This is a genomic window from Bombilactobacillus sp. ESL1097, from assembly GCF_058107205.1.
Genome location: NZ_JBYLUB010000002.1, coordinates 634,387 through 692,057 on the forward strand (window position 1 = coordinate 634,387; position 57,671 = coordinate 692,057).

The 57,671-nt window shown below is 38.0% G+C and carries 55 protein-coding genes, 1 tRNA gene and 2 pseudogenes (2 of these 58 only partly in view); 49 read left to right on the plus strand and 9 right to left on the minus strand.

Annotation, left to right across the window (positions count from 1 at the left end):
- The 9 genes from polA to AC3B6D_RS07055 all read left to right on the plus strand — a co-directional run.
- Nucleotides 1-1,588: the 3' portion of a DNA polymerase I gene (gene polA, locus AC3B6D_RS07015; protein ID WP_489769675.1), read on the plus strand. 1,073 nt of this gene lie to the left of the window's left edge; only the last 1,588 of its 2,661 coding nucleotides appear in the window; its start codon lies off the left edge, out of view; it ends in the stop codon at nucleotides 1,586-1,588.
- A gap of 4 nt (nucleotides 1,589-1,592) precedes the next feature.
- A complete protein-coding gene (gene mutM / locus AC3B6D_RS07020) occupies nucleotides 1,593-2,420 on the plus strand; it encodes a DNA-formamidopyrimidine glycosylase (protein ID WP_489775260.1) in 828 nt (275 codons plus the stop codon).
- Nucleotides 2,393-3,016, plus strand: a complete 624-nt coding sequence (coaE, locus tag AC3B6D_RS07025) for a dephospho-CoA kinase (RefSeq protein WP_489775261.1) — start codon at nucleotides 2,393-2,395, stop codon at nucleotides 3,014-3,016. The genes mutM and coaE overlap by 28 nt, the downstream gene beginning before the upstream one ends.
- Before the next feature lie 3 nt (nucleotides 3,017-3,019).
- Complete coding sequence (nrdR, locus tag AC3B6D_RS07030) at nucleotides 3,020-3,523, plus strand: transcriptional regulator NrdR (protein ID WP_489757763.1); 504 nt, start codon at nucleotides 3,020-3,022, stop codon at nucleotides 3,521-3,523.
- Nucleotides 3,504-4,799, plus strand: a complete 1,296-nt coding sequence (locus AC3B6D_RS07035; protein ID WP_489775262.1) for a DnaD domain protein — start codon at nucleotides 3,504-3,506, stop codon at nucleotides 4,797-4,799. Before nrdR ends, AC3B6D_RS07035 begins: the two co-directional genes overlap by 20 nt.
- A gap of 9 nt (nucleotides 4,800-4,808) precedes the next feature.
- Nucleotides 4,809-5,720 (plus strand): primosomal protein DnaI, encoded by a 912-nt coding sequence (gene dnaI, locus AC3B6D_RS07040; protein WP_489769678.1) that lies wholly within the window; start codon nucleotides 4,809-4,811, stop codon nucleotides 5,718-5,720.
- A 263-nt stretch (nucleotides 5,721-5,983) separates the two neighbouring features.
- On the plus strand, nucleotides 5,984-7,930 hold the full coding sequence (gene thrS / locus AC3B6D_RS07045; RefSeq protein WP_489757766.1) for a threonine--tRNA ligase: 1,947 nt from the start codon (nucleotides 5,984-5,986) through the stop codon (nucleotides 7,928-7,930).
- 552 nt (nucleotides 7,931-8,482) lie between these two features.
- Entirely contained in the window at nucleotides 8,483-12,070 is a 3,588-nt protein-coding gene (locus tag AC3B6D_RS07050) for a BspA family leucine-rich repeat surface protein (protein WP_489775263.1), read from the plus strand.
- A 329-nt stretch (nucleotides 12,071-12,399) separates the two neighbouring features.
- Nucleotides 12,400-13,365 (plus strand): alpha/beta hydrolase, encoded by a 966-nt coding sequence (locus AC3B6D_RS07055; protein ID WP_489775264.1) that lies wholly within the window; start codon nucleotides 12,400-12,402, stop codon nucleotides 13,363-13,365.
- 69 nt (nucleotides 13,366-13,434) lie between these two features.
- Here AC3B6D_RS07055 and AC3B6D_RS07060 read toward each other — a convergent pair.
- Nucleotides 13,435-13,506 (minus strand) — tRNA-Glu (locus AC3B6D_RS07060).
- Between the two features lie 51 nt (nucleotides 13,507-13,557).
- Nucleotides 13,558-14,208 (minus strand): CPBP family intramembrane glutamic endopeptidase, encoded by a 651-nt coding sequence (locus AC3B6D_RS07065; protein WP_489775265.1) that lies wholly within the window; start codon nucleotides 14,206-14,208, stop codon nucleotides 13,558-13,560.
- 39 nt (nucleotides 14,209-14,247) lie between these two features.
- On the opposite strand from AC3B6D_RS07065, the pseudogene AC3B6D_RS07070 reads away from it, so the two are divergent.
- From AC3B6D_RS07070 to AC3B6D_RS07080, 3 genes and pseudogenes are all read left to right on the plus strand, one after another.
- A pseudogene (locus AC3B6D_RS07070) lies at nucleotides 14,248-15,978 on the plus strand (ABC transporter ATP-binding protein).
- On the plus strand, nucleotides 15,971-17,812 hold the full coding sequence (locus tag AC3B6D_RS07075; RefSeq protein ID WP_489757771.1) for an ABC transporter ATP-binding protein: 1,842 nt from the start codon (nucleotides 15,971-15,973) through the stop codon (nucleotides 17,810-17,812). Before AC3B6D_RS07070 ends, AC3B6D_RS07075 begins: the two are co-directional and overlap by 8 nt.
- Nucleotides 17,812-18,810, plus strand: a complete 999-nt coding sequence (locus AC3B6D_RS07080; protein WP_489775266.1) for a serine hydrolase domain-containing protein — start codon at nucleotides 17,812-17,814, stop codon at nucleotides 18,808-18,810. Before AC3B6D_RS07075 ends, AC3B6D_RS07080 begins: the two co-directional genes overlap by 1 nt.
- Before the next feature lie 58 nt (nucleotides 18,811-18,868).
- Here the strand turns inward: AC3B6D_RS07080 and AC3B6D_RS07085 are convergent.
- Nucleotides 18,869-18,955 (minus strand): annotated as a pseudogene (locus AC3B6D_RS07085) (DNA-binding response regulator); the annotation flags it as partial.
- 209 nt (nucleotides 18,956-19,164) lie between these two features.
- Nucleotides 19,165-20,520: a MurT ligase domain-containing protein gene (locus tag AC3B6D_RS07090; RefSeq protein WP_489757779.1), complete on the minus strand. Its 1,356-nt coding sequence runs from the start codon at nucleotides 20,518-20,520 to the stop codon at nucleotides 19,165-19,167.
- A gap of 141 nt (nucleotides 20,521-20,661) precedes the next feature.
- Here AC3B6D_RS07090 and AC3B6D_RS07095 point away from each other — a divergent pair, with 141 nt between their 5' ends.
- The 20 genes from AC3B6D_RS07095 (at nucleotide 20,662) to AC3B6D_RS07190 (ending at nucleotide 36,261) form a co-directional block, all read left to right on the plus strand.
- Nucleotides 20,662-21,255 (plus strand): thymidine kinase, encoded by a 594-nt coding sequence (locus AC3B6D_RS07095; protein WP_489757780.1) that lies wholly within the window; start codon nucleotides 20,662-20,664, stop codon nucleotides 21,253-21,255.
- Nucleotides 21,256-22,353, plus strand: a complete 1,098-nt coding sequence (gene prfA / locus AC3B6D_RS07100) for a peptide chain release factor 1 (protein ID WP_489775267.1) — start codon at nucleotides 21,256-21,258, stop codon at nucleotides 22,351-22,353.
- Nucleotides 22,331-23,176, plus strand: a complete 846-nt coding sequence (gene prmC, locus AC3B6D_RS07105) for a peptide chain release factor N(5)-glutamine methyltransferase (RefSeq protein WP_489757782.1) — start codon at nucleotides 22,331-22,333, stop codon at nucleotides 23,174-23,176. The genes prfA and prmC overlap by 23 nt, the downstream gene beginning before the upstream one ends.
- A gap of 3 nt (nucleotides 23,177-23,179) precedes the next feature.
- The gene (locus AC3B6D_RS07110; protein WP_489757783.1) at nucleotides 23,180-24,199 is read left to right on the plus strand and encodes an L-threonylcarbamoyladenylate synthase; all 1,020 of its coding nucleotides are present in this window, start codon (nucleotides 23,180-23,182) and stop codon (nucleotides 24,197-24,199) included.
- 12 nt (nucleotides 24,200-24,211) lie between these two features.
- Nucleotides 24,212-24,841, plus strand: coding sequence for a uracil phosphoribosyltransferase (upp, locus tag AC3B6D_RS07115; RefSeq protein WP_489757784.1), 630 nt, complete (start codon nucleotides 24,212-24,214; stop codon nucleotides 24,839-24,841).
- Between the two features lie 118 nt (nucleotides 24,842-24,959).
- Nucleotides 24,960-25,676: a F0F1 ATP synthase subunit A gene (atpB, locus tag AC3B6D_RS07120; RefSeq protein WP_489757785.1), complete on the plus strand. Its 717-nt coding sequence runs from the start codon at nucleotides 24,960-24,962 to the stop codon at nucleotides 25,674-25,676.
- A gap of 14 nt (nucleotides 25,677-25,690) precedes the next feature.
- The gene (gene atpE / locus AC3B6D_RS07125; protein WP_489757786.1) at nucleotides 25,691-25,900 is read left to right on the plus strand and encodes a F0F1 ATP synthase subunit C; all 210 of its coding nucleotides are present in this window, start codon (nucleotides 25,691-25,693) and stop codon (nucleotides 25,898-25,900) included.
- A 27-nt stretch (nucleotides 25,901-25,927) separates the two neighbouring features.
- Complete coding sequence (gene atpF / locus AC3B6D_RS07130; RefSeq protein WP_489757787.1) at nucleotides 25,928-26,458, plus strand: F0F1 ATP synthase subunit B; 531 nt, start codon at nucleotides 25,928-25,930, stop codon at nucleotides 26,456-26,458.
- Complete coding sequence (gene atpH, locus AC3B6D_RS07135) at nucleotides 26,445-26,990, plus strand: ATP synthase F1 subunit delta (RefSeq protein ID WP_489757788.1); 546 nt, start codon at nucleotides 26,445-26,447, stop codon at nucleotides 26,988-26,990. Before atpF ends, atpH begins: the two co-directional genes overlap by 14 nt.
- A gap of 22 nt (nucleotides 26,991-27,012) precedes the next feature.
- Nucleotides 27,013-28,539: a F0F1 ATP synthase subunit alpha gene (gene atpA / locus AC3B6D_RS07140; RefSeq protein WP_489757789.1), complete on the plus strand. Its 1,527-nt coding sequence runs from the start codon at nucleotides 27,013-27,015 to the stop codon at nucleotides 28,537-28,539.
- Between the two features lie 18 nt (nucleotides 28,540-28,557).
- A complete protein-coding gene (locus AC3B6D_RS07145) occupies nucleotides 28,558-29,481 on the plus strand; it encodes a F0F1 ATP synthase subunit gamma (protein ID WP_489757790.1) in 924 nt (307 codons plus the stop codon).
- A 17-nt stretch (nucleotides 29,482-29,498) separates the two neighbouring features.
- Nucleotides 29,499-30,953 (plus strand): F0F1 ATP synthase subunit beta, encoded by a 1,455-nt coding sequence (atpD, locus tag AC3B6D_RS07150; RefSeq protein WP_489757791.1) that lies wholly within the window; start codon nucleotides 29,499-29,501, stop codon nucleotides 30,951-30,953.
- An 18-nt stretch (nucleotides 30,954-30,971) separates the two neighbouring features.
- The gene (locus tag AC3B6D_RS07155) at nucleotides 30,972-31,400 is read left to right on the plus strand and encodes a F0F1 ATP synthase subunit epsilon (RefSeq protein ID WP_489757792.1); all 429 of its coding nucleotides are present in this window, start codon (nucleotides 30,972-30,974) and stop codon (nucleotides 31,398-31,400) included.
- A 128-nt stretch (nucleotides 31,401-31,528) separates the two neighbouring features.
- Entirely contained in the window at nucleotides 31,529-31,759 is a 231-nt protein-coding gene (locus tag AC3B6D_RS07160; RefSeq protein WP_489775268.1) for a DUF1146 family protein, read from the plus strand.
- 88 nt (nucleotides 31,760-31,847) lie between these two features.
- The gene (locus AC3B6D_RS07165; RefSeq protein ID WP_489757794.1) at nucleotides 31,848-32,837 is read left to right on the plus strand and encodes a rod shape-determining protein; all 990 of its coding nucleotides are present in this window, start codon (nucleotides 31,848-31,850) and stop codon (nucleotides 32,835-32,837) included.
- Nucleotides 32,838-32,845: 8 nt separating this feature from the next.
- Nucleotides 32,846-33,016, plus strand: a complete 171-nt coding sequence (locus AC3B6D_RS07170) for a DNA-directed RNA polymerase subunit beta (RefSeq protein ID WP_489757795.1) — start codon at nucleotides 32,846-32,848, stop codon at nucleotides 33,014-33,016.
- 5 nt (nucleotides 33,017-33,021) lie between these two features.
- Nucleotides 33,022-33,303, plus strand: a complete 282-nt coding sequence (yidD, locus tag AC3B6D_RS07175) for a membrane protein insertion efficiency factor YidD (RefSeq protein WP_489757796.1) — start codon at nucleotides 33,022-33,024, stop codon at nucleotides 33,301-33,303.
- Between the two features lie 11 nt (nucleotides 33,304-33,314).
- Entirely contained in the window at nucleotides 33,315-33,551 is a 237-nt protein-coding gene (locus tag AC3B6D_RS07180; protein WP_489757797.1) for a DUF2969 family protein, read from the plus strand.
- Between the two features lie 10 nt (nucleotides 33,552-33,561).
- Nucleotides 33,562-34,770: an FtsW/RodA/SpoVE family cell cycle protein gene (locus AC3B6D_RS07185; protein WP_489775269.1), complete on the plus strand. Its 1,209-nt coding sequence runs from the start codon at nucleotides 33,562-33,564 to the stop codon at nucleotides 34,768-34,770.
- A gap of 120 nt (nucleotides 34,771-34,890) precedes the next feature.
- On the plus strand, nucleotides 34,891-36,261 hold the full coding sequence (locus AC3B6D_RS07190) for an IS3 family transposase (protein ID WP_489769279.1): 1,371 nt from the start codon (nucleotides 34,891-34,893) through the stop codon (nucleotides 36,259-36,261).
- Nucleotides 36,262-36,352: 91 nt separating this feature from the next.
- On the opposite strand, the gene AC3B6D_RS07195 is transcribed toward AC3B6D_RS07190, so the two are convergent.
- The 4 genes from AC3B6D_RS07195 to rpsD form a co-directional block, all read right to left on the minus strand.
- Nucleotides 36,353-36,838, minus strand: a complete 486-nt coding sequence (locus AC3B6D_RS07195) for a universal stress protein (protein ID WP_489757799.1) — start codon at nucleotides 36,836-36,838, stop codon at nucleotides 36,353-36,355.
- Between the two features lie 74 nt (nucleotides 36,839-36,912).
- On the minus strand, nucleotides 36,913-37,191 hold the full coding sequence (locus AC3B6D_RS07200) for a hypothetical protein (protein ID WP_489769692.1): 279 nt from the start codon (nucleotides 37,189-37,191) through the stop codon (nucleotides 36,913-36,915).
- Nucleotides 37,188-38,483, minus strand: a complete 1,296-nt coding sequence (locus AC3B6D_RS07205; protein ID WP_489775270.1) for a replication-associated recombination protein A — start codon at nucleotides 38,481-38,483, stop codon at nucleotides 37,188-37,190. Before AC3B6D_RS07205 ends, AC3B6D_RS07200 begins: the two co-directional genes overlap by 4 nt.
- A gap of 65 nt (nucleotides 38,484-38,548) precedes the next feature.
- Nucleotides 38,549-39,157, minus strand: a complete 609-nt coding sequence (gene rpsD, locus AC3B6D_RS07210; protein WP_489775271.1) for a 30S ribosomal protein S4 — start codon at nucleotides 39,155-39,157, stop codon at nucleotides 38,549-38,551.
- Nucleotides 39,158-39,496: 339 nt separating this feature from the next.
- On the opposite strand from rpsD, the gene AC3B6D_RS07215 reads away from it, so the two are divergent.
- The 14 genes from AC3B6D_RS07215 to AC3B6D_RS07280 all read left to right on the plus strand — a co-directional run bounded on the left by AC3B6D_RS07215 (nucleotide 39,497) and on the right by AC3B6D_RS07280 (nucleotide 55,037).
- Nucleotides 39,497-41,188, plus strand: coding sequence for a septation ring formation regulator EzrA (locus AC3B6D_RS07215; protein WP_489775272.1), 1,692 nt, complete (start codon nucleotides 39,497-39,499; stop codon nucleotides 41,186-41,188).
- A 48-nt stretch (nucleotides 41,189-41,236) separates the two neighbouring features.
- Entirely contained in the window at nucleotides 41,237-42,382 is a 1,146-nt protein-coding gene (locus tag AC3B6D_RS07220) for a cysteine desulfurase family protein (protein WP_489757804.1), read from the plus strand.
- Between the two features lie 15 nt (nucleotides 42,383-42,397).
- Nucleotides 42,398-43,615, plus strand: coding sequence for a tRNA uracil 4-sulfurtransferase ThiI (thiI, locus tag AC3B6D_RS07225; RefSeq protein WP_489775273.1), 1,218 nt, complete (start codon nucleotides 42,398-42,400; stop codon nucleotides 43,613-43,615).
- Nucleotides 43,616-43,889: 274 nt separating this feature from the next.
- On the plus strand, nucleotides 43,890-46,535 hold the full coding sequence (locus AC3B6D_RS07230; RefSeq protein WP_489775274.1) for a valine--tRNA ligase: 2,646 nt from the start codon (nucleotides 43,890-43,892) through the stop codon (nucleotides 46,533-46,535).
- A 168-nt stretch (nucleotides 46,536-46,703) separates the two neighbouring features.
- A complete protein-coding gene (locus AC3B6D_RS07235) occupies nucleotides 46,704-47,987 on the plus strand; it encodes a bifunctional folylpolyglutamate synthase/dihydrofolate synthase (protein ID WP_489775275.1) in 1,284 nt (427 codons plus the stop codon).
- 30 nt (nucleotides 47,988-48,017) lie between these two features.
- Nucleotides 48,018-48,665: a JAB domain-containing protein gene (locus AC3B6D_RS07240; RefSeq protein WP_489775276.1), complete on the plus strand. Its 648-nt coding sequence runs from the start codon at nucleotides 48,018-48,020 to the stop codon at nucleotides 48,663-48,665.
- A 98-nt stretch (nucleotides 48,666-48,763) separates the two neighbouring features.
- Nucleotides 48,764-49,756 carry a rod shape-determining protein gene (locus AC3B6D_RS07245; RefSeq protein ID WP_489758052.1) on the plus strand — a complete coding sequence of 331 codons (993 nt, stop codon included), beginning with the start codon at nucleotides 48,764-48,766 and terminating at the stop codon, nucleotides 49,754-49,756.
- A 42-nt stretch (nucleotides 49,757-49,798) separates the two neighbouring features.
- Nucleotides 49,799-50,650: a rod shape-determining protein MreC gene (gene mreC / locus AC3B6D_RS07250; protein WP_489757809.1), complete on the plus strand. Its 852-nt coding sequence runs from the start codon at nucleotides 49,799-49,801 to the stop codon at nucleotides 50,648-50,650.
- Nucleotides 50,643-51,179, plus strand: coding sequence for a rod shape-determining protein MreD (gene mreD, locus AC3B6D_RS07255; RefSeq protein WP_489769697.1), 537 nt, complete (start codon nucleotides 50,643-50,645; stop codon nucleotides 51,177-51,179). The genes mreC and mreD overlap by 8 nt, the downstream gene beginning before the upstream one ends.
- 19 nt (nucleotides 51,180-51,198) lie before the next feature.
- Complete coding sequence (locus tag AC3B6D_RS07260; protein ID WP_489757811.1) at nucleotides 51,199-51,861, plus strand: septum site-determining protein MinC; 663 nt, start codon at nucleotides 51,199-51,201, stop codon at nucleotides 51,859-51,861.
- Between the two features lie 10 nt (nucleotides 51,862-51,871).
- Entirely contained in the window at nucleotides 51,872-52,696 is an 825-nt protein-coding gene (gene minD / locus AC3B6D_RS07265) for a septum site-determining protein MinD (protein ID WP_489757812.1), read from the plus strand.
- A gap of 271 nt (nucleotides 52,697-52,967) precedes the next feature.
- Nucleotides 52,968-53,609: an amino acid ABC transporter permease gene (locus tag AC3B6D_RS07270; RefSeq protein WP_489757813.1), complete on the plus strand. Its 642-nt coding sequence runs from the start codon at nucleotides 52,968-52,970 to the stop codon at nucleotides 53,607-53,609.
- Entirely contained in the window at nucleotides 53,602-54,246 is a 645-nt protein-coding gene (locus tag AC3B6D_RS07275; protein WP_489775277.1) for an amino acid ABC transporter ATP-binding protein, read from the plus strand. Before AC3B6D_RS07270 ends, AC3B6D_RS07275 begins: the two co-directional genes overlap by 8 nt.
- Entirely contained in the window at nucleotides 54,243-55,037 is a 795-nt protein-coding gene (locus AC3B6D_RS07280) for an amino acid ABC transporter substrate-binding protein (RefSeq protein WP_489757815.1), read from the plus strand. The genes AC3B6D_RS07275 and AC3B6D_RS07280 overlap by 4 nt, the downstream gene beginning before the upstream one ends.
- A 61-nt stretch (nucleotides 55,038-55,098) precedes the next feature.
- On the opposite strand, the gene AC3B6D_RS07285 is transcribed toward AC3B6D_RS07280, so the two are convergent.
- Nucleotides 55,099-55,212, minus strand: coding sequence for a DUF4044 domain-containing protein (locus AC3B6D_RS07285; protein WP_489757816.1), 114 nt, complete (start codon nucleotides 55,210-55,212; stop codon nucleotides 55,099-55,101).
- A gap of 334 nt (nucleotides 55,213-55,546) precedes the next feature.
- Between AC3B6D_RS07285 and rsmH the strand changes: the two genes are divergently transcribed.
- The 3 genes in view from rsmH to AC3B6D_RS07300 are tightly spaced (at most 26 nt apart) and all read left to right on the plus strand, a layout consistent with a single transcriptional unit that may run on beyond the window.
- Nucleotides 55,547-56,494 carry a 16S rRNA (cytosine(1402)-N(4))-methyltransferase RsmH gene (gene rsmH, locus AC3B6D_RS07290; protein WP_489758053.1) on the plus strand — a complete coding sequence of 316 codons (948 nt, stop codon included), beginning with the start codon at nucleotides 55,547-55,549 and terminating at the stop codon, nucleotides 56,492-56,494.
- A 26-nt stretch (nucleotides 56,495-56,520) separates the two neighbouring features.
- A complete protein-coding gene (gene ftsL / locus AC3B6D_RS07295) occupies nucleotides 56,521-56,889 on the plus strand; it encodes a cell division protein FtsL (protein WP_489757817.1) in 369 nt (122 codons plus the stop codon).
- Nucleotides 56,886-57,671: the beginning of a penicillin-binding transpeptidase domain-containing protein gene (locus AC3B6D_RS07300; RefSeq protein WP_489775278.1), read on the plus strand. It continues 1,383 nt past the right edge of the window; only the first 786 of its 2,169 coding nucleotides appear in the window; it begins with the start codon at nucleotides 56,886-56,888; the stop codon falls past the right edge of the window. The genes ftsL and AC3B6D_RS07300 overlap by 4 nt, the downstream gene beginning before the upstream one ends.

A 57,671-nucleotide genomic window follows, 5' to 3' on the forward strand; every position in this document is an offset into this window, starting at 1 on the left:
AATAACAGTTTTACAAAATTCTCTATTGAAAGACTGGCTCCAAGATCCGCAACAGGAAAAATATGTTTTTGATTATAAAAGAGACTTAGTAGCATTAAATCGTTATCAAGTTCAGTTGGCTGGTGTTAGTTTTGATGGGTTACTAGCGTCTTATTTGATTGATGTGAATGACAACGCTAATGATTTAGGTGAAATTGCCCAATCTTATGGTTATAATGATTTATTACCCGATGTTGAGGTATACGGCAAAGGTGCCAAGCGCGCTGTTCCAGAAGCTAAGAAATTATGCGATCATTTAGCCAATAAAGTAGCGGCTTTGAATTATCTCCAAACACAATTGCCGCAGCAATTACAACAGCATGATCAAGACCAATTGTTTGATGAAATCGAATTACCTCTAGCCCGAGTGCTAGGGAAGATGGAAATTGCGGGAATTAAAGTTGACGCGACCACCTTACAGCAGATGAAAGTGCAATTAGATGAGCGGTTAACAAATTTAGAAGCAGCTATTTATGATAAAGCTGGTCAAAAATTTAACATTAATTCTTCGCAACAATTAAGCAAAATTTTATTTGAAGAGATGGGCTTAAAGCCCATCAAAAAGACTAAAACGGGCTATTCCACTTCTGTAGATGTTTTGGAAAAATTAAAAGATCAAGCACCAATTATTGCGGATATTTTGGAATATCGCCAGGTCGCCAAAATTCAATCAACGTATGTGCTTGGTTTATTAAGTGCGATTGCCCCTGATGGCCGAGTTCATACTCGCTATTTACAAACACTGACGCAAACGGGACGGCTTTCGTCAATTGATCCCAATTTACAAAATATTCCTGCGCGTGATGAAGGACGTGCTATTCGTAAAGCATTTGTACCCAAAGAGTCATCTTGGCAATTATTTTCCAGCGACTATTCCCAAATTGAATTACGGGTTTTGGCTCATTTATCAGGTGATGAGCATATGCAACAAGCCTTTCAAGCTGATTATGACATTCATGCGCACACGGCCATGAAAATTTTTAATTTGGATAGTATTGATGATGTGACTGCGAATATGCGCCGGAAGGCCAAAGCAACTAATTTTGGGATTGTTTACGGGATTAGTGATTATGGCTTAGCCAAAAATATTGGCATTTCCCGCCGTGAAGCGGCGGAATTTATTCAAGCCTATTTTGAACAGTATCCCAAAGTGAAACAATACATGGATCAAATGGTGCAAAAAGCCCGCGAAGATGGTTATGTCGAAACAATTATGCACCGCCGGCGCTATCTGCCAGATATTCATGCAAAGAATTTTCACTTACGATCTTTTGCGGAACGGACAGCCATGAATACCCCGATTCAAGGTAGCGCTGCTGATATTATTAAGATTGCCATGATTAATATGCAACGGCAGTTGCAACAACAACATTTACAGGCACGAATGTTACTACAAGTGCATGATGAATTGATTTTTGAAGCTCCTAGTACGGAAATTCCCATTTTGCAAGAATTGGTGCCACACGTGATGGATACCGCTGTGAAGTTGGATGTACCTTTGAAAGTAGAATCAGCAGCTGGTCAAACATGGTTTGACGCGAAAGGATAAAATAATGCCAGAATTACCAGAAGTAGAAACAGTCCGTCGAGGCTTAAATCAATTAGTTAAAGGACAAAAGATTGTTAATATTGAGGTGCTGTATCCGAAGATTATCGTCAATCCCTTACCAGAATTTAAGAAAGATTTGATTGGTGCGACGATTACCGATGTGGGGCGCCGTGCTAAGTATTTACTATTTCATTTTGATAATGATTTGACAATGATTAGTCATTTACGAATGGAAGGTAAATATCAAGTTCGGGATCAAAAAAGTGATTTTGATAAGCATGTGCATATTATTTTTGAGCTAGCCAATGGCCAGTATTTAGGTTATCGTGATGTTCGCAAATTTGGGCGCATGGAAGTTGTGCCCCGAACTGATGAGTTAACCACTAAAGGAATTGCTAAACTAGGTCCGGAACCCTTAACGCCGCAGTATACCTATGATTCATTGGTTAGCGGTTTACAGCGTAAAAAGAAAAATATTAAAGCTGTGTTACTGGATCAGCAAGTAGTTTCAGGCTTAGGTAATATTTATGTCGATGAAGTTTTATGGATGGCTAAAATTCATCCCGAGCAACCAGCCAATCAATTAACTGACGAACAATTACAGGCATTATATCCGGCCATTGCGGATGAAATTCAAACCGCCATTGCCGCTGGCGGAACCACGATTCGCAGTTATGTTGATGCCACCGGTCAAAAGGGCCAATTTCAATTACAATTAAAAGTCTATGATCAAGAAGGCCAACCCTGCCAACGTTGTGGCACGGTAATTGAAAAAATTCGCGTGGCGGGCCGAGGGACACATTATTGCCCGCATTGTCAACGGTTGAACTAATGGGGCGTGCGATTGGAATTACCGGCGGTATCGCAAGCGGTAAAACAAGTGTCCGTCAATTACTTAATCAAGCGGGCTTTTTAGTAATTGATGCTGACCACATTGCTCACCAAATCTTGGATACCAAAACGCCAGCTTTTAAAAAAGTGATCCAACAGTTTGGAACTCAGGTTTTAACTGCCGATGGGCAGTTGAATCGCTCTGCTTTGGGGCAAATCGTCTTTGCCGATGCGAAACAATTGGATTGTTTAAATCAAATTGTGCAACCAGCAATTCGTCAAGAATTGGTGCGACAAATTCAACAAGCACAAGCAACTTCACAAACTGTTTTTTTTGAAATTCCACTTTTATTCGAACAGCATTATGAGCAAATTGTGGATCAAGTTTTAGTGGTTTATGTAACCCAGCAAGTTCAATTACAACGTTTACAAGAAAGAAGTCATTTAACAGTTCAACAAGCATGTAGTAGAATAAAAAGCCAATTACCACTTCAACAAAAATGTCAATTAGCCGATTTTGTTCTTGATAATACTGGTGATTGGCAGCACTTACAGCAACAAGTTGACCAGTTTTTACAACAAGTAATTAAGGAGTAAATTATGATTTGTCCTCAGTGTCAAAAAAATTCTTCTCGGGTTATTGATAGTCGCCCGAGTGACGAAGGCCGGGTGATTCGTCGGCGCCGTGAATGTGAAAATTGTGGATATCGGTTTACAACTTTTGAGCGGATTGAGCATACTCCCGTTTTGGTCATCAAAAAGAATGGTAATCGTGAAGAATTTAGTCGTGAAAAAATTTTACGGGGCATTGTGCGTGCCGCTGAAAAAAGACCAGTGACTTTAGAGGCGATGAATCAATTAGTTAGTAAAGTCGAAGCTAAGATCCAAGCAACGGGTGAAAGTGAAATCAACTCGCGCCAAATTGGTGAATTTGTGATGCAAGAATTAGCCGGTGTCGATGATATTGCTTATATCCGCTTTGCCAGCGTTTATCGTCAGTTTAAGGATATTAACGGTCTGATGCAGGAAGTACAAGAAATGATGTTAGCTCAAAAAAACCAGGCAGAAAGCGAGACAACTGACGATGACGCAAGCGATGATTGATCCACTGTGGGGCTATTGGGTAATTGGTAGTAGTACGCTCACACAATTGGATTATCAGGTTTTAATTGACTTATATCAACCCATTATTGGGAGTGATGCTTTGAGCTTGTATCAGTTATTGTGGCAGCATCAAGTCCCCTTAGTTTCCCAGCGCAAAGCTCATTCTCAACTTTTAAATTTATTGGATCTTGATAGCCAGCATTTTTATCAAGCGCGGATTAAATTAGAAGCCGTCGCTTTACTGCAGACTTTTCAAAGTAAAGATAGTTGGGGTGATTATTTAATCTACCAATTGCAGAGGCCACTAGCAGGAGCTAATTTTTTTCAAGATAGTATTTTAACCACTTATTTACAAGAAAAAATTGGTCAACCCGATTTTCAACAATTATTTAAAAAGTATCATCCTCAACTCCGCAATTTAGACCAAGCCAAAGAAATTACGAAAAGTTTTTTGGAAGTATTTCACCTGTCTCACAAAGTAGTAGATGCCAAAGTTGAGTCTGATGCTCAACTTTCTACTGTTAATCAGCCCAATTATCGACCGACGGAATTAGCGACTTTTGATTGGGATTTCTTAAAGATTACTGTGCGTTCATACCACGTTGCGCCCCAGCAAATTGATCAAAATCAGTCAGAGTTATTTAATTTGCATACTTTCTATGGCTTATCCGAAGTTGAATTAGCGCAGGCAATTGGGCAAACGCTAAACGTGCAAACTGATCAAATTGATTTGCGCCGTTTAAAGTCCTTGATCCAAAAGCAATATGAACAACGGGTGAACTTGAAGACTGCAGCTTTGCCTAGCGCAGCTAAAAGGCCACCGGTGACTAATTTATCCACTAGTCAAAAAAAATTAATCAAGGCCGCGCAGAACCAAGCGCCGGCAGAGTTTTTAGCTAATAAAAAGCACCAAAAAAATGGTTTTGTGGGTAGTTCTGAAACTAGTATTTTGCGGAAGTTACAGGCACGCATGGTTTTACCAGCGGAAGTAGTGAACATTTTGGTAAACTATGTTTTGGATAATTCGCCCACTTTAACGCAAGGTTTTGTGGAAAAAATTGCTAATGATTGGGTGCAGCACGGAATTAATACCGCACCGCAGGCCATTAAATATTTACAGGACTTTCCGCAAAAGCAAACCAAGAAAAAACGTTCAACTACAAATAAAAAAGAGTCCGGAACTGATTGGTCCAAAACCCCAAGTCAACAGGTTAATTCCGAACAATTAGCGCAGATGCAACGGCAATTGCGACAGTTACAAGATCATTCTGAGTGAGGTTAGATAATGGAAAAGTTATCGCAATCATTAGCCAAAATCATTAAAGGCCACCAATGGCAAAATCATTATCAAGATTTATTAAGAAAAGCGTTAAGCGATGAGGATGTGCAACACTTTTTAACGGCACACAAAGACCAAATCACCCAGCCAATTTTACAAAAAGGCTTGGATGCTATTTATGAATTTGTGCAAGCTAAAAGCCATATGCAAGAATTTGCTGCGGGTTATCAGCCGCGGCTGATTTTTAAGAATCAAATGATTCAAGTTACCTATGCTCCTGATGCGCAATTGGTAGCACAAAAAAAGCAGCAACGCTTTGAACGAAACTTTATGACCATTGATATGGCAAGTGATATCCGGCAAGCGGATTTAACTGACTTTGGCACGGGCGCTAGTGGGCGGCAAACGGCGTTGATGGCTGCTTTGAAGTTTGTCTTGAATTATTCCAAAAATGAATTTACACCAGGCTTGTATTTATCAGGAGATTTTGGTGTTGGTAAAACTTATTTATTGGGAGCGATTGCCAAAGAGTTGGTTAATCAACAGGTGGCAGTTTTATTAATGCATTTTCCAACTTTCGCGGTGCAAATGAAGAATGCCATTTCTGATAATTCTGTCTTAACGCGGATTGACGAAATCAAAGCGGTACCGATTTTGATGTTGGATGATATTGGCGCTGACTCATTGAGTTCGTGGGTGCGAGATGAAGTTTTAGGAGTCATCTTACAATACCGGATGCAAGAGAAATTACCGACCTTTTTCTCCTCTAATTTTGCCATGAATGATTTACAAAAGCACTTGGCAGTCAACCAACGTGGTGATCAAGAACCGGTGAAAGCAGCACGGATTATGGAGCGCATTCGCTTTTTAGCACGAGAGGTGGTTTTATCAGGACCCAACCGGCGCTTTCAGAAATAATTATGGATTGTAACTTGCAAAATTGAAAAGCGCGTGGTTTAATATGGACATAGTCATAAAGCTTGGACTGCAGGGAGAGTTAGCCAGAGACTGAAAGCAACTCATTAAAAGCTGAACCATTACATTGATGTTAATAAGTACGTGGTTGGTCGCATTAAAGACTGTGAGATAAAGTTTGGTTACTTTAATGTGGGTGGAACCGCGTCAATGACGTCCCTTAGACAATTTGTCTAAGGGACTTTTTTATTTGTAGGAGGATAAAAATGTCCCAAATTTCTTTAGAATTTCCTGATGGCTCAAAACGTGATTTTGAACAAGCAATCACACCATTAGAGGTTGCTGGTTCTATTAGTAACAGTTTGAAAAAGCAAGCCGTAGCGGCCAAAATTAACGGTACTTTAGTGGATATTAAACGTCCAATTACACAATCTGCTAAGATTGAAATTGTGACCAATAAAGATGCAGCAGCTGCTGAAGTGGCGCGCAATACCGCCATCTTCTTGTTAGAAGCAGCGCTCAAGCAAAAGTATCCGGATTTACATTTAGGTGAACAAGCAGTGAATGATGACGGCTTTTTTGTGGATACTGATAAAGCTGGCAGTCAAGTCAGTGCTGATGAATTGAGTGCTTTACAGGAACAGATGGCACATTTCATTAAAGCTAATCAACCAATTGAACGCCAATTAATGGATAAGAGTGCTTTGGTGGAGCAATTCCAAGCTGATCCTTACCAAACAGAGATTTTAAAATCCATTGATAGTGTGCAGATTCCAGTCTTTAAAATGGGCGACTTTGTGAGCTTTGGTGAGACCGCACTTTTCCCGAAAGCGAGTGATTTAAAACATTATCAATTATTATCCGTTGCCGGAGCTTATTGGCAAGGGAAATCCAGTAATCCGATGTTGCAACGAATTTACGGTACAGCGTTCTTAAATGATGAAGATTTGCAAGCTGACTTAAAACGGCGGGCCGAAATTAAAGAACGTGATCACCGGACGATTGGTCGCGATTTAGATTTATTCTTCGTTGATCCTAAGGTTGGTGCCGGCTTAGCTTATTGGATGCCAAAAGGTGCGACCATTCGGCGGACCATTGAACGTTATATCATTGATAAAGAAATTGCTGCGGGTTATGAACATGTTTATACGCCTGTGTTAATGAATTTAGATACGTATAAGACTTCTGGTCACTGGGATCATTATCGCGAAGACATGTTTCCACCAATGGATATGGGCGATGGCGAAATGTTGGAATTGCGGCCAATGAATTGCCCTTCACATATTCAAATTTATAAGCATCATATCCGTTCGTATCGGGAATTGCCGATTCGGATTGCTGAATTAGGCATGATGCACCGTTATGAAAAATCAGGTGCTTTATCTGGTTTACAACGGGTGCGGGAAATGACCTTAAATGATGGTCATACCTTTGTTGCTTTAGATCAAATTCAAGATGAATTTAAAAAAGTTTTGCAATTAATGATGGATGTTTATCAAGATTTCAACATTGAAAATTATACTTTCCGGTTGAGTTATCGTGATCCGGCCAATACGGAAAAATATTTTGATGATGATGAAATGTGGGATCGTTCGCAAGGCATGCTTAAAGCAGCCATGGATGATTTGGGCTTGGATTATTATGAAGCTGAAGGTGAAGCAGCCTTTTATGGTCCAAAGTTAGATGTGCAAACTAAGACGGCTTTGGGTAATGAAGAAACCCTCTCGACGATTCAATTAGACTTTATGCAACCTGAAAAATTCAATTTGAGTTATGTAGGTGAAGATGGTCAAGAACACCGACCAGTGATGATTCACCGGGGCGTGATTTCTACTATGGAACGCTTCATTGCTTATCTGATTGAAATGTATAAAGGTGCCTTTCCAACTTGGTTATCACCAATTCAAGTTGAAATTATCCCTGTTAATAATAAATATCATTTAGATTATGCCAAAGACTTACAGACGAAGATGCGCCAACAAGGCTTGCGAGTTAATGTTGATGCCCGTAACGAAAAGATGAATTACAAGATTCGTGAAGCGCAAACGCAAAAGGTTCCTTATACGGTGGTTGTTGGTGATCAAGAAGTCCAAAATGCCAAAGTTTCTGTGCGGAAGTACGGTGAACAAGACAGCGTTGAAGAAGATATTAATATGTTTGTGGATAGCGTGATTGCTGATGTTAAGAACTATTCACGGACAGGTAATGAATAATAATCTGGTAAAAGATTTATTTTGCCTCAGACTAAAGATTTAGGCACAAATCCATTACTTGTATCATAAAGATTGAGACTGGGCCAAAAGGTTTAGCAGTTGAGCACAAACTGTTGACTTTTGGAACGCAATAATTAATGTTCGCAGCGTTTTAGAAAACGTAGGAGCATTAATCTTGTTGCCCCAGTCTCTTTTTGTGTGCCAAAAAGTTTAAGTAACAAAGCAGAATTAACTTGTACAAAATTATCATAATACAATAATTGTTGATCTTAATCAAAGACTTAGATTAGTAAAGAAAAAATATTTTTAATTTATTTGAACGTGAAATTTGACTAGATAGAATTAATCTAATCATTAGTCAATTGGTGTATTATAATAACTTTAAAAACGTATCAATAGTTAATTTTTAACTAATATAAAGTCAAAAAAAGAAATTGAAGAAGAGATTACAAAGTTAGGACTTAATATGCTTGTGTGAGGTCAATGAGTAATTTTTAATTAGCAAATAAGTGCTTGGTTAAATTACAGATGATTAAAACGGAGGACTTTTCGATGAATAATAAATATTCTAAAATCGTGACCTTATTTGTCTTATTATTTGGATTTTTATTGCTTCAAAGTTCCAATTTGCAAGCTAAGACTTTGAAGCCACACACTGACTTTAGTCAAACAATACATACAGCTAATGATCTCTTGACCAGTCCACAGAACTTCAGTTCACTAACGTCGAGCAGTGCTAGGCAAAGTCGCGATCTCTTAAAAACTAAGCCAGCAATTAGTAACTTTACAGCTTTAACAGCGCCGGTCAGTGGAGTAGCAGGTACTTGTCCGTGGAACCTTGATGTTGATGGTACACTAACGGTGGGCGCGGGTACGTTAGATACTTACGGTTATTATAGAGATGTTAATACTAATTTTACTTACGAAGGTGAAAGTTGGTTGGAGCATAACAGTAATATCAAAAAAGTAGTTCTGCAACCAGGAGTTCAACTCCCAACTAACTGTGCCTATGTTTTTGCTAATTTAATATATTGTACTGAAATTGATGGCTTAGACAAGTTGGATACGAGTCAGGTTACTAATATGGCCAGTATGTTTTATAGGTGCTCCAAGCTTAGTGAACTAGACTTGAGTAACTTTGATGTCAGTCACGTTACTGATATGAGTTATATGTTCGATTATGTGGCTACGGGCAATATATTAAATGTTAATTTAAGTGGCTGGAAGACCAGTCAATTAAAAAATACTTCTGGCATGTTTATTGGAGATGATTTGACTGATTTTAATTTTCAAAATATTGACACTTCTAACGCCACTAGTATGGATTATATGTTTAATAGCGTTACGTGTACTGGAACATTGGATCTGAGATCTTTGGATACTTCTAATGTTACTACAATGTCAAACATGTTTGGTTATTCGCAAATTAGTGCTGCTGATTTAAAAGGATTTGATACAAGTAAAGTTACTGATATGAGTTATATGTTTAGAAATTCGGAATTTCAAAAACTAGATTTGAGTAATTGGGATACCAGTCAGGTCTATAATTTGGCAGCAATGTTTGACGAATGCCAACAATTGACGAAATTAAATGTCGGTGGCAAATTTGGAACATTTAGCAGTAGTCAACCTGTAATCACCAATAGTGACCTCGATGGTTCGAGTTTGTTTTTAGGTTGTTCCAAGTTGATCAATTTAAATCTGACTACATGGCGAACAGAGAACGTGATTAGTATGAAAAGTTGGTTTAAAGATTGTTCTGATTTGCAATCTATTACATGGAATAAGAAATGGTTTAATACCAGTAACGTAACTGTTATGTCTTTCATGTTTTACGGTTGTAGCAGTTTATTAAGGTTAGATGTCAGCGGTTTTGAAACAAGTAATGTTACATCCATGCCTTCTATGTTTTATGGATGTAGCAGTTTACCAAGTTTGGATGTGAGTGATTTTGAAACAAGTAATGTTACGTCCATGTCTTCTATGTTTTATGGCTGTAGCAGTTTACCAAGTTTAGATGTGAGTGATTTTGATACTAGCAATGTTACTGATATGTCTTCTATGTTTAGTGTCTGTAGCAGTTTACCAAGTTTAGATGTGAGTGATTTTGATACAAGTAATGTTAAATCCATGTCTTCTATGTTTTATGGCTGTAGCAGTTTACCAAGTTTAGACGTAAGTAAATTTGATACTAGCAATGTTAAGGATATATCTTCTATGTTTAGTGGCTGTAGCAGTTTACCAAGTTTAGATTTAAGTAATTTTGACACCAGAAAAGTCACTGATATGTCTCACATTTTTTATGCATGTGAAAATTTAACCAATTTAGATTTAAGTAGTTTTGACACTAGTCAAGTTACTGATATGTCTGATATGTTCTATAATTGTAGAAGCTTACCAAGTTTAGATTTAAGTAGTTTTGACACCAGTCAAGTTATTAGAATGTTTTATATGTTCTATAACTGTAGCAGTTTGACCCATTTAGACGTCAGCAACTTTAACACCAGTAAGGTTGTTGATATGGAAAGTATGTTCTCTGGTTGTAGCAATTTAACGAGTTTAGATTTAAGTAAATTCGATACCACTAAAGTTCAGTACAAAGAATCTATTTTATATTTTACGCAAGGTGATCATAATTTGTGGAAAATTAAAGTAAGTTCTAAGGTGCTCTTTCCTAATGCCTATCATTATAGCTCTAGTAGTAAGTACGATTGGTATAATGATTATGTAGACATGCCACAATTAGGTTTGACTTTTCAAGATGGCGCTTATCAATATAAAGTTTTAGGTCAGGCTGGGCAAAAGACCGGCGCTTGGCAAGCCGTGGGTGCAGGAACGGACCATCACCCAACTGGGACCATTTATCCGACCCGAGATTCATTGGATGATGATTTTTTACGTAATGCTAATCGTCCGAGTCAAGATCAAGATTCGGACGCCAGTAAGGGAAATCCTACGCAAACTTTAGTCTGGCAGCATCAGTTAAAGAATCAAACACCGCAAGTAAGGTTTGGGACATTGGGCACTACAAATATGGACCTAGAATATTGCCATGATTATCAAGATAAGAGTTTGCCCGCTATACAACTAAGCGGAAGCGTGATTGATAACGATAGTTCTCGAGTACAGTTTTATTATGCCATTGATCCGGTAGATACGACGCCAACTTTAGCTGAGATTGAAAGCTATCAAAAATTACAGCCCACACCTTTGACTATTCAAGATCCGTCATTGGCGCAATCTTGGACAGCAAATATTATTGATCAGACTGATTTAAAGACTTTAGCCACTCCCAAGGCTGGCGGTCATCAAATTAAGATCTATGCAGTTGATAGTGGGGGCCAGTTTACTAGTGAAAATCCGCAGGCTTCAACAGCAGCTACAGTTAATGTTGCTGAAAATAGTTTAGTACAGATCAATTATCTTGATAGTGCTACTAACCAGCCAGTTTTTAATAAAGATGAAGATGGACACAAAGCTGCTCAGACGTTGGTTGGTGTAGTTGGCAAGCCGATAGATCCGACAGATCAAGCTAATTTTCCAACTGCGATTAAGACAAAGCATTATCGTTATACTTTAACTAACGCTTTAGAAATACTACAAGTTTTCCCAGCTATTACTTCGGATCCCTTGTTACCGCTAGCGCCGTATCAATTAGATTTGAAATATAATTCGGGGACGATAAGCTTGAGCGTGCCGGATACGCTAGACTTTGGCACCAAGATTGTACAAACGGCTAAGCAAGCTTACGATTTGCCATATGATGCCACACGAACAGCATTAAAAGTAACGGACACGACGGGGGCACCGAGTTGGCAGCTCAGTTTAGCGATTGCAGATTTCACTAGTGATCAAACGACAACGCCATTAACAAACATTTTTCAATATTTATCCAGTAATAGTAGTAGTACGCCAACTGCTATTTCGCAAACGCCGGCGCTAATTGATCAGTATGACAAGCATCATACGCTTGTCGATAGTTCTGGTAAGGCGGTTACTGATATTTCAACAGGTTGGTGGAATACTAGTCATCACCAGATTGCTGGGCCCAAGTTAGACTTACGGCAATTGCAAGTTCCAGTCTATAAAGCAGATTATCATGCTACAGCAAAATGGGCGTTAGTCAATTCACTACAATAAAACAAGCTGTTAGTCTTGTGAGCGCAATTGTTTTCAGATTTAATGTGTTGAAATAAGAACTAATTATTCTATGTAAATAAAGGGTTTATGTAAAGTAGTGTTGATAATTAATTTTGAACTAACTAGATTGGTAATTGGTCTAGTTAGTTTTTTACTTCTAATATATGAACAGTATTTAACTATTATTTCTGGCTAGATTATTAAAATGATAGCGCTTATTATAAATAACAGGGACAACTTTGTATTGATTACTCAATGATACAAGGTTTAAATCCTAGAGATAAGAATTTTAATTTCAGTATTAAGAAGATCATTGGGAGGTTGTTTGAATGAAGATTCAGACTTTTTCGTTAAAAGCTGATAATCCAGCAGTGACGTTGACAACGTATTTACTAGATGATTCAAGCGAAACTATTAATGGTGGTAATCGGCCTGCCATTATTATTTGTCCGGGTGGTGGCTATTTTAATTGTTCAGATCGCGAGGCGGAACCCATTGCTTTAAAATTTAATGCATTGGGTTATCATGCCTTTGTTTTACGATATAGTACTTATAATGATGGTTCCGCAGATTTACCGGATTTAGTTGATTTACCACCGAAAAAAGAGCGATTATTTCCACAACAGTTATTAGAATTAGGCCAGGCTATGGTTTTGGTCAAGAAAAACGCAGCAAAATGGCATGTGGATCCACAAAAAGTGGCCGTTTGTGGCTTTTCCGCTGGTGGACATAATGCCGCTTTGTACGCAACTAATTGGCATCGTGCTTGGTTTACCAAGCATTTTGGAGCCGATAAGAATTTATTACAACCAGCGGCTTGCATTTTAGGTTATGCTTTAACAGATTATGTTATGTTGAATCAACAAATTAAAGAAGTTATGCAAGGAATGGATCAGCAGTTTATGAAGGCGTCGATGGTCGCTCTATTAGGTCAAGAAGAACCTTCATTAGACCAATTACAACAAACTAGCCCGGTTTTACAAGTTGACCAAAATACGCCTGCTACTTTTATTTGGGCGACTGCGGATGATCCATTGGTTTCATCATTACATTCGTTGAAATTTGCAACAGCCCTAAAAGAACAGAATATTCCGTTTGAATTACATTTGTTTGAACATGGTGCGCACGGTTTGAGCTTGGCCACGCAGGCGACTGCTGCTTCGCAAAGTCAAATTGTAAGCGATGTTGCCCTGTGGTTTGATTTGTGTGCTACTTGGTTACAAAAACGTTTTGCGTTGCCGTTACCCAAGTTGAGTGCTTTTGAACAAATGTTAGCTGACAATCAAAAAGCTTAGCTGGTATTGATTTTTTAACAAAAAAGCTCCCAATGTGGGAGCTCATACATAAACTAATCAATCATAATATCACCCGTACGGGAATCGGACCCGTAACTCCACCTTGAGAGGGTGGCGTCTTAACCATTTGACCAACGGGCAATCAAACAATAACTATCATACTGAAAAATCGATTGTTCGTCAAGCATTGTTTTACAAAGCCATCAGGATAGCTGCAAGATTGTTTAATAGATGTAAGCAAATATCACTTTTAATATTTTGGGTACGCACATAGAGTAATCCGAGTAATAAGCCGATGAGAAATTTAGATAAAAAATAGATAGGGTCTTTCGAGAGATGGACTAATCCGAATAAAACGGCGCTGATAAAAGCTCCGAGATATAAGTGATCAGCAAAAAACCAATTAATGATTAGGCCACGAAAAAGAATCTCTTCAGTAATTGGGGCAATGAAAATGGCATAGATCACAAATAAAACTGGAGATGCTTGGGCTAAGTGGAGTAAACTATTCACGTTGGTATTGTCAGTCGTTTTCATTAATGGTAGCAATACTAAATTGATAACGATTACTAAGACAAACGCAATACCAATCAATGTATAAGTGGGCTTAGATAGCTTGTGCGTAGGGAAAGTTTGGCTGTGTTGCAGTCCCCACCACATAATTGTGATGACTATTAAAATACTAAGACCAAAGCTTAACGTAATTTGGAAAGGAGCTAGGTGTTCTTTAGCAGTTAGTTGCAAAATAATTAAGGGTAATTGTTGTAATAAATAAAAAAAACATAGTCCTATAATTAAAAAAATTGTGGTAAGATAGTGGTTATTTTGATGCTTAAGTTTCATAAAATTAACCTTTCTAATTAAGGGAGTGGATTAAAGCGCATGTTTCGAATTATGAAAAATCGAATTCCTCTATGGAGTGTATTAGGGGCGATTCTCTTTATGGTTTTACAAGTAATGGGCAATTTGTATTTGCCGAATATTACTTCAGATATTGTTAATAATGGGATCACTAAAGGTGATACTCATTATATCATAATGGCGGGAATCAAAATGATCGGAGTGTCGTTACTGGTTATTATTGCCGCAACGGTCAATGTTTCTCTAGCTTCACAAGCATCACAAAAGTTAGGGAAAAATTTACGGAGTGACATTTATCGTAAAGTTTTGTATTTGTCGAATGATGAATTTGATCAAGTGGGAACTTCTTCATTGATTACCAGAACGACCAATGATGTGGTGCAAATGCAAAATGTCACAATGATGATGTTACGAATGATGATTATGGCACCAATTATGATGTTAGGTGCTAGTTTTATGGCTTATCAAAAAGATCAGCAGCTGACTAAGATTTTCATTATTGTCTTACCAATTCTCATCGTGGTAGTCGGCGTGATTTTATATTTTGCGGATCCTTTGTTTCGTAAAATGCAGGAAAAGACCGATCGGTTGAACTTAGTTTTTCGTGAAGGTTTAACTGGCGTGCGCGTGATTCGAGCTTTTCGCCAAGATGACTGGGAGTAAAAGCGGTTTGCGGCCGCTAATCAAGATTATACGCACAATGCCCAAAAGGTCTTTTCCATTGTAGCCGTGATGTATCCACTAACGACTTTAATCATGAGTGCTACTAATATTGCTATTACATGGCTAGGTGCGAAGTATATTTCCATGCAAGTGATGCCCATTGGTAATTTGTTAGCCTTTATGACGTATGCTTCACAAATCTTAATGAGCGTTATGATGTTATCCATGATTTTTGTGGTCGTGCCCAGAGCTCAAGCTTCCGGGGTGCGGATTAACGAAGTTTTACAATTACAAAACCAGATCGTGGATCCAAAACAACCACAAGAATTGCAACAAGCTAGTGCAGCGGTAGCGATGCAACAGGTTACTTTTAGCTATCAAAATGCGCAGCAACCGGCCTTGCAAAAGATTGATTTTCAGGCGCAGGCCGGGCAAACTGTCGGAATTATTGGAGGAACTGGTTCTGGCAAGACAACCTTAATCAACTTGTTATGTCGGTTATATGATCCGCAGACCGGACAAGTTTTGGTTGATGGTCATGATGTCCGGCAAGTTAAGCAACAAGATTTGCGGCATGCTATTTCTTTGGTACCACAAAAATCAATTTTATTTAAGGGTACGTTACGCCAAAACTTACAGTATGGTAACCAACAGGCAACCGATGCCGAGTTGTGGCATGCACTCAAAATTGCGCAGGCCGATGATTTTATTGCCGCTGAAAAGGGCTTAGATACCTTGGTGGAACAAAATGGTGATAATTTCTCTGGTGGTCAAAAACAACGCTTGGCGATTGCGCGCGCTTTAGTGAAGCCAGCTGATATTTATATTTTTGACGACTCTTTTTCCGCGTTGGATTTTAAAACTGATTCCCAATTAAGAAAAGCCTTAAAAACTGATCCAGCGATGCAAGATAAAGTCGTCGTCATTGTCGGCCAACGAATTTCAACAATTTCTGATTCCGATGTTATTGTTGTCTTAGATCAAGGTCAGATGGTTGGTTTAGGAACACATCAAGAGTTGAAACAATCTAATACAACTTATCAAGAAATTATTAAATCTCAATTGAAAGGAGATACAATGAATGCCTAAAAATCATTCTGATCGTCGAAATTTTGGTCAACGTAAACCCCAAAACTTTTGGAAGACCACCTGGCGTTTATGCCGGTATTTATCCGATTTTTGGTTCTCAATTATTTTGGTACTAATTTTGGCTGTCACAGCCACGATTTTTCAAATTAAAACACCGAAGATTTTAGGTGAAGCGACAACGGAAATCTTTAAGGGTGTCATGACCGGTTTAGCCAAACAAAAGGCGGGTTTTAATATTACGCAATTCCCAGTTAATTTTGGCAAAATTGAACAAATTTTAGCAATTGTTGCTTTAATGTATTTGGGTTCGGCCGTTTTTAATTTCTTACAACAAATTTTGATGACGCGTGCTTCCCAGCAAACGGTTTACAAATTGCGGCGGGATTTAAAATTAAAAATGAAGTTTTTGCCGATTAATTATTATGATACCCATGATAATGGCGATATTATGTCGCGGGCGATTAATGATATGGATAATATTGCTAGTACGTTACAACAAAGTATTACGCAATTAGTTACCAGCATTGTCACTTTGGTCGGAACATTATGGATGATGTTCTCGATTAGTTGGAAATTGACTTTAATTGCCTTAATCACCGTTCCGGTTAGTATCATTGTGATTGGCTTGATTGCGCCCAAATCGCAAAAAGCTTTTTCTGCTCAACAAGCTTCTTTGGGATTATTGAATAATCAAATTGAAGAAAATTATGGTGCGCATTTAGTAGTTAAAGCCTTTAATCATGAACCAGAAGCTTTAGCAGAATTTGAAGAAGAGAATAATCGCTTATACCATTCTGCTTGGAAAGCACAACTCTGGTCCGGTTTAATGATGCCGTTAATGACTTTTGTGAACAATTTGGGTTATGTGGGCGTCGCTATCTACGGGGGCATTCAAGTAGCTCATGGTCGTTTGCCGATTGGTGATATTCAAGCTTTCTTGCAATACACGCAACAGTTTTCACAACCGATTAATCAATTAGCTAATTTATCCAATACGATTCAAGCAACAGTTGCTTCAGCAGAGCGGATTTTCGCCATCATGGATGAGCCAGAAATGCCGCACACACATGTTGATATTGCTGACGAAGAAACTGCTAATTTGATTGAATTGGATCATGTGCAATTCGGCTATCAGGGACAACCACTGCTTTTAAAAGACTATTCGCTACAAGTTAAACCGGGTGAAATGGTGGCAATTGTGGGACCAACCGGCGCCGGTAAAACAACGATTATTAACTTGTTGGAACGCTTTTATGATATTAGTGGTGGTTCGATTAAACTAGCTGGTCAGGATACGCGTAACTTAAAGCGTGAAGATTTGCGGAGTCATTTTGCGATGGTGCTGCAAGATACATGGTTATTTACCGGCAGTATTTACGACAATTTAAAATATGGCCGTGAAGATGCAACTCAAGAAGAAATTATGGCGGCTGCTAAAGCGGCGCACGTCGATGAATTTGTGCAACAATTACCACAAGGCTATGACACAATTTTAAATGAAGAAGCTTCTAATATCTCTCAAGGACAACGCCAGTTGTTAACCATTGCGCGCGCCTTTGTAGCAGATCCGGAAATTTTAATCTTAGATGAGGCGACTTCCTCGGTTGATACGCGCACTGAGATTCATATTCAACATGCTATGGAGCGTTTATTAAAAGGCCGGACGAGCTTTGTGGTGGCGCACCGTTTATCAACCATTCAAGATGCTGACCAGATTATTGTCATGAATCAAGGATCAATTATTGAAACAGGCACGCATGACGAGTTATTAGCCCAAAACGGCTTCTATGCTGATTTATATAATTCTCAGTTTAGTGGTAGTGTGGCGCTTTAATGGCAGTAAGGACAGATTATCTACTGGCTAAAATTCACCAACTAGTGGTAGAGCAAGTAGTTCCTGGAGTCAGTTGTGCTTTGATTACACCGGACAATTGCTATCAAAATTGTTGGGGGTGTAATGCTTGGCAGCCGCAAGTTACGCAACTGCACCAAAACAGTTTATATGACTTAGCTTCGTTAACCAAAGTTTTAGGTACGACGACTGTTTTACTAAAGTTGATTGAACAGGGAATATTATCCTGGGATAGTAAAGTAGCGACTTATTTGCCATTATTTACTGATCAACGTGTGACTTTGACGCATCTGATGACGCATACTTCTGGCATTCGGGGTTACATCCCTAATCGTGATCAATTATCGGCATCGCAATTGTTAGTTGCCCTACAAGAATTACCGATCACAACTGAGTTTGAGCAAGTAGTGCGGTATACCGATACGGGGCCAATTTTAGCAGGCTTAATCATTGAACAAATTTATCAGCAATCAGTACAAACGGTCATTGAACAAGAAGTTTTACAACCCTTAGGGTTAACGACAGCAACGTTTCATCCGGAGGCAGCAAAATGCGTCGTAACTAATCAACGGGCTGGTCATTGGTTACAGGGAGAAGTTCATGATCCTAAGGCTTATCAATTAGGTCAGCATTGTGCTTCAGCCGGTTTATTTGCTGCTATAACGGATTTAATCCGATTTACGCAATTTATGCTGGGACAATTATCAATTTCTCAGCCGCCAATTCAACAGGATATGGTGACCGGCTTATTTCAAGATTTTACCCAGCATCATTTAGGACGTTCATTTGGTTGGGATCTCCGCAAAAATGCACAACAACAATGGGTGTTGTATCATACCGGCTATACAGGGAACTTTTGGTTGATTGATCGCTTCCGTCAGCGAGCGTTAATTGTGTTGAGTAATCGGGTACACCCGTTCAATAACAATCAACGTTTCTTAAGCCAAAGAGACGCAATCGTGAATTTATTTTTACAATAAGGAAAAATAAAGACAGTTTATTGAGGATCAAGTTAGAATCCCATCTAAACTGTCTTTTTTAGTAGTTTTGATAGTAATAAATAGCTAATTGAGTGCGATCGCGCAACTGCAGTTTAGTTAATAATTGACTGATTTGATTGCGAACGATCAAATGCTTTCAGGTCAATTTTGGAAATTTGAACTCATTTTAATTTTGTTTGGCTTAGTTTTTCTTGTTTTACAGGCCCTGTATCAACGCTTACAAAACCAACAATTGGTGTTTAATGAATAATAATTATAAAAAGACGCAGCCAAGAATCAATAAGATCAATCATCTTACGATTCCTGCTGCGTCTATTTTAGTTTGACTAACCATTAAGCTAAATTCTTTTGTTTAATGTAGCCTTGATCGACTAATTTTTTGCGTAATTGTAACATTGCCGTATAAGTAGCTAAAACATAAATCTTTTCGGGTGCTTGTTGTTTCAACTTAGTTAAAAAGGTATCTAAATCAGGAACATGTTGTAATTGTTCTGCTTTAACGCCAGCGACCTGAAAGCGAAAATGGATGTCATGCCAACGTTCACCGCCAGTAATCACTTGGGGAATCTTGGTAAATGGTAATTGTTCAAAATTACCATCCCAAATCCAACTAGTATCAATACCGTCAGCATAATTAGCATTTAATAAAAATCCGAGACTATACGGATCATCGTCGGAATTTAAGGTACTGATCACTTGGTTTAAGCCCACAGGATTTTTAACGAGGATAATGGTTAGCTGCTTATCATCTAACGTGATGACTTCTTGGCGACCGAAAACTTGTTCATTATAGCTGAAAGCTTGCTTAATTTGATTAGGCGAAACGTTAAACTCACTACCAGTAGCATAAGCAGCTAAAGCATTGTAGATGTTATACATGCCCCCAATATTAATGGTAAAGTTAGTTTGATCAATTGCAAAGCTAGATTGATTAGGCATTAACTGTTCAGTACTGGTCACTTGATAATCTAATTGTGGTCGGTGGAAATGACAATGAGGACAGAAATAATCGCCTAAATTAGCATAAGTAATCATATGATAATGCATAATCTGATGACACTTAGGGCAAAGAACGCCATCAACATTAAAATCGGCCCGTAAATCAGTGGTTAATTGCTGCTCGTTGCCAAAGCCGTAATAAATTTTAGGATTGGGCAAGTCATCAACTTGAAAAATGGCGGCATCGGCATTGATAATTAATTTAGCTTGCGGTGCTAATTTAATGCCCGCTCGAATTTTGTCCCAGGTAGTATAGATTTCACCGTAGCGATCCATTTGGTCTCGAAAAATATTAGTCAAAATAAAAGCGCTGGGCGTCATGGCTTGACAAATTGGTTCGACATTGGCTTCATCAACTTCTAAAATGGCAATTTTTTTAGTAGCATCATCTCGCCGATCACTTAAAAAAGCTGATGTAATTCCTTGGATCATATTGGAACCAGTCGGGTTGGTTAACAGATGATCGTATTCTTGCTGTAAAATTTTGGTAATTAAGGAAGTAGTTAAAGTTTTGCCATTAGTCCCCGTCACAATAATCACTTGATAATCTTGACTGAGTTCTTTTAAAACGTTGGGATCAATCCGGTAAGCTAATTTCCCGGGTAAGGAACTGCCGCGATGAAAAACATCATGCAAAATTTTATAAGTTACTTTGCCGCAAGTGGCTGCTAGTTTTGATTTTAAGCTCATGTAAACACCCTTTTTAATTAATAAAAAAATCATACCATAAAAATTCTGCTAAGGTATAGTTGATTAGTATTTATCTATAGAAGTTTGTTCAGAATTGCGTATAATAAAAAGCGGTGAATCTAAATAAAGGAGTTCCAAGTTGTGGCACAATTATTCTTTCGCTACGGGGCAATGAATGCTGGTAAATCAATTGAAGTTTTAAAAGTAGCTCATAATTATGAGGAACAAGGCAAGCATGTTCTTTTATTAACCAGTGGTTTAGATAACCGTAATGGTGTGGGTAAGATTGCTAGTCGGATTGGTCTAACGCGTGACGCATTAGCATTGATGACTCAAGATAATTTATTTGAACTAGTTCAGACGCAAACTTTAACTCAAACAATTTCTTGTGTTTTAATTGATGAAGCTCAGTTTTTAACAGCTGAGCAAGTCAAACAAGCGGCTCGAGTAGTTGATGATTTGAGTATTCCAGTGATGGCGTTTGGTTTAAAGAATGATTCATTAAATCACTTATTTTCTGGCTCAGAAGCCTTATTAATTTATGCTGATAAGATTGAAGAAATGAAAACAATCTGTTGGTTTTGTGAGAAAAAAGCTATCATGAATCTCCGTGTAACTAATGGTCAGCCCGATTATGGTGGTCAACAAGTGCATATTGGGGGCAACGAATCATATTATCCTGTTTGCCGGCGGCATTATTGGCATCCAGCAATCAAAACAGAAGGTGAGAAATAAATGGACAAAATTTTTGATCAATTGCAGGGCTTAGTTGAACGTTTTGAAGAACTGCAAGAAATGATGAGTGATCCAGAAGTGATTAGTGATACACCTCGTTATTTGAAAATTTCTAAAGAAGCAGCTGATATGCAAGAAGTTGTTGATCAATTTAAAAAATATCAGCAATTAAAATCAGATATTACAGAGAGCAAGGAAGTATTAAACGAAAGCCATGATGCTGATTTGGAAGCTTTAGCTAAGGAAGATTTGGCAGAAATGGAACCGCAGTTACAAGCAACTGAAGAAAAAATTAAATTACTGATGCTTCCGAAAGATCCCAATGATGATAAAAACATTATTATGGAAATTCGGGGGGCTGCTGGCGGTGATGAAGCCAGCTTATTTGCCGGTGATTTGTTAAATATGTACGAACACTATGCTGAAAATCAGGGTTGGCATTTTGAAATTATTGATGAAAATAAAACCGAAGTTGGTGGCTATAAAGAAGTAGCCATGATGATTACGGGTAAAAATGTTTATTCCAAATTAAAATTTGAAAATGGCGCTCATCGGGTACAGCGAGTTCCTTCCACAGAATCTGCTGGTCGGGTGCATACTTCAACGGCTACGGTAGCAGTGATGCCCGAATACGATGAAGTAGATTTAGAAATTGATCCGAAAGATATTCGCGTTGATGTTTACCGTTCTTCCGGTGCTGGTGGGCAACATATTAATAAAACTTCTTCAGCAGTCCGTATGACCCATTTACCGACCGGTATTGTAGTGGCAATGCAAGATCAACGTTCACAGCAGCAAAATCGGGAAAAAGCCATGCAAATTTTGCGTTCGCGCGTCTATGATTATTATGAATCTCAAAACCAAAGTGATTACGACGCAGAACGGAAATCAGCAGTAGGAACTGGTGATCGTTCTGAACGGATTCGGACTTATAATTATCCGCAAAATCGGGTGACTGATCATCGGATTGGTTTGTCGTTAAACAAACTAGATAAAATTATTGGTGGTCAATTAGATGATATTATTGATGCGTTAATTTTGTCAGACCAAACTCAAAAATTGGAGCAAATTCAAAATGGTTCCACCAAGTTATATTGATGCCCAACAATGGGCTTTTTTAATACTTCAAAATCTGCCGCAAGGTCCAGAAATTGCCCAATATTTATTACTGGAACTAACTAATTGGACGCCGAGTCAGTTACAGTTTCATCAAAAAGATGTTGTTCCGTCAGAACTTTGGCAAAGATATCAAGCTGTTATTCGTCAAGCTCAGACGGGAGAACCGCCCCAATATATTTTGGGTCAAGCGTGGTTTTATGGCCGCCAGTTTCAAGTTAATGCCGCTACTTTAATTCCACGGCAAGATAGTGAAATGATGATCGCACAGATCTTGCAAGAGCACCCCCACGGCCGCTTGTTAGAACTGGGTACCGGTTCAGGAGCATTGGTAGAAACCTTGGCATTGGAAGGTCAATATCAAGCCGTCACTGCGACCGATATTTCCTCAGCGGCTTTACAAGTGGCTCAGGCTAATGCCCAACGATATCAGCTGACAATTGACTTTCGTCAAGGTGACTTATTTGCACCAGTGGCCGAGCAATTATTTGATGTAATTGTTTTTAATCCACCATATATCGGTGAAGAGGAACGTAAGTATATGGATCAATCAGTTTTAGAGTTTGAACCGCAGCAAGCATTATTTGCCACAGAACAGGGTTTAAGTTATTATCGGCGCATTTTTGCCCAATTTAGTCAATTTTTAGCACCAAATGGCCAACTTTATTTAGAATTTGGCTTTCAACAACAAGAAAAACTTAGTAAAATGTTTCAAGAGCAGGTCACGGGCTACCAAATTCAATTTTTTCGTGATTTGTCAAATCAACCGCGTTTTTTGCGAATTCAACGAAAAGAGGTGAATTAAATAATGGAAACGAAAATGTTTACTCGTGCTGATTTACCACAAGCAGCCCAACTACTTAAAGCTGGTCAATTAGTTGCTTTTCCAACCGAAACGGTTTATGGCTTAGGTGCTGATGCAACTAATGCCCAAGCCGCAGCAGCGGTTTATGTAGCTAAGGGGCGTCCGAGTGATAATCCGTTAATTGTTCATGTTAATTGTCCCGAGATGGTGTGGCAATACGCTGATGTGCAATTTAAATCCTTAGCTGAGCCTTTAATGAAGGCTTTTTGGCCGGGACCGTTAACCATCATCCTACCAGTTGCCGATCATAAGCTCTCTAAAACTGTTACCGGCGGCTTAAAGACGGCGGCTTTTCGGATGCCTGATAATCAATTGACTTTGGATTTAATTAGTGAGGTACAACGTCCTTTAGTTGGGCCTTCAGCTAATACTTCAGGCAAACCGAGCCCAACTTTACCGGAACATGTTTACCATGATTTACATGGTAAAATCGCGGGGATTTTAGCTGATGGTGCCACACGCGTCGGGCTTGAATCCACTGTTTTAGATTTAACTAGTGAGGTGCCCACAATCTTACGTCCGGGTGCTTTAACTGAGCAACAATTGTCCAAAGTTATTGGTACAGTTCAAACTAGTCATCATAAGGTTCAGGCTGGCGAAATTCCAAAAGCTCCGGGGATGAAGTATAAGCATTATGCTCCTAAAGCCCAGGTAATTGTTGTGGATCAGCCTCAAGATTTTGCTGCAGCATTAACTTGGGTGCAACAACAAAAGAAAGCTTTTGCCGTTATGGCCACTACTTCAGTTTTACAATCGTTAGATTTACAACAAGCAACAGATACTTTTTCATTGGGAGATTCTTTAAATTCAGCCAGTCATTTACTGTTTGCTGCCTTAAGACAATTTGATTTAAATGATCAAATTGAATATATTTTGGCGCAAGGCAGTTCTGATCAAGACTTAGGAATCGCTTATATGAATCGATTAAATAAAGCAGCTGGTAACCAGCATTTTAAAGCATAGGAGGAATTTAGGATGTCTAAATTTACAGTATTAAATCATCCCTTAATTCAACATAAATTAACCATTATCCGTAATAAAGATACGGGTACTCGCGTCTTTCGGGAGGTCGCTAATGAAATTGCCGAATTAATGGTTTATGAAATTACCCGCGATTTACCATTAGAAGATACCGAAGTAATTACTCCAATGGGTAAAAGTACACAAAAACAATTAGCTGGTAAAAAATTAGCCGTTATTCCGATTTTACGGGCTGGTTTAGGCATGGTTGACGGTGTTTTACGATTGATTCCAGCTGCCAAAGTTGGGCATATTGGCATGTATCGTGATGAGGAAACGTTAAAGCCACATGAATATTTTGTTAAATTACCACCTGATATTGATCAACGTGATTTGTTGATTGTAGATCCAATGTTAGCTACTGGAGGTTCTGCTAATATGGCCATTGAAGCCTTGAAAAAACGCGGTGCGCAAAATATGCGTTTAGTCGTTTTGGTAGCAGCGCCCGAAGGTGTACGGGCCGTACAGGAAGCGCATCCTGACGTTGATATCTATGCAGCATCTTTGGATGAAAAAATTACTGAAAGTGGTTATATTTTCCCAGGATTGGGTGACGCCGGCGATCGCTTATTTGGAACTAAATAAATTTTGAATTTTATGAGAAAATGTCTTTGATTTTATAACTTTTGGTGGTAATCTAGCCATGTGCCTTACTTTTTATTAAAAGGCAATGAAAAATAATGAAAGGGAGGAGTTGTGCTGGTTGGATGATTCATATCAATTTCTTTCAATTGGTGGGTTAACTTTTAATGTTGCCAATTGCTTGTCAACATTAATAGCTGCCGTGATTGTTTTTTTGGCCTTCTTTTTTATGTCACGCAAAATTAAAATGCGTCCAGGAAAAGCCCAAAATATGCTGGAATGGTTAGTTGATTTTACGAATAATATTGTTAAGTCATCGTTTCCCCAGAAGAGTGAAGCTCAACCATTTATGCTGTATGCATTTGTAATGTTTGCGTTTATCTTTATTTCCAACCAATTAGGCTTAATGTTTGAAATCATTGTTGGTGGTAAGACGTATGTTAAATCGCCAACATCGGATCCGATTGTAACAATGAGTTTAGGCATTATTACTTTGGTTTTATCGCATTATTTTGGCGTCAAAAAGCACGGCTTTGGTGGTTATTTAAAAACATATCTACAACCGATTGCTTTTTTATCACCAATTAACCTTTTGGAAGAGTTTACAAACTTTTTAACACTATCTTTACGGCTTTATGGAAATATCTTTGCTGGTGAAGTTTTGTTAAGTTTGATAACGAAACGTCTGGCACCATCATACGGAGTATGGACTTATATTGCTTCATTTCCATTAAGTATGATTTGGCAAGGTTTTTCTGTCTTTATCGGCGCTATTCAGGCTTATGTTTTTGTAGTTTTATCAACGGTTTATATTTCTGAAAAAGTAGTTAGTGAATAATGGAGGTATTTTAAATGAAATTTTTAGGTGCAGGTGTCGCAGCGGGTTTAGCAGCTTTGGCGGCTTCTTATGGTAATGGACACGTTATTTCCAAAACAATTGAAAGTATGGCTCGTCAACCAGAAATGTCTAGTAAATTACAATCAACTATGTTTATTGGTGTTGGTTTAATTGAAGCTGTTCCTATTTTAGCTATAGTTATTGCTTTCTTATTAGTCTTTTAATTACGAGAAAAACTTCTTTAGAAAGGAATGACGGTCGTGCAACCAGGATTATTATTGGCAGCACAATCATCCTCAACTGGTGATTCACTATTCGTCTTAGTATCCTTTATTGTCTTAGTGCTTTTAGTTAAGCATTTTGCTTGGGGTCCGATTACCAAAATGATGGATAAACGGGTGGATAAGATTACTGGTGATCTTGATTATGCAGATAAAGAGCGTAAACAAGCCGATGAATTGAAGCAAAAGCGTGTTGCAGCTTTACAAAATTCTAAAGCTGAAGCTGTCCAAATTGTTGCTGATGCCAAAAAGTCTGGTGAAGATCAACGAACTTCAATTGTTGATCAGGCACACTCAGAAGCACAAGATATTCATCAACGTGCTCAAGCAGATGCCCAACAGGCGAAAGCTGATGCGATGAAGTCAGTCCAACATGACGTGGCTCAATTATCAGTAGATATCGCGACACAGATTATTGGTCGTGAGTTGTCAGTTTCGGATCAACAAGACTTGATTGACTCATACATTAAGGAGTTGAATCCAAGCCATGAAACTAAATAAGGATGAAATTGGTCGCCGTTATGGAAGAGCTTTGTTTGAATTAGCTACAGAGCAAGATCAACAAGTTGAAATTCTTGAAGAGTTAGATGCTATTCAAGCAGTTTATGAACAAATTCCTGATTTAGGCGATATTTTAACTGATACGCGTTTATCTTCTTTGAAAAAACAGAAACTATTAGTTGTAATTAAGCAAAATGCTAGTACGTTAATGCAAAATTTTTTGCAGTTATTGTTTGAATATCATCGCCTAGATGCTTTTACCGAAATTAGACGATTTTATCAGGACTTGTATAATCAAGCAACGGGTGTTTATCAAGCAACGGTAACCACGGCTATTGAATTAAGTGATCGTCAACAAACCGCTTTAAAAAATGCAATTGGTCGCCAGTTTGCTGCAAAAAAGGTAATTTTAACGATTCATTTGGATCCGCAAATTATTGGTGGTTTGATTGTACAAGTTGGTGATCAAATTATTGATGGAAGTGTTAATTCGCGCTTGAAGCGAATGAGCCAATTATTGCTGAATAGTTAATTAAAGTATAGAGGTGAATTTGATGAGCATCAAAGCTGAAGAGATCAGTTCTTTAATTAAAGAGCAGTTAAAAAATTATCAAGATGATCTTGAAGTTGAAGAAATCGGTACTGTAACCTATGTTGGTGACGGAATTGCTCGTGCTCATGGATTAGATAATGTCATGTCCAATGAATTACTAGAATTTACTAATGGTTCATTTGGAATTGCCCAAAATTTGGAATCGACAGATGTCGGCATTATTATTTTAGGTAAATTTGATGATATTCGTGAAGGCGATAAAGTTAAGCGAACTAAACGGATTATGCAAGTGCCTGTTGGTAAAGAGTTAATTGGTCGGGTAGTGAATCCATTAGGTCAACCAGTAGATGGTTTAGGCAAGATTGACACTGATAAGACTCGTCCTATTGAAACGCCGGCTCCAGGTGTTATGGATCGCCAATCAGTTTCTGAACCTTTGCAAACCGGCTTAAAAGCGATCGATTCGTTAGTTCCAATTGGTCGTGGTCAGCGGGAATTAATTATCGGTGATCGGAAAACTGGTAAAACGTCAGTAGCGATTGATACTATTTTGAATCAAAAAGATCAAAATATGATTTGTATTTATGTAGCTATCGGTCAAAAGGAATCCACCATTCGTGCGCAAGTTGAAACGTTGCGGAAGATGGGAGCCATGGATTATACAATCGTTGTGGAAGCTGGTCCTAGTGAACCAGCACCGCTACTTTATATTGCACCTTATTCTGGGGCTGCGATGGGTGAAGAATTCATGTATAACGGTCAACACGTGTTGATTGTTTACGATGATTTAAGCAAGCAAGCTGCGGCTTATCGTGAAATTTCGCTATTGTTACGGCGGCCACCAGGGCGTGAAGCTTATCCAGGTGATGTTTTCTATTTGCATTCTCGTTTATTGGAGCGGGCTGCGAAGTTAAATGACAAATTAGGTGGCGGTTCCATGACCGCGTTACCGATTATTGAAACGCAAGCCGGCGATATCTCTGCTTATATTCCTACGAATGTTATTTCGATTACTGATGGACAGATTTTCTTACAAAGTGATATGTTCTATGCCGGCAATCGACCAGCTGTTGATGCGGGAACTTCAGTCTCTCGGGTCGGGGGCGATGCCCAGATTAAAGCTATGAAAAAAGTTGTTGGTACTTTGCGGTTAGATATTGCTTCCTACAATGAATTAGAGTCCTTTGCCCAATTTGGTTCTGATTTAGATGAAGCTACACAAGCAAAATTAAATCGTGGTCGTGTGACGATGCAAGTGCTCAAACAACCATTACATGATCCAATTCCGGTCGAAAAACAAGTTATTATCTTTTATGCCTTAACCAAGGGCTATATGGATAACTTGAATGAGGATCAGGTTGCTGATTATCAAACACAATTGTGTGATTACTTTGCTGGTAATCATGCTGATTTGTTAAAAGAGATTAAGACCACTGGTAATCTGCCGGACACTAAGAAGCTAGATAGTGCCGTTCATGATTTTACTGAAGGTTATCAAGCTAATTCAACTGAACAGCAAGCGCAGTAATAAGGAGGAAAAAGGCATATGGTAGAATCCTTAATGGATATTAAACGCCGCATTTCTTCGACTAAAAAAACTGGTCAAATTACGCATGCGATGCAAATGGTTTCGGGATCAAAATTAACGCAAATTGAGAAGAAATCTATTGCATATCAGTTATACGAACAAAAAATTAAAGAAACGATGGGGCATTTAGTTGCTAGTAAAATAGTTAATAATTACGAAAGTGAAGACCCCCAAAAAGGGGTTTTATCGCTGGATCACTTGTTAAAAGTGCGGCCGGTGAAAAAGACTGCTTATATGGTAGTTACTTCTGATCGTGGTTTAGTTGGCAGTTACAATTCAACTATTTTAAAGGCAACAATGGAATTATTAGAAAAGAATCACCACAATGATAAAAGCCAATTTACAATTATTGCTGTTGGTGGCACCGGAGCAGACTTTTTTAAAAAACGAGGCTACGATGTTGCCTATGAATATCGTGGTGTGGAAGATGTTCCAACTTTTTTGACTATTTCTAATTTGGTAAAAGCGTGCGTTGAGTTATTTGATGATGGCGTATTTGACCGTTTAATTTTATGTCATAATCATCATGTTAATTCATTAACTTCACAATTTGTGACCGATGAATTATTACCTATTTCACGCGATGTTGCAAACAAAAAAGATTTACAGCATCCCAAATTACTCCAAGAGTATATCGTTGATCCTGGTGTGGAAAGCGTCTTAGAAAAAATTGTGCCACAATATATTGAATCAGTAGTTTTTGGTTCAATTATGGATGCCAAAACAGCCGAACATGCTGCTTCAATGACTGCAATGAGAACGGCTACTGATAATGCTGATGATCTGATTGATAGTTTGTCATTACAGTATAATCGTGCGCGGCAGGCACAAATCACGACCGAAATTACCGAAATTATTAGTGGCGCGGCGGCTTTGGAATAAGGAAAGGAGTTATTTGAATGAGTCAAGGAAAAGTAGTTCAGGTTATCGGACCTGTTGTTGATGTATCATTTCCACTGGATGGCTCCTTACCAGATATTAACAATGCTTTACTTGTTAAGACTAATCAAGGAAATGAAATTACTTTGGAAGTTTCTTTGGAATTAGGTGATGGAGTAATGCGGACGATCGCGATGGCCGGAACCGATGGTTTACAACGGGGAACGGCTGTTGAAGATACTGGTCATCCGATTAGCGTTCCAGTTGGTGATGTGACTTTAGGACGAGTCTTTAATGTTTTAGGCGAACCAATTGATAATGGTGAGCCCCTTGAAGCGGATGTTCAACGGGAAAGTATCCATAAAGAAGCTCCTAAATACGAAGATTTAAATACGACTTCTGAAGTTTTGGAAACTGGTATTAAAGTGATTGATTTACTGGAACCTTACTTGCGCGGTGGTAAAGTCGGCTTGTTCGGTGGTGCCGGTGTTGGTAAAACTGTGTTAATCCAGGAATTAATTCATAATATTGCTCAAGAACATAATGGTATTTCTGTCTTTACCGGTGTAGGTGAAAGAACCCGTGAAGGTAATGACTTGTACTATGAAATGAAAGAATCTGGTGTGCTGGCTAAAACTGCGATGGTCTTTGGTCAAATGAATGAATCCCCCGGTGTGCGGATGCGGGTGGCTTTAACTGGTGTTACGATGGCTGAGTACTTTCGTGATGTGGAAGGTCAAGATGTGTTACTATTCATTGACAATATCTTCCGCTTTACACAGGCTGGTTCAGAAGTTTCGGCTTTGTTAGGGCGTATGCCTTCAGCGGTTGGTTATCAGCCAACTTTGGCGACCGAAATGGGGCAGTTGCAGGAGCGAATCACTTCAACTAAAAAGGGATCCATTACTTCTATTCAGGCGGTTTATGTGCCGGCGGATGATTATACTGATCCTGCTCCAGCAACAGAATTTGCCCATTTGGATGCCACTACCAACTTGGAAAGAAGTTTAACCCAACAAGGAATTTATCCGGCTGTTGATCCGTTAGCTTCAACTTCTAGTGCTTTGGATCCAGAAATTGTGGGTCAAGAACATTACGAAGTGGCAACCGAAGTACAGCATGTTTTACAACGTTACCATGAATTGCAAGATATTATTTCGATTTTAGGTATGGATGAATTGTCTGATGAAGAAAAGCAAATTGTTGCTCGTGCACGGCGCATGCAGTTCTTCTTATCACAGAATTTCCATGTTGCGGAACAGTTTACCGGTCAGCCGGGTTCTTATGTTTCTATTGAAGATACCGTTAAAGGCTTTAAAGAAATTTTGGCTGGTAAATATGATGATGTACCTGAAGATGCCTTCAGAAGCGTTGGAACTATTGATGAAGTTTTGCAAAAAGCTAAGCAAATGGGTTATCAACCAGCTGATGAAGCAGCTTCTACCACTAAAACTGATGATGTAGCAGCTAGTTAATGATAGGAGGTTAAGGTTATGGAAGACGATTCTGTCTTAACTGTCAATATTATTACTCCCGCTGGTCAAGTTTATTCTCATCATTCCAAACGTGTAGTAGCTCGAGCTAGCGATGGTGATTTGGGAATTTTGCCGAATCACTTACCAATTATCGCTACTTTGAAAATTGCTGAAGTACGCGTATTGCGAGCAAACAATGAACATCAAGAAGATGCGATTGCGGTCAATGGTGGCTATTTAGAATTTAAAGATAATGTATTAAATATTATTGCTGATAGTGCTGAACGGGCACGTAATATTGATTTGCGCAGGGCACGTTATGCTAAGCAACGAGCGGAAGAACAAATCAAGCACGCAGAGACTATTCAAGACATTGATGAAGTTAAACGAGCGCAGGTAGCCTTGGCCCGGGCAATTAATCGGATCAATGTTTATAATCATCGTTAAAATCCTCTTATTGATAAGAGGATTTTTTCTTTTCTAGCGATTGGTATGATAAAATCAATGATAGAAGTTTAGTAGAGTTGTTTGACAACTAGCTCTCAAACAGTTTTGGATTAAAAGGAGATTTTTCTGTGAAACAAGTCGGAATTCAAAGTTTATTAACTTTGTGTAGTCACGTTTTTTTTATTTGGATCGCGTTTTTAGCAATTCAAACGTTACACTGGGACAAATTATTACACAATCATACTAATAATTTAGGAAAAATTTTGATTACTTTTTTGGCGATTGCTTTAGGATATACTGTTAGTTCTTTTTTTATTAATTTAATTCAAACTTTTCAAAATTTGATTTTTATGTTTTAAAGTCATTGTAATTTATCGCTAATATCCATTTAGCGCAGCCAGTTATGTTATAATCCTATCTTGTGAAGACTTTTTTTGGAGGCTTAAAATGGCAAAATCGATTGGAATTGATTTAGGAACAGCTAATGTCTTAATTAATGTTCAAGGTGAAGGTATCGTTGTAAATGAACCCTCTGTAGTGGCAATTAATACGGATGATAATCATGTTTTAGCAGTAGGTACGAAGGCTTATCAAATGGTTGGTCGAACACCGGGCAATATTAAGGCTATTCGGCCTCTGAAAGATGGCGTAATTGCTGATTTTGATATTACGGAAAAAATGTTACAATACTTTATTGATGAAATAAATGTTAATTCCCGTTTCTCTCATCCCACGATTATGATTTGCTGTCCAACAAATATTACTTCTATTGAACAGCGATCAATTATTGAAGCGGCTGAACAAACTGGTAGTAAAGATGTTTACTTGGAATTGGAACCAAAGGTAGCAGCTGTGGGCGCTGGTATGGATATCTTTAAACCACAAGGTAACATGGTCATTGATATTGGTGGTGGAACCAGCGATATTGCTATTTTATCCATGGGCGATATTGCAGTCAGCAAATCAATGCGGTTGGCTGGTGATGAGATGAATACTGCCATCCAAAACTATGTCAAATTACACAATAATATTATTATCGGTGAACGCACAGCCGAAGATATCAAAAAACAGATTGGTTCAGCGTTTGAACCCGATCCTAATAAGCAAATTACGATTCGCGGTCGCGATGTTGCTACTGGCTTACCAGTGGGAGTAACTATTTCTGAAGTAGAAACTCAGGCGGCTTTAGCGGATATTTTAAATTCGATTATTGCAGGCGTTAAGACAGTTTTGGAACAGGCAGCTCCGGAATTAGCAGCTGATATTATTGATCGGGGAATTATGCTCACTGGTGGTGGTTCCTTAGTTAAGGGCATTGACAAATTGTTTGCACAGGAATTACAAGTTCCGGTGATTGTAGCTGAAGATCCATTAGATACAGTAGCTAAGGGTACTGGCATCTTATTAGAACGATTAGCTAATAATAAAAAGCGTTAGGTTGAATTATGAACGGATCATTTGGAAATCATTTAGTTAAAGTTATTTTAAAAATTATTTTAGCTTTTATTATTTTATTCATATTAGGCATGATGATTGGAGCTGTTATTGGCGGCGGTAATCCTTTAACGCCGTTGTTGCCAAGCACTTGGATTCATATCTTTAAGTTTTCTAATTAATTACCATGTTAATTAGGTTAATTAAGTTATATCAAAAGTATCTCTCTCCTTTACTGCCACCTAGTTGTCGATATTATCCGACTTGTTCGGCCTATATGATTGAAGCTATCAAAAAAGAAGGTAGCTTGCTTGGATTTATTATGGGATGTGCGCGGATTTTAAGATGTCACCCTTTTGTTAAAGGTGGATTTGATCCAGTTCCAGATCATTTTACGTTATTGAAAAATCGCCATCCTGAACAGTATGAAGATGAAATTATCGCGCAGCGGTTTCATCCTAAAAAATGAAAGAGGAATTTATGAGAACAAAAGAACGTAAATTTAATGTTAACTTAGTTGAAGCGGGTACCAACAGTTGGAAAGTGACTTTAGCTAAAGGACGTCAAGACCAAACCATTGCTCGAATCAATCAAAGTGATTCCAAGCATTTTGAAGTGACACTGATTGATGATAGCAATTCGACTAAATTAGTTGCGTCGGATTTAAATGAAGCGTTAAATATTGCCTTAATGCAATTTAATCTACATTTACACTAGAGGATTCGTTATGGGATTAGGAAGTAAATCTAAAAGTAATCTTGATGAAGATAATTCTCGCATTGATTACGGGGTTATTTTTTCGGTAATGCTCTTGGCTTTGATTGGTTTGGTTTCAATTTATGTAGCTGCTTCGCACGATTTAAGAAGTGGTGGCCCGTGGCATATGGTTCTTTCGCAATTGGTTTGGTATTTGATTGGGGCTATCGGTGTATTTATTATCATGCACCTTGATGCAGAACAATTATGGAGTATTGCTCCGTATGCTTACTGGATTGGTATCGGTTTATTAATTGCAGTATTGTTTTTTTATAGTCGTGAATATGCGGTGAAGACTGGCGCTAAAAGTTGGTTTGCTTTGGGTCCATTTTCCTTTCAACCATCGGAGTTAATGAAACCAGCTTTTATTATCATGTTAGGGCGCGTGGTGACGATTCATAATCACGCTTATCCTAAACATGATTTACACAGTGATTTAATTTTAATTGGACGAATTCTGTTATGGTCCTTACCAGTTATTTTATTGATGCTCTTACAAAAAGATTTTGGGACGATGTTAGTTTTCTTAGCCATTATTGCAGGTGTCATGTTAGTCTCCGGTATTGATTGGCGCATTTTGCTAACGTTGGTGGTCATTGTAGGAGTTTTAGGTGGTGGCGCCATTTATTTAGTGTCGACTGGTGATGGACGGCAGTTTTTGAGTCATTTAGGTTTTCATGCTTATCAGTTTGAAAGAATTGATTCTTGGTTAAACCCGTCAGGAGATACTTCGAATTCTAGTTATCAATTGTGGCAAAACTTAAAAGCAATTGGTTCTGGTAAATTATGGGGTAAGGGTTTTAACCATTCTAATGTCTATGTCCCTGTTAGAGAGTCGGACATGATTTTTTCAGTTATGGGTGAAAACTTTGGTTTTATTGGCTCCTGTTGCTTAATTTTGATCTATTTTATGTTAATTTCACAAATGGTAAAAGTGACCTTCGATACTAAAAATGAATTTTATGCGTATGTCTCCACGGGGATCATTATGATGATTTTATTTCATGTCTTTGAAAATATTGGTATGAGTATTGGTTTATTACCAATGACGGGTATTCCATTACCATTTATTTCACAGGGTGGTTCTGCACTATTAGGTAATATGATTGGAATTGGAATCATTATGTCAATGCGTTATCATTATAAGAGCTACATGTTTAGTAATAACGATTTTAAGTAAGCAGACGAATTGAAATGAATTTATTTTATAATGATGTAACAATTAAAAAAACACTTTAGGGTAATATTGATATGCCCCCAAAAATTAAGACAACAATCTTAATTTTTGGAGGCATTTTTTATGAGCAGATTATCTAAACAAGACAAAATTGATATTTACAATTTATGGAAAAATTATTCATACGGAATTAAGGAACTGTCCGAAAAGTTCTTGATTGAGCGATCTACTATTATATATTTGGTGGCTTTACTTGATCGACACGGTATTGAACTGCTGGATCGCCCATATATGCCCCATTCTGTAGAATTTAAAGAACAAGCAATCAATCGTGTATTACTGAATCACGAAACCATCTACTCGGTTTCTATTGATTTAGGATTAAAAAATCGATCGATATTACAATCTTGGATACGCAAATACAAAACAGACGGGTATAATGTGATTAATCATAAGAGAGGAAGACCAACTCATGAACGATCAAGCTCAACAAATCAAGCTTCTCCAACAAAAAATCCAAGACTTAGAGCAGCAGAACTTGAAAATGCATGTCGAGATCGAATTAAGAAAAAAGTTAAATACTCTGATCGACCAGTCCGATCAGAGGAACTAGTTCAAGCAATTATCAAGGTAAGAAAAGAATTCCGCGTCAGCGTTGAGTATGTCCTTAAAATCATTAATGAATGTTCTGATTTACCCAATTTATCCCGTAGTAACTACTACTACACAATCAATAAAACTGATAAAGATACCAAAAACCAAGCTTTAATGATCCAGATTAAAGAGATTTATGAAACTAACTGTCATCGCTATGGTTATCGTAGAATTACTTGTGAGTTAAGACGCAGAGGTATTATCGTCAATCATAAAAAGGTCTTACGCCTAATGAACAAACTAAAAATTTCAGGAATAGTTAGTAAAAAGCACAGTAAGTACAACAGTTATCGTGGACGCCAAGGTCATATCAAAGACAATTTAATTCAACGCAATTTTAGTGCAAATAAACCTAATCATAAGTGGTATTGTGACGTGACTGAGTTCAATCTTCATGGTCAGAAGACATATCTATCGCCTATCATGGATGGGTGTACGCAAGAAATTATTTCCTACACCATTTCTCGTAGTCCTAATCTCCAACAAACAATGACTATGTTGGAAAAAGCAGAGCATAAATATCCAAACTTGAAAGGTATCATTATGCACTCTGATCAAGGCTGGCAGTATCAACACCAAAGATTTCAATCATGGTTAAAACAACGTGGAATCAAACAATCCATGTCACGTAAAGGAAATTCACTCGACGATGGCTTAATGGAGGGCTTCTTTGGTATACTCAAGCGAGAAATGTATTATGGCTTTGAGAAACAATTTGAAAGCTTAGATGACTTAGAGGTAGCAATCAAGGAATATATTCATTACTATAATCATCAGAGAATCAAGATAAAATTAAAAGGACTAACACCGATTGAGTATCGGAAATTAGTCCTAAGTTAAAATTTAAAAACTGTCTTACTTTTTGGGTTCATATCATATCTAAGATGATTGATGCAGATATTAACTAAAGTGTTTTTTAGTTGTTAAATTTTTACTTTGATTCAGTGCCAGGCTGTTCTTTAATAGTCTGATTTTGTAAGTCGGTTCTCACGACCATGACATCGCAAGGAGCATTGCGAGTGACAAATTCTGTGACGGAACCAATTAATAAACGTTCGACAGCATTTAAACCAGTAGCTCCAATGACGATTAGGTCAATATTTAAATCTTTCGGAATAGTGCGGGCAATTTTGGTTTTGGGTGCACCATACTGAATCGAAGTTTTGACGGAAGTAACGCCCTTTTTTAAAGCTAATTGTTCATATTCATCAATGGTTTGTTGAGCAGTTTGAGAAACTTGTTCTACCATTGAGGAATCAAAACTGGAAACATCCTGAAAAGCTCTCGTATCCACAACATGTAAAATTGTTAATGCGGCCTGGTTACGCTTGGCAACCTCGACTGCTTTGTTAAATGCCATTTCTGCTTCAAAAGAACCATCAACTGGTACTAAAATGGATTGGTAATTTTGTAACATCAAATCCCCCCTAATAACTTATCTGCGATACAATAGCTATTTTAATTGATTTATAACAAAAATGCACATGTGAGTTACTTATCTAGTTGGACAACTATTAAAGAAAAACCACCGACAATTAAACTACCGATGACTAAAGTCGCTAAATTCCAATCAAGTGGTGCCCAAATTAATAGAATGATTCCTAGTAAACTGACTAAAAATAGGAAAGTGGCCGTAATGAGAGCCACTTTTTTTAATTGTGGTAAATTTTCTTGTTTAACAGCAATGAAAGGGTGATCTTTAGTAGTAATTAATAATACTGCCAAAATTAGCATAATAATAATAAAAATAGCAATTAAGAGTTTAATCATGACTGGTCCGCCTTGTTGGATTTATTTTGTAATATTTTTAAATGCTGGTAAGTCTTTTGTAAATTAGTTTCATATTGACTATTATTTTTGGCGTGATAATATTGCGTTCCTTTTAATTTAGTAGGTAAATATTGTTGAGCCACCCAATCATTTTTAAAATCATGTGGGTATTGATAACCTAAACCATGCTTCAGTAGCTGAGCACCTTGATAATGAGTATCTTTGAGATCATCAGGAATAGTGCCAATTTTACCGGTTTGAACGTCGGCTAATGCCGCATCAATTGCATTAATGCCCGAATTTGATTTGGGACTTAGACAGAGTTCGATGACACTATCAGCCAGGGGAATTCGAGCTTCTGGCAGTCCGACTTGCTCGGCTGCTTGACAAGCAACTACTGTTCGTTGGCAAACTGGAGGATTAGCTAGTCCGATGTCCTCATACGCACAGATCATTAAACGGCGAATGACTGTTTTTAATTCACCAGCTGCCAGTAAACGGGCCAAATAATGTAATGCCGCATCTGTATCGCTACCACGAATCGATTTTTGAAAAGCTGAAATGACGTCATAGTGGCCATCACCGTTTTTATCAGCAGTTAATGTTTTACGTTGCAAGGATTCACTAATGATTTCGGCGGTAATAACAATTTGTTTTTGCTCATTTTGCGGAGTCGATTTGACTGCCAATTCTAAGCCATTTAATGAGCTCCGTAAATCGCCTCCGGTAGCAGTAGTTAAAATTTCCATAGCAGAATCGGTGATTTGCACAGGATATTGACCTAGTCCTTGAGCTTGATCGCTTAAAGCACGCTGAATAGCTTGTTTAATATCAGAAGCGCTGAGCGGTTTAACTTCAAAAATTTGGGTTCGACTGCGAATTGCGGGATTGATAGCAATATAAGGATTTTCGGTGGTGGCCCCAATTAAAATAATTTGCCCACTTTCTAACAAAGGTAATAAAAAGTCTTGTTTGGTTTTATCTAAACGGTGAATTTCATCCAGTAGCAAAACAACCGTGCCACTCATCTTGGCTTCCTCGGCTACAATTTGTAATTGTTTTTTAGAGTCCGTGGCCGCATTAAGTTGGCGAAAAGCATATTGACTGCTGCCAGCAATGGCACTAGCAATGCTGGTTTTGCCGGTCCCGGGTGGACCATATAAGATCATGGATGATAAAAGTTTAGCTTGCACCATACGCCAGATGATTTTACCAGGGCCGACTAAATGTTGTTGTCCCACGACTTCAGATAAGGTTTTAGGACGCATACGATAAGCAAGAGGTTGACTCAAATTATGATCCTTTCTCACAAAAAAAAGCAACCCGAAGATTGCTTTTTTTGTGGAACAAAAGTAAATTACAAAATTTGGTTGTAAAATTCAACGACTAAGGATTCATCAATTTCTGGAGCTAATTCATCACGTTGTGGTAAACGAATTAACTTACCAGTCATTTTATCTTCGTCAAATTCTACAAATGGTAAACGTGCTACGTTAGCTTCCAAGGCATCCTTGACAACTTGTAAGTTTTGGGAACGATCACGTAAAGAAATTTCTTGTCCTGGTTGAACTTCATAAGAAGGAATGTCAACGCGTTTGCCGTCAACAGTAATATGACCATGATTAACCAACTGACGTGCTTGTGCCCGTGTAGTTGCTAAACCTAGACGGTAAACAATGCTGTCTAAACGAGTTTCCAATAAAATCATAAAGTTTTCACCATGTTTACCTTGGCGAATTTTACCGGCACGTAAGAAGACATTTCTAAATTGACGTTCATTTAAACCATACATTAAACGTAATTTTTGTTTTTCTTGTAATTGAGTACCATATTCTGATAACTTGTTCCGATTCTTGGGACCATGTTGTCCCGGAGCATAAGGACGACGAGCTAATTCTTTACCAGAGCCAGATAAAGAAATTCCTAACCGACGTGACTTTTTCCAAGTAGGGCCTGTATAACGCATAAAAAATTCCTCCAAAATTTTGATTGGAGTAAAATAATGAACGTTTGAGTTCAACATTCGTGCAGTTAATATTACAATCTTCACCTTTTGCAGCTGGAGGTTACACAATTGAACATTCGAGCTATTAACTGTTGACGAGCTTGTCACTCAGTGCTGCAATTATTTTACACGCAGTTAATTTTAGTTACTTTAATAGAAAAAGTCAAGCTTTTAAGCAACACGATTAATGGCTACAATAATAGTAGAATAGATTTTAAGACTTTTTTAAGGATTAATGATAGCTTTATTTGTTATAATAAAAATAAATTGCTAATTAATGTTCATATGAGAGGCTTAAATTTGATATTTTTTATTTTAGTCATTATTTTAATCGTTGTGATGATCATTGGTATCATTTACTTTTATCAGAAAAATTTAAAAACTATTAATCAGTTAACGGCACAATTTGATCAGCTCAAAGAAGACAACCTAGATACTATTTTGGATCAAATAGCCGATTTAAAATTAACTGGCGCTAGTTTAGATCATTTTCAAAAAGATCGTTCAGCTTATCAAGCTAGCAAAGGCCAAATTATAGATCTACAAACACAGTTGATTAGTATTTCAGAAAAGAATGCGAGTTTTCGGGTGTTGACGGCTTGGCATCAATTGAAGCACTTGACGCAAATTCTCACGGAGCAGAAGCAAAAATTACTAACTGCTAATAAGGGCTTAAAACAACTATTTCAAAGTATTCAACAAAACCAAACGACATTAAAAGATTTGCAGACCAAAGTTCAACAACAACAACAGTTGTTAAAGGATCGTGAAGAATTAGCTGATTTGGTCGTCCCTTTAAGTGAACAGTTAACACAAATCATGACGCAATTTGCACTCATTGAAGATAAAATTAATCAAGGTGACGCTTTGGCGGCCCAACAAGATCTACAACAAATTAAAGCTGCTTTAGCCAATTATCAGCAACAATTACAGCAAGTGCAACAGCGTTTAAAGATTGATTATTCCGAACAATTAAAAGAGTTACAAGCAGCGGAAAAGAAGATGCAATTTACCAGTATCAAAATGACTGATCCGCAGATTAGTACGGAATTGAAAGACATTAAGCAATTATTGCAACAAATGCATTTATTACTGGTGAAATTAAATTTTGACGAATTTGATCAGCTTAATCAGCAAGTCCAGGATAAAATTGACTATTTATATCATCGAATTACACAGGAATGGCGAGATAAACGCAAAGTTCAGCGTAATCAACCAGTAGTTGGCGATTTTATCCGGCATGCTGAACGTCAAAATCGGTTACTCAAACAAAAAATTAATCAGTTATTAGACGAGTACGTTGTGAATGAAGGTGAGCGGCAGCTAGCCAATTCCTATTCACAAAAAATTGCTCAGATTAAAACTGAATATCAAAAGCAATTGAAATTGATTCGGGATGAACAGGCTATTTTTTCCCAGGTTTGGCAACAGTTACAACAATTAAATCAACAATTACAAGATATCGAGCAACAACAAATTAAGATTGAGCAAAATTTAGATGGTTTAGTAGATGGCAGATCTGTGGCAACTAATTCTTATCAAGAATTTACGATTAAGTTAGATCATTTACAACGCCAAGTAGCTGTTTTGCACTTGCCTGGAACATCGAAAGACTATCAAAAATATTCTGCCATGGTTACAAAGGAAGTCAATAAAGTCGGGAAAATGTTAAAACAATTGCCGATAGATGTTGAAGAATTGACCAAGCAATTATTTGTGACACAAGAAGATTTAAATAATTTTGAACAGTTAACCCAGCAATTACTTGCTGATGTACAAATTACTGGGCGCCTGTTACAATATGCTAATAGATATGTTGCAACGGTGCCCGAAGTAAAAACTGCTGCTCAAAAGGCCCAGATGCAGTATGATCAAGAATTTGATTATCATCAGGCCGTACAAACGATTGCTACAGCTTTAGAGAAAGTTGAGCCAGGAGCAGTGCAACGAATTGAAGATTTGTATTATTCAGATTATCCTCAAAAGTCCTAAGCTTCGTAGTTAGGATTTTTTTCTTGGAATTGGGAGTGTTGAAGCTTTATGATTTATTTTGATAATAGTGCCACCACCTTAGTTGAACCATCAGTTTTAAAAACTTATCAACAGGTGAGTCATGATTTTTGGGGCAATCCTTCGAGTTTGCATCATTTAGGAGATAAGTCGACCCAAATTTTAGAGGCAGCGCGCCACCAAATTGCCACTAGTTTGGGTTGTGATAGTGATGAAATCTATTTTACTAGCGGTGGTTCCGAGGGTGACAATTGGATTATTAAGGGGACTGCTTTAGAAAAGCAAGTTTTTGGAAAACATATTATTTCCTCACAAATTGAACATCCCGCGGTGACTAATACTTTACATCAATTAGAAAAGTTGGGCTTTGAGGTCACTTACTTGCCAGTCGATAAAAGCGGTCATGTTCAGGTCGCTGATGTTCAACAAGCATTGCGTAAAGACACGATCTTGGTAACGATTATGGCCGTGAATAATGAAGTGGGCGCAATTCAACCGATTAAGGCGATTGGTGATTTACTGAAAGCTTATCCTAATGTTCATTTTCATGTGGATGCTGTACAAACAGTTGGTAAAAATTTACGTTCACAATTAATGCATCCTCGGATTGATTTTGCTACTTTTTCAGGTCATAAGTTTCATGCTCCGCGCGGCATTGGTTTTATTTATGCCAAAAAGCAACGGAAAATTGCGCCGCTAATTAATGGTGGCGGTCAAGAACAGAATTGGCGTGGTGGAACAGAAAATACACCCGCGATTGCCGCTATGGCCAGAGCTTGGCGTTTAGCCACAACTGATCAAGCAGCTAAAGCTAAAAAACAACAACAGTTGCGACAGATGTTATTTGATCATTTACAGACATTACCAAATGCTGTTATTTTTTCACAAATGGATGATAGTTTTGCACCGCATATTTTGTGTTTTGCGCTCAAAGGTGTGCGCGGTGAAACGATTGTGCATGCTTTTGAGGAGTATGATATTTATTTATCCACAACTAGCGCATGTTCGTCACGAAACGGTGAAGAATCGATTACTTTAAAAGCAATGCACGTTCCAGATCAAATTGCGACTAGTGCGGTACGAGTGAGTTTGGATGAGATGAATACAGTTGCAGAAATGCAGCAGTTTATTGAAGCACTAGATAAAATTTATCAACATTTTCAAGTTTTAAATTAGGAGAGCCACAAATTTATGGAATATACAGAAATTATGGTACGCTACGGAGAATTATCGACTAAAGGCAAAAACCGCCGGAGTTTTATTGACCGTTTACATGGCAATGTCGAAAAAGTTTTACATCCGTATCCGCAAGTACGAATTCATCCCAAAAGAGATCGCATGCATATTGCCCTAAATGGTGCTGATGCTCAAGGCGTTATGCAGCAGTTGAAATCGGTATTTGGCATTCAAAATTTTTCACCTAGTGTCCGGATTGCTAAGGACTTAACGGCTATTAAGCAACTAGCTTTAGCGATGGTTCAAGAGCAATATAGCGGAACACAAACTTTTAAAATTACTACTAAACGGGCCGATCATACGTTTGAGTATGATACGAATCAGATTAATTTGGCTGTAGGCGATTTTGTCAGTGAAAATTTACCAGATATTCAAGCAGAGATGCGCCAGCCTGATATTAAAATTCGGATTGAGATTCGGGTGGACGGAGCTTATTTATCCAGCCAGACGTATCAAGGTGCGGGCGGCTTACCAGTAGGAACCGCCGGTAAAGCGCAGCTAATGTTATCAGGGGGAATTGATTCACCAGTTGCTGGTTATTTGGCGCTCAAACGCGGTGTTGATATTGAGATGGTGCATTTTTATAGTCCGCCTTATACGAGTGAACATGCTTTACAAAAGGCAAAAGATCTAACTGTGAAGTTAGCCAAATATGCTGGTCATATTCAGTTTATTCAAGTACCTTTTACGGAAATTCAGGAAACGATTAAGCAGCAAGTTCCTGAGGGATACTTGATGACTGTTCAACGGCGTTTTATGTTACGTTTGACAGACTTGATTCGCCAACAACGTCAAGGCTTGGCCATTTTTAATGGTGAGTCGGTGGGGCAGGTAGCTTCTCAAACGTTAGAGAGTATGGCAGCGATCAATGATGTGACAACGACGCCAATTGTCCGTCCGGTTGCTACGATGGATAAAACCGAAATCATTAAAATTGCTGAAGAAATTGATACTTTTGACTTGTCAATTCAACCATTTGAAGATTGCTGTACTATTTTTGCACCACCACGTCCAAAAACGAAGCCTAATTTACAAAAAGCCCGGAAATATGAAGCGTTGTTAGATGTTGATGGGCTAATTAAACGGGCCTTGGCTGGAATTGAAGTAACTAACATCACACCATTTGATAGTTTTTTACAACAAAAGGATGAAGAAATCGAATCTTTGCTGTAATAAAACTTGACGTGTTAACTTTTTTTTCTTATTATTAAATAAATATTAAAAAGCAATGAGCAAGAGGCTTTGAGCAGTTGATTTACAGCGAGACTATCATAGTGAGAGTTAGTCGGTGAACTAATCAAAGTAGTAACTTGTGAGCTTGTCTGAATGACCGGGAATCCGTTATCAAATTAAGATAAAGTCATTGACTTTAAATTAGGTGGTACCGCGTATGCCCACATTCGTCCTAAGTAATTAGGACGATTTTTTTATTTTAGGAGTTGAAAATATGTCTGAAGAATTTACAATGTCCGCTAAATATGATCATAACGAAGTTGAAGCGGGACGTTATCAACAATGGGTGGATGACGGTTTGTTTAAGCCCAGCGGTGATAAAAAAGCCAAGCCTTATTCGATTGTTATTCCACCACCAAATGTCACTGGTAAGTTACACTTGGGACATGCTTGGGATACAACTTTACAGGATATTTTGATTCGTCAAAAACGAATGCAAGGTTTTGATACATTATATTTACCGGGAATGGATCATGCAGGAATTGCGACCCAGGCCAAAGTCGAGGCTAAACTGCGTGCGGAAGGTAAGACTCGGTTTGACTTAGGGCGTGAGGCCTTTGTTGATGAAGTGTGGAAGTGGAAAGAAGAATATGCTCAAATTATCCGTTCACAATGGGCTAAGATGGGCTTGTCCTTAGACTATTCCCGCGAACGTTTTACCTTAGATGAAGGATTATCAAAAGCGGTGCGCAAAGTGTTTGTTGACCTTTATAACAAAGGCTTGATTTACCGTGGTGAGTATATTATTAATTGGGATCCCCAATTACAAACAGCTTTGTCAGATATTGAAGTGGAGCATCAAGACGATGCTGGAGCTTTTTATCATGTTAAGTATCCGTTTGCTGATGGTTCCGGTTTTATTGAAATTGCGACAACGCGTCCCGAAACGATGCCGGGAGATGTGGCAATTGCAGTGTATCCGGGAGATGAACGCTACCAAGATATCGTGGGTAAGGAAGTGATTCTACCATTATTTGGTCGCAAGTTACCAATTATTGAAGATCATTATGTTGATCCTGAATTTGGAACTGGGATGGTTAAAATTACGCCCGCACATGATCCTAATGACTTTAAAGTCGGTAATCGTCATAATCTAGAGCGGATTAATGTCATGAACGCTGATGGAACAATGAATGAGCAAGCCGGTAAATATGCGGGAATGGATCGTTTTGAGGCGCGTAAGGCAATGGTTCAAGATTTAAAGGATCAGGGCTATCTTCTTAGCGAAGAACCAATTACTCATAGTGTTGGGCATTCAGAACGTTCTGGAGTGCAAGTTGAACCCCGTTTATCCACTCAATGGTTTGTGAAGATGAAACCCTTAGCTGAGATGGTGTTAAAAAATCAACAAACTGACGGCAAAGTCCACTTTGTGCCTGAGCGTTTTGAACATACCTTTGAGCAATGGATGGAAAATGTCCATGATTGGGTAATTTCTCGGCAATTATGGTGGGGACATCGCATTCCCGCTTGGTATAATAAAACTACTGGTGAAATGTACGTAGGCGAAACTGAACCTAAAGATGCCGAAAATTGGGAACAAGATCCAGATGTGTTGGATACGTGGTTCTCTAGTGCATTGTGGCCGTTTTCCACTTTAGGTTGGCCAGATGAACAAAGTGCTGATTTTCAGCGGTATTTCCCAACCAATGCCTTAGTTACTGGATATGATATTATTTTCTTCTGGGTAGCACGGATGGTCTTTCAAGGGTTAGAGTTTACTGGCGAACGGCCCTTTAAAGATGTTTTGATTCACGGCTTAATGCGTGATGAAAAAGGCCGTAAGATGAGTAAGTCTTTAGGTAATGGGATTGACCCAATGGATGTCATTGATCAGTATGGTGTTGATGCACTCCGGTGGTTCTTAATTACTGGTTCTGCGCCTGGGCAGGATACGCGATTTAGTTACGAAAAAGTGGGCGCTGCTTGGAACTTTATTAATAAAATTTGGAACGCTAGTCGGTTTGTAATTATGAATTTAGCCGATACTCCGGCACCAAAGACTATGCCTCAAGCACAACAACTAGATTTAGCTGACCAATGGATTTTGTCAGAATTAAATTCCACCGTAGAAAATGTTCTCCGATTGTCTGATAAGTATGAATTTGGTGAAGTCGGTCGCGCACTGTATAACTTTGTTTGGAATGAATTTTGTGATTGGTTCATCGAATTTAGTAAGGCCACGCTCAACGGAACTGATGAGACTAAGAAACAAAATAAACGCTATGTGTTAGCTTATGTTTTAGATCAAATTTTGCGTTTATTGCATCCTATTATGCCATTTGTCACTGAGAAAATTTGGTTAACGATGCCACATGAGGGGCAATCTTTGGTCGTTGCAAAATATCCACAAGTTCATCAAGAATTGGCACGGCCCCAAGCAGTGGAACAAATGCAAATTGTGATTGCGATTATTAAAGCCATTCGCCAGATCCGTTCTGAGGCCAATGCTCCCTTAGCGAACCCGATTGACATCTTAATTAAGCCGCAAGATACAACGAAGTTAGCTTTGATTCAAGCTAGCCAAGACTATATTGAACGCTTAGGCCATCCTAAAGATTTACAAATTGCCGTTGATTTAACGGCTCCCAAATTAGCGTTCAGTGCCGTTGTTGATGGAGCAGAGGTTTATGTACCATTAACGGAATTAGTCAACGTGCAAGATGAAATTGCGCGCCAAGAAAAGCAATTGGCTAAGATTCAAGTCGATATTGATTTCTTAAATAAAAAGTTAAGTAATCAAGGATTCGTTGATCACGCACCCCAAGCAGTGGTTGAACAACAACGAAATAAGTTGCAAGATAATCAAGAACGCTATGCTAAAATTCAAGCGCGCATTCAAGAATTGAAAAATAATTAGTTTTTATTGGAAAAGATAACGATAAGAGGTTGAGACCAAGGTCTTAGTCACTAATTGTAGTCAAAGTGCACAAAAGGCTTCTGGCGAACGATTGTGATTATAAGCATAGCGGTGGAAAGGCACGCTGGTCTCGCCTCTTTTTTGTGTAGTAAAAAAGGAGTAATGACATTGATTACTAATTATCAAGCGGCATTAGATTACATTCACAGCTTGCCCCACCTGCATCAACAAAATACGTTAATGTTTGTTAAGCGGGCTTTAGCCTACTTTGATAATCCCCAGAATCAAATCAAAACTGTCCATGTCACAGGAACTAACGGTAAAGGGACTACTTGTTATTATTTAACACAATTATTAGTGAAGAGTCATCAAAAAGTCGCCACTTTTGCTTCACCATATGTAGTAGACTTTACCGAGCGCTTCTTAATTAATGGTCAGCCGATCACTCCTCAAAAAATTATTGCCTTGACTAATCAAGTCAAACAAGCAGTGAGTGATTTACAGAAATTAGATGAGCAGTTTTATTTAGTTGAATTTGAATTTTTAGTAGTGATGATGTTCTTATTATGTGTCCAAGAAAGAGTAGATTATGGTGTTATTGAAGTCGGAATTGGGGCACAACATGATAAAACCAACGTGATTACACCTGAGCTATCGATTGTGACAAATGTAGCCATGGATCATTCTGCTTTGATTGGTCCGACACTATTGGATATTGCTCAAGAAAAAGCCGGAATTATTAAACCCCAGACGCCAGTGATTTTGGGGGCTTTAACTCCTGCTGTGCAACAAGTTTTTCTACAGCGGGCGCACCAATTAAAGGCCCCAGTTTATAGTTGGCGAAAGGATTTTCAAGCAACTGATATTCACGTTCAAGCTGTGCAACAGACTAATTTTACTTGGTCTAATAAACAGTTTGTTTATAAAGATTTGCAATTAAAAACTTGTGCGCAATCACAAATTATTGACGTTGCTTTAGCGTTACAAGCGTATCATTTGTTAATGCCTAATCCGCAACCAGCAGTCATTCATGCTAGTTTAAAAGTGCCCGGTTTGTTAGCACGGATGCAAGTCTTACAAAGTAAGCCCTTGGTAATTGTTGATGGTGCACATAATTTAGCAGCCATTCAACAGTTAATCAATGATTTACAGCCTATTAGGAAAAACCGTTCGTTACAAATTTTGTATGCTGCGATGAATGATAAACAGCATCAAAAAATTTTACAGCAATTGGCCACGGTAGCTACGAAAATTGTGGTGACTAGTATGCCAGAAGCCCGGGCAGCGACTGCTCAAGATTATTGTTTACCGACCAGTGCAACTTTTATTGAATCATGGCAAACAGCGTTGGTACAATCGCTTCATGATTTACAAAATTCTGAGATCTTATTAATTTGTGGCTCACTACATTTTGCTGGAGAGGTGTTGCGTTATTACAAAGAAAAGTTTTGATTTTGCATAGTTTATTTTGAGGTGAAGAAAATGAACTTAGAGCAACAACCCGCGCAATGCGGTGGTCAAAACTTGACCTTATCACAATTATTGGTCAGGCTGTTAGCTGGTGACACTAATCAACAAATAGTGCAACATTTTGTGCAAATGGTGGCTTTTGAAAGTCATGATTTTAAAAATCTCGCGGTATTAGATAATTTCACTGATTTTAAATGGCGCCAATTTGATTCGAATTTAATTAGTCAATTTCAAATTCTTTGGGAAACGGCCCAACGTTTGGTAGCCCAGCAGCAGTTAGTTGTGGGAGAAAAAATAACGATCGCACAATTAGCGCAGCATTTATTAACGAAATGGCGTCAATTACAACATGAAGAGTTAATCGGCTATTTTTTTAATAATCAAAGCCAGTTGTTATTAGAAAAAATTATTTTTAGAGGTTCATTACAACAAGCAGCTGCGCAACCGCGCGAAATTTTACGATTTGCTTTACAACTACCTTGCAGTCAATTGTTAATTGCGCATAAGCATCCGAGTGGTAATCTCCAGCCATCTACCGCGGACATTATTTTTACACAAAGATTACAAAATTGTAGTAACTTGTTGGGAATTAAATTGCTGGATCATTTGATTATTGGCGACGATCAATTTAGCAGTTTTCAACGACTAGAATTATTGTAAAGATAATGCAATAAATATTTTTGAATTAAATTTTTGTATGATATACTTTAATAGATAGACTAAGTACTGTTATTTAAGGAGATAGTGTTTTGTTTGGAATGCGGTCACGAAAAGTAGGTATAGATTTAGGAACTGCGAATACAATTGTTTATGTTGATGGGCAAGGAATTGTTTTGCGTGAGCCCTCAGTAGTTGCCAAGAAGACGGCAACTGGTGAAATCGTTGCTGTAGGTGCTGAAGCTAGAGCAATGATTGGCAGAACTCCCGGAAGTATTAAAGCCATTCGGCCGATGAAAGATGGAGTTATTGCAGATTATGATACAACTGCAGCCATGATGAAGTACTTTTTGGATAAAGCAGTAGGCAATACCAAACCTGATGTGATGGTTTGTGTCCCTAGCGGCGTCACTGAAGTAGAAAAACGAGCAGTTATTGAAGCTACACAAAATGCTGGTGCTCAGGAAGCTTATCTAATTGAAGAACCGTTTGCTGCAGCCATTGGTGCTGGTTTACCAGTTATGGATCCAACCGGTAGCATGGTGGTCGATATTGGTGGTGGAACCACTGATGTGGCAACTATTTCTTTAGGTGGCATTGTGTCGAGTCGTTCTATTCGGATGGCTGGTGATAAATTTGATGAGTCCATCATTGCATATGTTCGTAAACAATTCAGTTTGTTAATTGGCGAACGGACTGCTGAACAACTCAAGATTGAAATTGGTTCAGCTTCATTACAGAGTGCAGAACAATTGGGAGACACGAGCATTCGAGGACGTGATTTAGTCAGTGGTTTGCCGAAGACCGTTGACTTGTCAGCAATTGATGTGGCGACCGCGATTCATGAAGACATTGAAGAAATTGTGACAGCTATTAAAGAAACTTTGGAAGCTACTTCTCCAGAAATTGCCGCAGATATTATTGACCATGGCATTGTTTTAACCGGTGGCGGCGCTTTATTAAAGAATTTGGCGGATGTTATTTCGGATTCGACGAAAGTTCCCGTTTTTGTGGCACAGGATCCTTTGGATTGTGTGGCTATTGGAACTGGTGAATCACTGAAAAATCTGGAAGTAATGAAGCGTAATAAATAATAGGTGGGGCAGCCCACTTTTTTAATTATCTGGAGGTTTGCAATGCGAAACTTTTTTTCTAATAAAAAGTTGATTATCATCATGTTAGTAGTCATTGCCACCTTCGGCATGATTGCTGCTTCAGTGACTTTTAGTGATCGTAAGTCACAACCATCAGTCATCCATCAGTTAGGAAATGATACAATTGGTGTTGTTGGTAATGTGATAGCTTATCCTGCTAATACGGTACGGAGTTGGGGAAGCGAAATCAGTGATTTAACAAAGACGTATCAAGAAAATCGGCATTTGAAAAAACAAATTGATGATTTAGCACAAACGAAAGCACAAAATAGTGTTTTAAAAAAAGAAAATCAAGATTTAAAAAAGCAAGTTAAATTGAATAAGACGTTAACTGATTACCATCAGATATCGGCTGCTGTGACAGCAAGATCACCTAATGAATGGCAAAACTATTTAATTATTAATAAAGGTTCGATTGCTGGTTTGAAAAAAAATATGCCGGTGATGTCCGGATCTGGCTTGGTTGGGCGAATTATTGAAGTTAATCGGACTAACTCCAAGGTTAGTTTAATTTCCACTGACAAATCATTAAGTAATAAATTTGCGGTCGAAATTGTCAAACCACATGGTAATGATGCGAGCGGAATTATTGGGCGTTACGATAAGGACAATAATTTGCTAGTTATGACCAATGTCACTTCTACTAAAGGCATTAAAACCGGTCAACAAGTGGTTACTTCTGGTCTGGGTGGTTTGACCCCTCGTGGTTTGTTTGTTGGTAAGGTAGTTGCCATGAAAAAGGATGATTATGGCTTAGTCTCTTCAGTTTATGTGAAACCAGCAACAGATTTAAATAACTTTACGATTGTGACGGTTATTAGTCGAGATGTTTAAACAGATTGATTTGAGAAATAAGACTACTAAATATATTTTGCAAGTACTGTTATTATTAGTCGGCTTTTTTTTGGACGGCTTGTTAAAGCAATTTTTTGCAGTCTTTAATTTACCGTCTTTTCAAGTTTCAGTGCAGATCTTACTCATCATTATTGTTATGATGATTTTACGCGATCAACAAGTGGACAGTCACTTGTTTTGGTATACTCTAATTTTAGGAATTGTTTATGATTCTTATTATTCACATATTTTTGGTTTGTACACTATTGTGTTACCACTAGTGGGCTGGTTGACTAATAAGATTCGGAAATTTGTGCCGAAAACGCTTGTTTTTGAATGGTGTATTTACTTTATCAGTTTGACGGTTTCTTTAATTTATTTATTTTTGATTGGTAATTTTTTAAGTTTAATTACAGTAGATATTGCGCATTTTGTCACTGATTGGTTAGGTCCAACATTGTTAGTTAATTCCATCTTCTTTGTCATTTTGTATTATCCTTTGACCAAAGTTTTAGACTGGTTGATGTAAAATAAGTGGGGAGATTAGTATGAAGAGTGCAGTTTTGAAGGGAAAAGGTCAAACTTATTTCTTAGAAATTATTGACGGTAGTGATTTTTCAGAAGCTTTAATCCAGGTACAGGAGTTATTAAAGCAAATTCAAACGCAGACTCCCACGCAACAATCGCTAGATCTAACGGTCGATACTCAAACTCGGTGGTTAAATTTACAACAAAAAAAAGATTTAAAAGCGGTGATTGCGCAGTTTCCAGTATTTAAGTTACAGCAAATTATCAGTCAGGTGATTCCTAAAAGTGTTGTACAACAACATTTGCTTCAAGGACAATTGAAATTAGAAACGCGGATTATCCGTTCTGGACAAATTATGAATTACCCGGGAAATGTGTTGTTATTAGGTGACGTCCATGCAGGCGCACAAATTCGCGCTGCTGGTAGTGTTTTTGCAATCGGTTCTATTGAAGGAATTGTGTGTGCGGGTTATCCAAATAATGATACAGCTGTGGTCGTGGGTGATATGACGCATGCTAGTCAAGTTCGAATTTGTGATTTGATTCAAATTGTGTCGGATATTGATGATGCGAAGTTTGATGCGAAGTCTTTTTTCTATGTCAACGATTTGCATTCGTTAACAACAGCTTCACTTGATCAATTATTGAAGATTAGACCACAAATGGAAATTATTTTAAATTAGGGGGAGTTTGATGGGAACGTCAATTGTTGTCACTTCCGGTAAGGGCGGTGTCGGTAAAACTACAACTAGTGCTAATTTAAGTTTAGCTTTAGTACAAGCCGGTAAGCGAGTTTGCGCGGTAGATTTGGATGTTGGTTTGCGTAATCTTGATGCTATTTTAGGATTAAGTAATCGGATTATTTATGATTTGGATGACGTGTTGAATGATCGCGTTAACTTGATGCAGGCGTTGGTTCAACATCCCGATCATCCTCAAGATTTTTCGTTACTGGCTGCTTCACAAAATGTTGGACAGTCTAGTTTAAATATCTCCAAAATTAAAACTATTATTACTGAATTAAAACAAAATTTTGATTTTGTTATCTTGGATTGTCCTGCAGGAATTGAAACGGGTTTTAAAGCCGCGGTGGCGGTAGCTGATAGTGCAATTTTGGTCACGACCCCGGAGGTGGCAGCGGTTAGTGATGCTGATCGGGTGGTCGGTTTATTGGAGCAATCTAATTTAACTTACGGACTGCATTTAGTTATTAATCGAATTCGCTTACAGATGATTAAAAATGGTAAGTCTATGGATATTCAAAGTATCGTAAACCGCTTGTCAATTCCTTTAATTGGTGTTATCATCGACGATGATGAAGTAATCGCTACTTCTAATCAAGGTCAATCAATATTGCAGGAGAAGCTTGATAATCCAGCGGCCGTTGGTTATCAGAATTTGGCTCACCGGATTCTCGGTGATCAAATTCCATTAAATGAGATTAGTCTTAATCAAGAACAAGCAACTGCTAAAAAAGACGGTTTTTGGCGACGAGTATTTCATCATAATGAAAAATAAAATATTTAATTATGCGACAATGAACAAGATAGATATGTGCGCTAATTTAGAGAAGCTGTGGTTGGTGCAAACAGTTATTAGTGACAGCATAGAACACACTTGTGAGTCAAAAGGTTTAAAGCCCGTTCGGTTTAGCATCCGTTATTTTGTGCAGTTTATAACTGCCTAAGTTGTCAAATGTGAGTTTGGCAAAAAATGGGGTGGCACCGCGGAAAATTTCGTCCTCTTGAGTTTTTTAACTCAAGGGGATTTTTTAGTTGAAGGAGAAATTATGAAATATATTGGAGAAATTTTACCATCATTATTGAGTGGCACCAAAGTAACCGTGGAGTTATTCATTGGGACTTTAATCTGTTCGATTATTCTCGGAATTATTGTCGCTTTAGGGTTACGAAGTCGTTGGCATTTATTACGTTGGATTTTAGATGCTTACGTTTGGCTGATGCGGGGCACGCCATTATTGCTCCAATTAATCTTTATTTTTTATGGATTACCAACGATTGGCATTGTTTTTGAACGGATGACAGCCGCTTTCGTAGCTTTTATTTTAAATTATACAGCTTATTTTGCTGAAATTTTTCGTGGGGGGTTGCAGGCGGTTAGTCAAGATCAGCGTGAAGCAACAGCCTTATTAGGATTATCGTCATGGCAAAGTTTTCGCTTTGTGATCTTGCCACAAGTAGTCAAAATCGTCTTACCATCCATGGGTAATGAAGTTATTAACTTGATCAAAGATTCGTCATTAGTTTATGTATTAGGAATTGGTGATTTATTACGGGCAGGTAATGTGGCCACAGCGCGTGACGTCACGTTGGTCCCCTTAATTTTAGTTGGTATTATTTATTTAATTATGACAGGGGTTTTGACATTAATACAAAATTGGATTGAACGGAGATTTTCATACTATGAATAGACAACCGAAATTACAACTGAAACAAATTACTAAAACTTTTGGCGATAAATTAGTTTTAGACAATATTAACTTACAAGTATTGCCCGGACAAATACTATCAATTGTCGGTCCCAGTGGGGTTGGTAAAACCACGTTATTAAGAACTATTCTGGGATTGGAAAGTGTAGATCACGGCGAGTTCTTCTTGGACGGACAGCCGTTTACACCGCAAGATCATAGTCAAAATAACGTGGGGGTTGTCTTTCAAGATTATCGACTATTTCCTAATTTAAGTGTTTTGGATAATTTACTACTGGCCCCCATTCAAGTTCAAAAACGCTCGAAACAACAAGCTCTGCAAAAAGCTCAAGAGTTGTTAGATTTATTACAAATCGCACCGCAAGCTAAGCTTTATCCGTTTCAATTGTCCGGAGGTCAGAAACAACGAGTAGCAATTGCCCGAGCTTTAATTTTAGAACCCAAAATTTTATGTTACGATGAACCGACGAGCGCACTGGACGCACAGAATCGGCAACAAGTCACTAACTTATTACGCAAATTTCAGGCCGACCAAATGACGCAACTAGTTGTGACGCACGATCTAGATTTTGCTCGGCAAGTTTCTGATCAAACATTTGAGTTGAGGACAAGCAAATGAAAAAAATTTGTAAATATTTAATTTTATTGAGCTTGTTAGTATTTGTTGGCGGGTGTCAGCAAAACACGCACCGGATTGGTAGTAGTAATAATACATTAATTGTGGGCTTGGATGATTCTTATGTACCTATGGGATTTGTGAAAAAGTCGGGCCAATTAACTGGCTTTGACGTTGATCTGGCCAAATTAGTTGGCAAGACCATTCATCGAAAAATTATTTTTCAACCGATTGACTGGTCCATGAAAGAAACGGAATTACGCAACGGAACGATTGATTTAATCTGGAATGGTTATACTAAAACGCCGCAACGTGCTAAGAAAGTCGCCTTTTCACGGCCGTATTTAAAAGATGAACAAGTTATCGTTGTCAAAAAGGCTTCAGGGGTTCACCAAATTAAGCAATTAACGGGAAAAACTTTAGGAACCCAATCTGGCTCAGTGGGTTATTCCGATTTAATGCAGCAACCGCGTTTATTGAAGAATAAAATTAAAAATCAAACGCCGGTTTTGTATGATAATATCGAAAATGGTTTTTTGGATTTAAAAGCAGGACGAATTCAGGGCTTTTTATTTGATCGGGTGTTTGCTGAATACTATTTAGCCCATACTAAAAATGCACAGCAATTTCAAATTTTGGATACGCCGTTTCCCACTGAAAGTTTTGCAGTTGGGATGCGTAAACAAGATACGCAGACGCAGCATTTGATTAATTCAACATTGCGGAAATTAAAAACCAATGGTCAATTGAAAAAATTGAGCGAGAAATGGTTTCAACAAGATATTTCTGAGTAAACTTGTAGTAATATAAAAAAGGATGAAGTTTATACGACCTCATCCTTTTCTTCTGGTCAGTTTAGAAACCACCCATGACAGCAGGAATTACTACACCAGCGATGGTTACAATAATCATGGCCCAAACAAAAATCTGCGTAATTATAGTAAAAACACTTTTCTTTTTTTTCTTCAAAAAACTTCACCTGAAATCTTTCATATTGGAATTATCTTACTTGAATCTTCAGAAAAAAGCAACTATCACTAATCATGAACATATGTTCGAGCTATTAGCGATAGTTTTTTGACAAAAAAGACTAAATTAGAATATTTTTTACTGATTAGTGGTGCTAAAAGTGAGATTGTGGTAACATTCATACAGAGAAGTGGGACCAATATACCTACTTTTAATAGTAGTGAGTTATTTTTTTACAGATAATTTGTGACAAAATTATTTTTAATTAAATGATTGTTCGGTTTATCTTTAATGTAGAATCTTACTTTTATATTAATAATTATTTTTAGGTGGTATTATGTTCCAACATAAAACAGTGCTTTTAAATCCGACTGTCGATGCTTTACAAGTTCATGATGGTGGTGTTTATATTGATGCCACTTTTGGTCGTGGCGGTCACACACGTTATTTATTAAGTCAGGGTCATCATTTAACAGTGATTGCTTTTGATCGTGATCAAGAAGCTATTTTAGCAGGTCAAGCTTTACGTCAAACAACCAATGAAGAAACTGATAATCATTTAGAATTAGTGATGGCTAATTTTGCGGATTTAAAAGAGCAGCTAGCAGCGTTAGGTATTACGACGGTCGATGGGATCTTATATGATTTGGGGGTCTCTTCACCACAGTTTGACGATCCTCAACGTGGCTTTAGTTATCGCTACGATGCGCGATTAGATATGCGGATGGATCAAAGCCAAGAATTAGATGCTTATCAAATTGTTAATACTTATTCAGCTGCTCAGCTAGCAAACATTTTTCAACGTTACGGTGATGAACGTTTTGCTAAGCGTATTGCCCAGGCAATTACTCGCCAGCGTTTAAACCAACCAATCACAACGACCTTTGAATTAGTTGATTTAATTGAAGCTTGTTTGCCAGCGCCAGCACGGCGAAAAATGAAGAAGCATCCTGCTAAAAAAGTTTTTCAGGCTTTACGAATTGCGGTTAATGATGAGTTAGCATCGTTAGATCAATCTTTAGAAGCAGCGATTGATTTGTTAAAATTAAACGGTTTTCTGAGTGTCATTACTTTTCAATCATTAGAGGACAAAATTGTGAAACAGGTTTTTCGGCGTCACAGTGAAGTTAATGTTCCGCGCGATTTACCAGTTATTCCTCCAGAAATGCAACCAGAATTGAAAGTTATTACCAGAAAGCCGATTTTACCTAGTTCAACTGAAATTGAACAAAACCATCGCGCTCATAGTGCGCATTTACGAGTAGCTCAAAAGATTAAATAAACAAGATTAGGAATCGAGATAGTTGAATGGAACCCAATACTGTACGTCAATTAGACTCTTTAACTGAAACTAAAACTCAAACTAATAAAGTACAAACAGCTGTAGAATTAAACACTAAAAGTGTGCCTTTTTCCGGGTTTGAAAAAAGTTTGGTTTGTTTAATTGGCTTAATCGTAATTATCATGATGTATGGTTTGGTTCATTTACGAACACAGACAATTGTTCAGCAGCATCATGCCCAGGACCTGGCTGAACAAACCCAAAAAGTATTAAATTCGAACACAGATTTACATCAAGAAATTATTGAGTTAAGTAATTCAGGTCGACTGTTAAAGATTGCTCAAAAACACAATTTACAGTTACATTCTGATAATATTAGGAATATTTCTAAATGAGTCAAAAGTTTAATTCTAATAATGACAAAATCAATATCAGCAAGGCAAGACGTGATCGAAGAATTATCGGCCGATTCTTCCTTCTTGTCATTGCCTTATTTTTTATAGTTTGCTTGGTGCGGTTTAGTTACATCGCACTGAGTGGGCATGTCGGTAGTGTTGACTTAACACGGCGCACAGAGCAAAAATACCGCCATAAAAGAGTTCTATCATCTAAGCGGGGCAATATTTATGCGGATGATGGTTCTAAGATTGCTTATAGTGATCAATCGTACGAATTATTTGTTGTTTTGGATCATACATATAAAGGAGCTGGTGGTAAACCTCTATATGTTCAAAACAAAAAACATACGGCTCAGGTTTTGAGTCAGTATATTCCACTGAGTCAGAAAAAAATCTTACAAATCTTGCACCCCCAAAACCGGCATGTGTTTCAAGTGGAATTTGGTTTAGCGGGTCAAAAGATTAGTTTGAGTGTTAAAAAAGCAATTGAGAAACACCATCTCCCGGGGGTTTATTTTGATGCAGTACCGGATAGATCATATCCTAACGGCACTTTTGCGTCTAATACGATTGGTTTAGCACAAGTTGGTCGTCACGCTCAGCGCGCCAAAGATCAAGGCCTAATGGGATTAGAAAGTTTTTATGATAAGATTTTACAAGGTAAAAATGGCTATGAGGTTCGTTATACTGATCCTGAAGGTTATACACTGCCACAAACGCATAAGAAAACAGTGCTGCCAGTGCAAGGGGATAACGTCTATACGACGATTGATGTTAAT

What these genes read in the sequence shown, in the direction of transcription:
- prfA (WP_489775267.1), top strand. Translation starts at nt 21,256, where the DNA reads ATGGACAAAATTTTTGATCAATTGCAGGGCTTAGTTGAACGTTTTGAA.
- thiI (WP_489775273.1), top strand. Translation starts at nt 42,398, where the DNA reads ATGGAATATACAGAAATTATGGTACGCTACGGAGAATTATCGACTAAA.
- AC3B6D_RS07090 (WP_489757779.1), bottom strand. Translation starts at nt 20,520, where the DNA reads ATGAGCTTAAAATCAAAACTAGCAGCCACTTGCGGCAAAGTAACTTAT.
- AC3B6D_RS07280 (WP_489757815.1), top strand. Translation starts at nt 54,243, where the DNA reads ATGAAAAAAATTTGTAAATATTTAATTTTATTGAGCTTGTTAGTATTT.
- AC3B6D_RS07240 (WP_489775276.1), top strand. Translation starts at nt 48,018, where the DNA reads ATGAACTTAGAGCAACAACCCGCGCAATGCGGTGGTCAAAACTTGACC.
- atpH (WP_489757788.1), top strand. Translation starts at nt 26,445, where the DNA reads ATGAAACTAAATAAGGATGAAATTGGTCGCCGTTATGGAAGAGCTTTG.
- AC3B6D_RS07110 (WP_489757783.1), top strand. Translation starts at nt 23,180, where the DNA reads ATGGAAACGAAAATGTTTACTCGTGCTGATTTACCACAAGCAGCCCAA.
- ftsL (WP_489757817.1), top strand. Translation starts at nt 56,521, where the DNA reads ATGGAACCCAATACTGTACGTCAATTAGACTCTTTAACTGAAACTAAA.
- nrdR (WP_489757763.1), top strand. Translation starts at nt 3,020, where the DNA reads ATGATTTGTCCTCAGTGTCAAAAAAATTCTTCTCGGGTTATTGATAGT.
- AC3B6D_RS07155 (WP_489757792.1), top strand. Translation starts at nt 30,972, where the DNA reads ATGGAAGACGATTCTGTCTTAACTGTCAATATTATTACTCCCGCTGGT.
- mreD (WP_489769697.1), top strand. Translation starts at nt 50,643, where the DNA reads ATGTTTAAACAGATTGATTTGAGAAATAAGACTACTAAATATATTTTG.
- AC3B6D_RS07145 (WP_489757790.1), top strand. Translation starts at nt 28,558, where the DNA reads ATGGTAGAATCCTTAATGGATATTAAACGCCGCATTTCTTCGACTAAA.
- AC3B6D_RS07245 (WP_489758052.1), top strand. Translation starts at nt 48,764, where the DNA reads ATGCGGTCACGAAAAGTAGGTATAGATTTAGGAACTGCGAATACAATT.
- AC3B6D_RS07180 (WP_489757797.1), top strand. Translation starts at nt 33,315, where the DNA reads ATGAGAACAAAAGAACGTAAATTTAATGTTAACTTAGTTGAAGCGGGT.
- AC3B6D_RS07220 (WP_489757804.1), top strand. Translation starts at nt 41,237, where the DNA reads ATGATTTATTTTGATAATAGTGCCACCACCTTAGTTGAACCATCAGTT.
- AC3B6D_RS07270 (WP_489757813.1), top strand. Translation starts at nt 52,968, where the DNA reads ATGAAATATATTGGAGAAATTTTACCATCATTATTGAGTGGCACCAAA.
- dnaI (WP_489769678.1), top strand. Translation starts at nt 4,809, where the DNA reads ATGGAAAAGTTATCGCAATCATTAGCCAAAATCATTAAAGGCCACCAA.
- AC3B6D_RS07190 (WP_489769279.1), top strand. Translation starts at nt 34,891, where the DNA reads ATGAGCAGATTATCTAAACAAGACAAAATTGATATTTACAATTTATGG.
- minD (WP_489757812.1), top strand. Translation starts at nt 51,872, where the DNA reads ATGGGAACGTCAATTGTTGTCACTTCCGGTAAGGGCGGTGTCGGTAAA.
- AC3B6D_RS07195 (WP_489757799.1), bottom strand. Translation starts at nt 36,838, where the DNA reads ATGTTACAAAATTACCAATCCATTTTAGTACCAGTTGATGGTTCTTTT.
- AC3B6D_RS07050 (WP_489775263.1), top strand. Translation starts at nt 8,483, where the DNA reads ATGAATAATAAATATTCTAAAATCGTGACCTTATTTGTCTTATTATTT.
- yidD (WP_489757796.1), top strand. Translation starts at nt 33,022, where the DNA reads ATGTTAATTAGGTTAATTAAGTTATATCAAAAGTATCTCTCTCCTTTA.
- upp (WP_489757784.1), top strand. Translation starts at nt 24,212, where the DNA reads ATGTCTAAATTTACAGTATTAAATCATCCCTTAATTCAACATAAATTA.
- AC3B6D_RS07230 (WP_489775274.1), top strand. Translation starts at nt 43,890, where the DNA reads ATGTCTGAAGAATTTACAATGTCCGCTAAATATGATCATAACGAAGTT.
- AC3B6D_RS07170 (WP_489757795.1), top strand. Translation starts at nt 32,846, where the DNA reads ATGAACGGATCATTTGGAAATCATTTAGTTAAAGTTATTTTAAAAATT.
- AC3B6D_RS07165 (WP_489757794.1), top strand. Translation starts at nt 31,848, where the DNA reads ATGGCAAAATCGATTGGAATTGATTTAGGAACAGCTAATGTCTTAATT.
- AC3B6D_RS07075 (WP_489757771.1), top strand. Translation starts at nt 15,971, where the DNA reads ATGCCTAAAAATCATTCTGATCGTCGAAATTTTGGTCAACGTAAACCC.
- AC3B6D_RS07080 (WP_489775266.1), top strand. Translation starts at nt 17,812, where the DNA reads ATGGCAGTAAGGACAGATTATCTACTGGCTAAAATTCACCAACTAGTG.
- atpD (WP_489757791.1), top strand. Translation starts at nt 29,499, where the DNA reads ATGAGTCAAGGAAAAGTAGTTCAGGTTATCGGACCTGTTGTTGATGTA.
- AC3B6D_RS07275 (WP_489775277.1), top strand. Translation starts at nt 53,602, where the DNA reads ATGAATAGACAACCGAAATTACAACTGAAACAAATTACTAAAACTTTT.
- prmC (WP_489757782.1), top strand. Translation starts at nt 22,331, where the DNA reads ATGGTTCCACCAAGTTATATTGATGCCCAACAATGGGCTTTTTTAATA.
- mutM (WP_489775260.1), top strand. Translation starts at nt 1,593, where the DNA reads ATGCCAGAATTACCAGAAGTAGAAACAGTCCGTCGAGGCTTAAATCAA.
- AC3B6D_RS07035 (WP_489775262.1), top strand. Translation starts at nt 3,504, where the DNA reads ATGACGCAAGCGATGATTGATCCACTGTGGGGCTATTGGGTAATTGGT.
- atpF (WP_489757787.1), top strand. Translation starts at nt 25,928, where the DNA reads ATGACGGTCGTGCAACCAGGATTATTATTGGCAGCACAATCATCCTCA.
- AC3B6D_RS07200 (WP_489769692.1), bottom strand. Translation starts at nt 37,191, where the DNA reads ATGATTAAACTCTTAATTGCTATTTTTATTATTATTATGCTAATTTTG.
- AC3B6D_RS07055 (WP_489775264.1), top strand. Translation starts at nt 12,400, where the DNA reads ATGAAGATTCAGACTTTTTCGTTAAAAGCTGATAATCCAGCAGTGACG.
- AC3B6D_RS07185 (WP_489775269.1), top strand. Translation starts at nt 33,562, where the DNA reads ATGGGATTAGGAAGTAAATCTAAAAGTAATCTTGATGAAGATAATTCT.
- AC3B6D_RS07260 (WP_489757811.1), top strand. Translation starts at nt 51,199, where the DNA reads ATGAAGAGTGCAGTTTTGAAGGGAAAAGGTCAAACTTATTTCTTAGAA.
- AC3B6D_RS07065 (WP_489775265.1), bottom strand. Translation starts at nt 14,208, where the DNA reads ATGAAACTTAAGCATCAAAATAACCACTATCTTACCACAATTTTTTTA.
- rpsD (WP_489775271.1), bottom strand. Translation starts at nt 39,157, where the DNA reads ATGCGTTATACAGGCCCTACTTGGAAAAAGTCACGTCGGTTAGGAATT.
- mreC (WP_489757809.1), top strand. Translation starts at nt 49,799, where the DNA reads ATGCGAAACTTTTTTTCTAATAAAAAGTTGATTATCATCATGTTAGTA.
- atpA (WP_489757789.1), top strand. Translation starts at nt 27,013, where the DNA reads ATGAGCATCAAAGCTGAAGAGATCAGTTCTTTAATTAAAGAGCAGTTA.
- thrS (WP_489757766.1), top strand. Translation starts at nt 5,984, where the DNA reads ATGTCCCAAATTTCTTTAGAATTTCCTGATGGCTCAAAACGTGATTTT.
- atpE (WP_489757786.1), top strand. Translation starts at nt 25,691, where the DNA reads ATGAAATTTTTAGGTGCAGGTGTCGCAGCGGGTTTAGCAGCTTTGGCG.